Origin of the sequence: Microcoleus harperi Pol14_C6, assembly GCF_036701295.1 — a bacterium.
Taxonomy (GTDB): Bacteria; Cyanobacteriota; Cyanobacteriia; order Cyanobacteriales; family Microcoleaceae; genus Microcoleus.
The window spans coordinates 1-57,671 of record NZ_JAUBQN010000006.1 but is presented as its reverse complement, the minus strand read 5'-3'; the positions used below and the strand labels follow the sequence as shown (position 1 = coordinate 57,671).

Sequence of the window (57,671 nt, the reverse complement as noted above, 5' to 3'; positions counted from 1 at the left end):
GGGGAGTATGGGGAGGAATGAAACTCGAGGTATATCTCGGTCATAAGCTATTCTTGACTTTTGGCAATCCTCCCAATGGTGAACAACTTGTTTGAGGATTTGCTTGAAAATTTGATTCCTAATTTTAGCAGGGAATGATTGAAAGCTGTCTGTAGGTTTTAAGATGGCAGATAACTGTCGAATAATTCTGCTCCCACCAAATTTAGACCCAGAAGTAAAAAAGTGTTTCCTCATAATATAATATTTACCATGAACGTATGGATTTATGGACAGAAACAATAAGTCATCAAACTGTTTATAAAACTGATGCTGCCTATCTATGTAAAGCCTTTCAACAACAATCATAAATTTTGGGATAAACGAAAAGTTTTTTTGTTGCTTTGCTAAGCAATATACAATAAAGTCTAGGGATGATCTGATCTAGTGTAACACCCATGATGAAAGCGATCGTTTTTCAAACCCCCGGAAGCCCGTCCGTATTGAAACTGCAAGATATCCCGGCCCCTACTATACAAACAGAAACTGAAGTTTTGGTACGGTTGCGAGCGGCGGGTATCAATCCGATCGATACTAAGTTGCGATCGCGCGGCACTTTTTACCCCGATAAAGCTCCTCACGTTTTGGGGTGCGACGGTGCTGGAGTCGTAGAGGCTGTAGGTGCTGGTGTGCAAAGTTTCCAAGTGGGAGACGAAGTTTTTTTCTGCAATGGCGGTATGGGCGGGTCGATCGGTACTTATGCTGAGTTTGCCGTTGTAGACGAACGCTTTCTCGCCCTCAAGCCTGCTGCTTTAAGTTTTGCTGAGGCGGCGGCGGCACCGTTAGTTTTAATTACAGCTTGGGAATCGCTGTACGATCGAGGGCGCTTGCAAGCCGGCCAAAAAGTGCTCATTCAAGCTGGTGCAGGCGGTGTCGGCCACGTCGCGGTACAGTTGGCGAAGTTGCAGGGGGCAGAGGTTTGCACGACTGTTAGCTCTGAGGAAAAAGCCAATTTTGTCAAGCACTTAGGTGCAGATTCAGTTATTTTATACAAAAATACCAATGTTGTCGATGAGGTTTTGACTTGGACTCAAGGACAAGGAGTTGATTTGGCTTTCGATACAGTCGGGGGAGAAACTTTTTACCAAACTATTCCTGCTGTGAAGATTTATGGAGATTTGGTAACAATTTTGGAACCCGATCCAGCTTTGGGCAATTTGAAAACAGCGAGAATGCGGAATCTGAGAATTAGTCTGGAATTAATGTTAACACCAATGCTGGAAGGTTTGGTGGAGGAACAGGAACAGCAGGCTCATATTTTGCAGAAGTGTGCTCGTTTGTGCGATCGCAACTTGCTAAAAATTCACGTCAGCAAAACTTTCCCTCTCGAAGAAGCGCAAGCCGCTCACGAACTGTTAGAAACAGGCTCAGTAACGGGTAAAATAGTGCTGGAAATTGGGGGTTAAAAATGCGGATTGTTAAATAAGAAATTCACAACTGATATCATGTCCGGTCGGGAAACCGCGATTGTTTTAGGGCGGATTCACTAAGAAGATCTGCCAATAATTGACAATCTAAAAAACTCGCCCCGACCGGGATATTATGCTTAATCAATCGGACATGATATGAAATTATTGGAGAGAAAGGTGCAAAATCCTGGTTAATAATTTTGAGAGACTTCTGGCTAATTCAACGACCAAGGTGAATCTTGGTTTTATATCAAATCCGTTGGCATCGGAATGATTCATCTGTCTCTTCGGTTTCTCTGTATTCTCTGCGCCCTCTGCGGTTTAATCATTCAAATACAACCGGAATTCATATTATTACACTGATGATTAAAAGGCTGGCAGCCTAAAAGATGTCAAATCGGTTCTATAAACAAGAGCGAAAACCGCATAGGGAAAATGCCGCTTTCGATCGAGAAATTTGGGAGTCAAGTGCTGAATTTGACACGCCCAAAGGCGCGGCGCCGTGTCCTAATTTGGGGTAACTAACGGCGATTCACTTGTAACCAAATTTCCAGCGTCACCAGCAGCCACAGCTTCAGCCCATAGCGGGGAAAAACTTCGCCACGATAGTTTAGCCACTCGCGGATTAGTGTTCGATCGAGGTAAGGCGCGATCGCCGCATGACGATTCAGCAGCAACGATCGCGCTTGCCGCTGCCAATCCCTCAAAAACCACTGCTGCATCGACATCACCATGCCGCTTTTCGGACGGTTGACAATGACATCGGGCAGCAAATCCGCCACAGCAGCTTTGAGAACCGCTTTTTCCTGCGCGCCCGAAAGCTTATATTCTGGCGGAATTTGCAAACTTAGTGCCACCATCTGCGAATCAAACAAAGGCGATCGAGGTTTTAGTCCCGCCGCAGCCGTGAGATTATTCACCTTGGTCAAAATGTAATCGGCTCCTTTAAACTCAATGTTGAGCCGCATCAGCCGATTCAAAAACGTCGTTTCTGTCTGTTGCAATTCCTCAGCAAAGACGGAAGGCGCATTCTTCACCCTTTCCCAAACCTCCGGCTTCAGCAAACGCGGCAAATCCACATAACATTTTTGAAACGAAGTCAAGTAAGCTGCGATCGGATCTGGTTTACCCTGAACCGAACCGTACAAACTATTCAGCAGCATCGGCTTATTTTTCGGCCCGCCAAAGCACGGATCGCCGCCTTCGCCATTCAGTACCACGTCTGCGAATTGCTTTGCCGATCGCCCCAGCAGCAAATTTGGCACCGTCAAGCCTTCCCCCACCGGATCATCCATCGCCGCCAGCGTTTCCGGTAGCAACTCCCAAATTTGCTGCGGCGAAACTTCCAAAACGTGGTGCTCAGTGCCACAATGTGCCGCAACGATGTTGGCAAATTCAATCTCGCTGGGATATTGAGCGCCAAAGTGCATCGAAAAAGTGTGTACCGGACGATCGTGCAGTCGCGCTGCTATCGCCGTGACGCAACTTGAATCAATACCACCCGAAAGATATGCTGCGACTGGTTCTCCCGCTGGTAGCGCTTCCTGCACCAGTTGTTCCAAAAGCGATCGCACTTGCTGACCGTGCCATTCCAAAGAGCGATCGGCGTTAGTAATTTGCTCCTGTGGCCGCCAGTATCTCTGCGCCTCAATATCCGGTAAGTACAGGTAGCTACCGGGCCGCAACTCTCGCACGGCTTCCCACAGCGTTTGTGCTCCGGGTACAAACGCACAGCACAAGTAGTCGCGCAAAGCAACTAAATCAAGTTCTCGATCGTGATACGGATTGAGCGATCGCAGTCGAGGCGCAATCCACCGAGTCGTTCCTGTACGGGTGTAATAGAGCGTTTTGGCTCCCACACGATCGCGCCCCAGACACAAGGTTTTCTCCTCTCTATCCCACACAGCAAGGGCAAATAGTCCTGACAGCAAGCTCAGTGTTTTAGTACCGTACTGCTCCCACAGCCGCCCGACGATCGCCAAATCGGTCAATCCATCTGTGTCAATCTGTTGTTGGAGCATGGGGCTGCGATCGAAGCAGCAGTCACCTACGAGCACAAATCGCTGATCGGGGCTGAAGGTGGGTTCAGATCCGATTATGGCAAAACGGGAAGTTTCCCAAATTGAAGGGTGCGATCGGGCTTCTGGGCCCCAAGCAATCACCCAATTCGGGTAGATACACTTCTGAGTCTGCATTTTAAATTAGAGATCTCCCATAATTATTGTGGAACAGGCCGGAAAGCCTTTTCAAAACAGGCAATTCTTGCTATGACTATTACATTAAAAAACGTTTGAAAGTAACTTATAAATCAAGCGAAAAATAGCTGTTCCAGCGATCGCACCCAAAGCACCCAACCATCCCGCAAACAACACGCCCGCGATCGGAGAATTCGGATAAATCGCAAGTGCCGCCGTCTGCAAAGCCGGGAAAAACCACAGCAAAGCCAGAGTACCTGCACCAATAATCAACATCTCAGTTTGTTCGATCGCCCTGCGGTACTGGCCGTAAATCAAACCCGCCACAATCATCCCCAACAATCCGATACTCAAGCCTGGAGAGGGCAGCAAACTCGTCAGGGCGATCGCCAGCACCCCCGCCTCAAAACCCGTAAACGCCGCCCCCGACAAAACCTCCCAGATCGAAAAAGTCGCTCTCTGCGAAGGTTGCAGCCCTCCCGGAGGCGTCGCCGGAACCCGTATAGGAGGAGGCAGAGTCGGTTGAAGAGGTATCGGAGGTGGCGCCACCACGACTGTAGGTGGTTGAGAATGTTGTTGAGGCCCAGACATCAGAGCCGCTTCCACCTCACTCGCAGATTGAAAACGCTGGCTGGGAGCTGATAATAACATTCGATCGAGAACGTGAGCCAAACGCGAGCTTACCTGCACCCGTGACTGCCAATTCCACTCGTTTCTGTAACTATCAAACAGCTCTGTCGGCTGCAAACCACTCAGCAAAGTAATACAAGTTACAGCCAAAGCATACAAATCCGTTGCCGGATAAACTTCTTGCCCGCTCATCTGTTCTGGCGGAGCATAACCCAAAGAATAAATACCAGTCGAACCTTTTGCACTCCCAACACTTTGTGTTACTTGTTTAACAGCCCCAAAATCTAATAAATAAAGGCGACCGTTTTTACCCCGCATAATATTAGCAGGTTTAATATCACGGTGAATCGATCCGCGAGAGTGAACAAAATCGAGAACCTTCAAAATTTCCCGCAGCACCTCCACCGTTTCCGCCTCCGAAAACCTGCCTTTAACAGCTAGTTCATCCTCCAAATTTTTACCGTCAATAAATTCTTGAACCAGATAGAAAAACTGATCGTTTTTTCCCGGCTGCAAACTCGTAACAGTAAGCTCAAAAAAAGCCAGCAAACTCGGAATTTGGGAATGTTCGTTTCCCAGTTCTTCCAGCACCGCCGCTTCCCGTTCAAACAGAGTTTGAGCGATTTTTAGCTGGGGCGGAGTCAGAGTTACCGACGGCTGCAAAAGTTTAGCCACGCACTGCCGCATCGCCGGCGTATAGCGGTCTCTGGCCAAAAATGCCGCCCCAAAACCGCCTTGACCCAACAACCTCACGGGCAAATAGCGCCCGCTCAAAATCATGGGCATCCCGCAAGCCGTGCAAAACTTTTGCTGCACGGTTTTCAGCAGCGAACTGTCATCTAGGTCGGGAAAAGAGTTTTGAGGGCGCGGGCAGCCCGGTCGGGTGCAGTAAACTTCCATTTTTGTTTGCTAAGAAGAAGGAAGAGGGAAGAAGGAAGAGGGAAGAGGGAAGAAACAGCGATTGTTAAATCAGATTTGGATTTCTCAACTAACCGCGAACTGCTAACTGCCAGCGACCTAAGAGATTAACTTCCCGCTGAGTTGGGAGTTGCTATTTCTATGAATCCCAAATCGAGGGCCGGGGGTTCTTTCTTCTCCAGGATGGTCGAATAAGTAGCAAACTGGGGCAAAATTTCATTGCTGAAAGCCTCTGCTGCTTTAGAACGGTAGCGGTTGGGGTTGTAAATCAGCGACAAAATGCGAGTTACCAAAACTTCGTCCATTTGAGATTTGTGCAAGACGCCCATGAGCAACTCTTTTTCGATCGCCGAAACCGAGACAAAAGCAGCTCCCAGCCCCGACTGAACAGCATTTTTAATTGCTTCGATCGAATTTAGTTCCATCTCTATTTTCAAGCGGCGCGTGTCTATGCCGCAGCGAGTCAGTACCTGATCGATTACTTTGCGGATCGTAGACTGCGAATCGAGGGATATAAACTGCAATTTGTAAAGGTCTTCTTTTTGGATACTTTCTTGTTGTACCATGGGGTGAGATGGAGGCAGAATCAGAGCCAGTTCGTCCTCAGCGTAAGGAACAATTTCTAAAGCTTCTACAAGTTCGGTAGGAATTTCTCCGCCAACAATTGCCAAATCGATTTGCCCGTTTGCCACACTCCACGCCGTGCGGCGGGTCGAGTGAACGTGAAGCTGTACTGCTACATCCGGGTACTTTTGACGAAACATCCCGATCATCCGGGGCAGCAAATAGGTTCCCGTTGTTTGAGAAGCGCCGACGATCAAAGTACCGCCTTGGAGATTTTGCAAGTCTTCCAGAGCTCGACAAGTTTCTTGGCAAAGCGATAAAATTTTCTCGCCGTAACTCAGCAGCAGGTGTCCGGCTTCGGTCAGTTGCGCCCGCCGCCCCCCCCGGTCAAACAGCGGCACGTCCAACTGTCTCTCTAAGTTTTGCACCTGCAAGCTAACTGCTGGCTGGGATACATAGAGGCTGTCCGCGGCGCGTTTGAAGCTTCCTTCAGAGGCGATCGCCTTGAGAATGCGTAACTGGTCTAAAGTGAAAGGAAGGTCAGACATATATCTAAATTGTCAGTTGTCAGTTGTCAGTTGTCAGTTGACGGTTGACGGTTGACTGTAGGCAGCGAACAGCAAACAGCGAACAGTCAACAGCGAACAGTCAACAGCGAACAGCGAACAGTCAACAGTCAACAGCGAACAGTGAACAGTTAACTGACTGATAACCGCTGAATGCTCCCATAGATACTTTGTGACACAAATTGGCCGAGAATCAATAACTTTTCTTAATATTTGCAATGACGATCGACTTGGCGCTCGACTCCCACTTAGTTATTCTGGGCCTGTTACTGGTTTTTGCGATCGCCCACAGCGGTTTAGCAGCCCTCCGGCCCAAAGGTGAAAAGCTGATCGGGCCGAGACTTTACCGCGTTTTGTTTGCCCTTGTCAGTTTGCCGCTAGCCGTCATTCTGATTGTCTACTTTTTCAACCACCGCTACGACGGGGTGCAGCTTTGGCAAGTACAGGGCGTCCCCGGAGTTAAACCGGCAGTTTGGATACTTTCAGCAATTTCCTTTCTGTTTCTGTACCCAGCAACTTTCAACCTCCTAGAAATTGCCGCCGTCCAAAAGCCCCAAGTTCACCTCTACGAAACTGGCATCATTCGCATCACCCGTCACCCGCAAATGGTCGGACAACTGATTTGGTGCGTGGCCCACACCCTGTGGATTGGCACTAGCTTTACCCTCGTCACTTCCATCGGTTTGGTACTTCACCACCTCTTCGGAGTTTGGCACGGCGACAGGCGACTTCAGGCTCGTTTTGGAGAATCCTTTGAAACCATCAAATCTAGAACCTCAATCATGCCTTTTTTGGCAATCCTACAAAAGCGTCAAACCCTTGATTTGCTTGAGTTTCTGCGCCCTTCATACGTAGGTGTAGTCATTTTTACTGGTTTGCTGTGGGAAATTCATCCTTTTTTGATGCGTGTCACTAGGAACATATACTGGTAGCATGATCCCTAGGATAGAAAAAAAATTATTAAATTTTGAGGGATCATGGTGTTGTCGGTTAGCGAACGCACTTTTGCACAAGAGGTGTTTCAAGCCTCTACCCCCGTTTTAGTTCACTTTTCGGCTCCTTGGTGCGGTTTGTGCCGCGCGATCGACCCCACGCTTAAGACTTTTGAAGCACAGTGGGCAGAAAAAGTCAAGCTGGTCGGGGTGAATGCCGATCAATGTTTCAAATTGGCCCACACTTATCGGTTGACAAGTCTGCCCACGCTGATTCTGTTTGAGGGCGATAAAGTTCGATTTAGATTGGAAGACTACAAAGGACGCGAGGAACTGCGGCGGACTCTGGATTCCTGGATGCTCGCGGCTCACGTAGCTTCCCCATCTCAACGGCTGCAACTTCAGGAAGTAGCCAAGCGGTAATGGTCTCAAGGCATTAGGATCTTGTTTAGAAGGCATTCGGCTTTTATGTCGGAAGCAGAAGGCATTCCCCATTTGTGCATCAAGCATCGGACACCAAAATAAATCTCGCAGTCTTGAACCCACAGGACTGTGAGATTTATCACATAGTTTCCCTTGCCACGGGAATAATAATTTTCGCAGTAGGGTGCGATAGTCTCGCTCGCCAGGAAAAAAGTAGTGCGATCGTCTCGCTGGCGATTGCACTCAGGTATAGCCATACTTAAAGAATTGGATCAAGTATTTTGGCCCAGTGGCGCAGGCGTGTGTCACAATTGTTTACAGTTTTGTCAATATCTAGTAGAAACTTTAAACTACCTATCAGTCATGGAACTGCTTTATCAATATGCTTGGCTGATTCCTGTCCTGCCGCTGGCAGGCGCAGTGCTAGTAGGTCTAGGCTTAATCACCTTTAACCAGGCAACCAACAAGCTCCGACAAGCGAATGCGATATTAATCGTCTCCGCGCTCGGAGGGTCAATGGTACTCTCCTTCGCATTGCTGTGGAGTCAACTACAGGGCCACGCACCCTACACCCGCAGTATTCAGTGGGCTTCTGCTGGCGACTTCTCGCTGAATATGGGCTATATTATCGACCCCCTAACGTCGGTCATGCTGGCGATCGTAACCACGGTCGCCTTTTTGGTGATGATTTACACCGACGGCTACATGGCTCACGATGACGGTTACGTGCGCTTTTACGCCTACCTGAGCATCTTTAGCGCCTCGATGTTAGGTCTCGTAGTCAGCCCGAACATCGTTCAGATTTACATTTTTTGGGAACTCGTAGGTATGTGTTCGTACCTGCTAGTCGGATTTTGGTACGATCGCAAACCCGCTGCTGACGCTTGCCAAAAAGCTTTTGTCACCAACCGCGTCGGCGACTTCGGCCTGCTGCTGGGCATCCTCGGCATTTACTGGGCCACCGGCAGCTTTGAATTTAGCGTGATGGGCGAACGCCTGCACTCCTTAGTCGAATCCGGCGCCCTTAGCGCGACTCTGGCGACAATCTTCGGCGTCCTCATATTTTTGGGGCCAGCAGCCAAATCCGCTCAATTCCCCCTCCACGTCTGGCTGCCAGACGCAATGGAAGGCCCGACACCGATTTCGGCCTTAATCCACGCCGCGACAATGGTAGCCGCCGGCGTATTCCTGATCGCTCGGATGTACCCAGTGTTTGAAGGGTTGCCGGCAGTCATGAATTTGATCGCCTGTACCGGCTGTTTTACGGCATTTATGGGCGCTTCGATCGCGATTACCCAAAATGACATCAAAAAAGGCTTAGCCTACTCCACCATCTCCCAACTCGGCTACATGGTGATGGCAATGGGCGTCGGCGCTTACAGTGCCGGACTTTTCCACTTGATGACACACGCTTACTTCAAAGCAATGCTGTTCCTGTGTTCAGGTTCAGTGATTCACGGTATGGAAGCAGTTGTAGGCCACAACCCCGCTCTCGCTCAAGATATGCGAGTCATGGGCGGCTTGCGGAAATATATGCCGATTACCTCTGCTTGCTTTTTAATCGGAAATTTGGCAATCTGCGGAATTCCGCCGTTTGCTGGTTTTTGGTCAAAAGACGAAATCCTCGCCAGCGCCTTCGCAGCAAATCCCGCTTTGTGGGCTGTTAGCTGGTTGACGGCCGGGATGACCGCGTTTTATATGTTCCGGATGTATTTCAGCACCTTTGAGGGCGAATTCCGGGGCAATGACAGCGCTATCAAGCGGCAACTCCTGCAACCCGGTGTTGTTTTTGGCCCGGGAGCGATGAACGTTAAGGAATTGGCATCAACTGGCGACAGTCACGATGAGCACGACCATTTACCTCACGAATCTCCTCTGACAATGGCTCTGCCGTTAGTCTTGCTGGCAGTACCTTCTGTGTTTATAGGTTTTCTCGGTACGCCGTTTGCCAATTATTTCGAGCAGTTTGTTCGCGCTCCGGGCGAATCTCTCGAAGAAGTTTTGGAACACGCTGCTGAGTTCAATTTGACGGAATTTTTGATTATGGGCGGAAGCTCTGTAGGTATTGCTTTGCTGGGCATTACTTTGGCTTCTCTGATGTATTTGAGCCGTAAAATAGACCCAAGTGCGATCGCCCAAAAAATCAAACCGCTTTACGAGTTCTCCCTCAACAAGTGGTATCTCGACGATATCAACGATTTTCTTTTTGTCAAAGGCAGCCGCCGTTTAGCGCGGCAAGTCATGGAAGTTGATTTGCGAGTCGTCGATGGTGTCGTCAACTTAACCGGGCTTATCACCCTGGTTAGCGGCGAAGGTTTGAAATACTTTGAGAGCGGTCGCGCTCAATTTTATGCCCTGATTGTGTTTGTCGCAGTTCTGGGTTTTGCGATCGTTTCTGGAGTCGGTTAAATCTGTAGGGACACGGCCTTGTCCAAATGGTGTCAACAACCATGTCAAACCTAGTACGGGTCTGCTCTCTGACGATTAGGGTTCGACCCCCCCTTCTTAAGGGGGGGACAGGAATATTCTCAAAGTCCCCCTTCTTAAGGGGGATGTAGGAGCATATAGACTCAGGTAAAAGCAATATTTATCAAGGATTTTAGGCTTAAGTTTACACGCTTTGGGCATGACCGTATCCCCACTAGTAGATATTTTAAAAAATGGTATTAGGTTAATAAATCACAATTGACAATTAGCAAATATAGCAATCCTTGCAGGAGTCATAAATTTTTTACCCCACCCCAACCCTCCCCTTGGCAAGGGGAGGGAGTAAGAAATTCACAAATGATGCGAGGATTGCTATAGAAATAAATCTTTCATTAAACTTAACTGTTGCGATCGCATAATTTGTCCAAATAATAGCAAAAAAAAATGTTCCGTCTAAAGAAAGTATAAAATTTAGGCTAAAATTGCCAAAATGTGTTTAAACCTAATAACTGATGGATCATTTTAAAACGCAATGGATACAGCTAACTTTCCCTGGTTAACAACAACAATTCTGTTTCCCATTGCTGCGTCCTTGCTGATTCCTTTAATTCCCGATAAGGATGGCAAGACGGTGCGGTGGTATGCCCTAATCGTGGGTTTAATCGATTTTGCCCTACTTGTTTACGCTTTTTACACTCAGTACGACTTCAGCAATCCAGATTTGCAACTGATAGAAAGCTATACTTGGGTGCAGCAACTCGATTTGAATTGGTCGGTGGGTGCTGACGGTTTATCGATGCCGCTGATTCTGCTGACTGGTTTTATTACTACGCTGGCTACTTTAGCTGCTTGGCCGGTCACATTTAAACCGAAGCTTTTTTACTTTTTGATGCTGACAATGTACGGCGGCCAAATCGCAGTTTTTGCCGTGCAGGATATGTTGCTGTTTTTCCTGGTTTGGGAACTAGAATTAGTCCCGATTTACCTGATTTTGTCCATCTGGGGCGGCAAAAAGCGCCTCTACGCAGCAACTAAGTTTATCCTGTACACCGCAGGCGGTTCGCTGTTTATTTTGCTTGGCGGGCTGACGATGGCGTTTTACGGCGATACGGTGACTTTCGATATGCGGGCGATCGCAGCTAAAGATTACGCCCCGAATGTAGAATTGATCCTGTATACAGGTTTCTTAATAGCTTACGGCGTCAAACTGCCAATTTTTCCGCTGCACACTTGGCTGCCTGACGCTCACGGCGAAGCAACCGCACCCGCCCATATGTTGCTAGCAGGAATTCTGCTAAAAATGGGCGGCTACGCTTTGCTGCGGATGAATGCGGGAATGCTCCCAGATGCTCACGCTACCTTCGCACCGATTTTAGTAATTTTGGGTGTGGTAAATATTGTTTACGCGGCATTAACTTCTTTTGCTCAGCGAAATTTGAAGCGGAAAATTGCTTATTCTTCGATTTCGCACATGGGGTTTGTGCTGATTGGGATAGCTTCGTTTACCGATTTGGGAATTAGCGGTGCAATGCTGCAAATGGTTTCCCACGGTTTAATTGGGGCGAGTTTGTTCTTTATGGTAGGATGCACTTACGATCGTACTCACACGCTCATGCTCGATGAAATGGGCGGTGTCGGCAAGAAAATGCGTAAGGTTTTTGCCATGTGGACTGCTTGTTCTATGGCTTCCTTGGCTTTGCCGGGAATGAGCGGTTTTGTAGCAGAATTGATGGTGTTTGTGGGTTTTGCAACCAGCGATGCTTACAATCCTGTGTTTAAGGTTTGTGTGGTATTTCTAGCTGCTGTCGGGGTGATTTTGACTCCGATTTATCTTCTGTCGATGCTGCGCGAAATCTTCTACGGACCTGAAAATAAGGAATTGGCGGAACACGAAGAATTGGTGGATGCGGAACCGCGAGAAGTGTTTATTATTGCGGCTCTATTAGTGCCAATTATTGGCATTGGTTTGTATCCCAAGATGCTGACTCAGGTTTACGATGCGACTACTGTACAGTTGACTGCAAGATTGCGGGATTCTGTGCCGTCGCTTGTGGCTAAGGCTGCTGCGGATAAAACTGTGTCTTTGCGCGCACCGGCGATCGAGCGGAGCAAGTTGTAATTTGAACCAGATTTAGGAAGAAAACCCCCACACTCCTTTAAACATCGGTTGTAGGGGTTTTCTATAGATAAAAATATCACGATTCAGAGAAATGCTTTAATATCTTTTCAATAACCCTAAATATCTCTTGAAACTCTCCAAAATCAAAGTCATTAAAACCGTCAACACCTTCAAAAATGTAAGTGGCAAACTTATCCTTTGAAAGCGCCACATTATTATCATTTGTATCAAAAACATTATTATTTATTATTTTTAGCTGGTTAGCTTTGATTTTATTCCTATCAGGATAGATCAGACCTTCTTGATGTCTTCCACTTTTTTCGCTGAATTCAGTACTTAAAAATAATCTTCGATCATCCTTATCTTCTCTCTTAATTTCGTTGTCTTTATAATAAAGTTCTATGCATATTCCGTCTCTATCTGAACGATGTCGAGGAACTGGTATTGCAAATGAATATACTCCGTTTCCCCAGTCTTTGAATCCTTTAGCATCATCATGAGCTTTTTTTATCAGCTCAGGTTCATCTCGGTCAAAAATTGCAATTATAGGCTGAATATGTTTGTGTTTACAGAACTGCTCACACATTTTAAGTAGCTCACTACTGCCCTGTTTCTGTTCATCTAAGTCTTCCTTATACTCTAGTTTGAATTCATAGGTAATACCATTATCACTCAACCATTTGAAAGCTGATTTTAGATGCTTTATATCCGTTTTCCCTTCACTCCAAATAATAGGTGTTCGTAAGATATTCTTTCCCTCTACAACTAGCTTTTGAGTATTGTAAATATCCAGCTTTGCATCGCTTACTAGGTCAGGAGCAAGCTTTTTTAGCCATTTTAAAAATTTTAAGTAAATTGGATCGTCAAACCCTCTAACTGAACCAATAAATTCAATTCTCCCTCTAATAATATTTCTAAAACAATCGAGAATAGTATCAAAGCGATGCTTTTCATCAAATCGTTCCCAAAACTCAGCTTCTGCATTCTCAACACCATATTTTTCCCAGGCATGAAGCACAGCACGAACTTGTCGAATATATTTACGTTTTACATTTAGCTTTTCGTTTACTGTAATTCCAGTAACTTCTTGACGCTTATATCTACTTTGTAATCTAACTTTTGACTCATTGACTAAAAATCCATTATCTTCAATAATATTTTTTAATTCATTACCTAAACTCAGTTGTTCAGATTCTCTAGAGAACCAAGCTAAATGAGGTGGAAATCTTGGTCTTGAGGTAGAAAACGTAATATCATCAGCATATCTAGTATAAATACATTGATATTTCTGTGCTAATCGCTGTAATTGAGAATCTAGTTTCGCGCAAATCATGTTCGAGACGATGGGTGAGGTTGGTGCACCCTGTGGTAGCTGGTTTTCATGGCAACAGATCTGAGATAGGATTGTTGCAACTTCCTCAGTACAACTGTATGGACGAGACATCAGAAGTCCACGAACCCTGCCAAAATTAATAGACGGAAAAAAATCTTTCAGGTCAAGATTCAAAACATATTTTTGTCTAAGATGCTGTTTCGCGTTTGTTACAATACTTTTTCCAATAGTAAAACCATGTGTTGATGGCTTTGGTTGATATACGCTTCTGAAAACTTGGTTCAATTTTTGTTGAATTATCTTAAGAGATGTCTTGGGCGTAGAGATTACTCTGCAACCTCCAGATTTTTTGGGAATTTCAAATGTAGTGTAGGCTTTGCTAATAGGATAAATATACAAATGATACCTAAGTTGGTAATCACTTACTTCAAGAAATGTTGCAATATCTTCACGAGTTTTTAATTGATAAAAATTTTCTTTCAGTTCTTTTTCTGAAAGGTTTAGGGAAGTAGTACCCATAATTCATCAAGACTAAATTAAAGAGCTAGATACTCGAAACGTATTCCAACCTAATAGCACACGCCGCGATCGGCGTCAAAAGGTACACAACAGTGAGTACATATGGTACTCCTTGTAAATTTGCCGCCGCAGGATCAACAGCGGTAATCAATCTTATGCAAGTATCTAGCCATCGTAAGTATAACACAAATATCAAGCTGGTCATCAAAAATTATGGTGGATGTGACAAATCTGCTATGATTAAAGCTGTTGCGTTTGGCTTAAAAATCAAGCTGTTTGAGTTTAACTTCCTGAGAACGTTCACTGCGGTTGTTGAAAAAGACCCTGCCACTGCTTTATATGTAGGCTATGTTCCCGGTTTCTAAGAAAGCGCATTCTCAAGAAGAAACTTCAGACGAGTTACAAGCGAACCTGCGTGAAGTGATGGAGATGCTGTTGGAAGATGAGACTCCAGCCTTAAATCGCTCTTCAATTCGGTACGATCGCTCTCTTAATTGCTCTCCTTATTGTTATGCCAAGAGTGCGATATTTGTCAAAGGCAATCGCACCCTCGCAAGTTGTAATTTAAACCGGATGCGAGGGAGGACACCCCAAAACCTCGATTATTAAACGGGTTTTGAGGTTTTCTATTTTTTTATCGAGCTTTTAGGATTTTTATTACTTTTGTTTGACCCCAACCCAGTAAGTTTTGAACCAAGGCGCTAAAATCCAATTCAGATAGCTATTAAAATACAGATTGCAAGCTTATTGGCGTTCCAGAATGCAAAATCAAGAGTCACCTATTGTTTTCGATCGAGAACGCGCTTCTTCCTACGACAAAAGATTCGCTAAATTGGCTCCGATGCGCGACGCACTTCATTTACTGATTGGCCTGGTACTTTCCGAACTTCCTGCAGATGCACGAATTCTCTGTGTCGGCGCAGGAACCGGCTTGGAATTGATTTATCTGGCCGAAACATTTCCACAGTGGCAGTTTACTGCGGTAGAGCCTGCGGCACCGATGCTTGACCTCTGTCGCCAACGCGCCCAAGAGTGCGGTATCGCGTCACGTTGCACTTTTCACGAAGGCTATCTCGATTCACTGCCCGCATCGCACTCTTTCGATGCGGCGACTTGCCTTCTGGTTTCTCACTTCTTTATGCAACAAGATGAGCGGCGCAACTTTTTTAGTCAAATTGCTTCACGACTTTGCCCTAACGGATATTTGGTCAGTGCGGATCTGGCTTCCGATATGTCTACTTCAGCGTACCAAAGCCTTTTCGAGGTTTGGCTCCGAATGCTGAGGTATTCCGAAGTGCCTGCTGAGGAGATAGAAAAGTTTCGTGCTTCTTATGGTCGAGATACTGCTGTGCTACCGCCACTTGAAGTCGAATCAATAATTGCATCCAGCGGCTTTGATACACCTGTATTGTTCTTCCAAACCCTTCTGATTCATGCCTGGTATGCTAGGCGAACACCACCCTCGCTAGAAGTGTAGTTATCAACAGCCGCTGAACAATCTCGTGAAGTGGACTGACCAAAAGCAAGTGTGACGTTGCAAAGTTTTCTGGAAGCCCCAGAACCGAGTCGCGCCGAAGAGCGATCGCAATACTCAATACCCAATACTTCAAAATTACCAGTGAGTGGATCGCCATTCAATTCGGTGCGCGATCGCTCTCTTAATTTCTATCCTTATTGTTATGCCAAGAGTGCGATATTTGTCAAAGGCGATCGCACCGAGCAAGTTTTTATGCGAGCGGGCTCTTATAGGCAAAAAACATAACAATAAAACCCCCAAATCCAGTTTAAAAAAGGGGTTTGAGAAAATTCGTTGAGGCTGGGAAGGATTCTCATCCGCCTAATATCGTTACCGCGATCTTGGACAGAATTTTCCCATATGGATGAACCGTGGATTGCAGTGGTCCAGGAACTGCCAGAGCCACGAACGCCTCAACTCCAGGAAATGATTCGCATAGCAAGCTCGACGTTGTGTAGAAGTTATAACCACATTTGCCAGCCGATGAATTCCTGGATTATTATGTGCGGGAATCAGCGACAATTTCTTGATTTGGGTTGGATTTGGTAATGACTTATAAGCGAGGAGAATAGTTATATTTTACATTTGTGTTAGGCGTTTTTTTATGGAATGACATCCAGAAAAGTTATTGTTATCATCGACGAACAAGAGCATTGAGGCTGCATAGATGACTGGCAAAGCTCAGACCGGGACTAGACAATTATGGCGTAGGTGTTGGTTGACCTTAACGAAATGGCGATCGCTAAGTGTCCTCTGCATTTTGACACTGGCGGTTAGCCTGATTGTGAATGCTTGTAGCCTTTCACCACAGCAACTAGCTCCCCTGCGCGTCGGTATCACCAGTTGGGCGGGATTTGATATCGCACTTTATGCTCAGGAAGCCGGCTTATTCAAACAGCGCGGATTGGACGTGCAACTCATTCGGTTTGAGAATCAACAAGATTCGACTCGCGCCATGCTGCGGGGTACTCTTGACGCGACTTTTGTCTCTTTATGGGATGTGGTTCAGTCTGATTCGCGGAGTGACAAGCCTGCGGTGGTGATGGTAACAAATGTTTCTCACGGGGCTGACGGCATTGTTGCTCAACCTGGAATCAAGTCAGTGGGAAACCTTCGCGGTAAAAGAGTCGGAGCGAAACTGGGAACAGTGAATCATCTGATTTTATTGGAAGCGCTGAAGTTGCACCAGATTAAACCCGAAGAGGTCAAGATTGAGGATGTTTCCAACGAAACAGCGGTTGATTTGATGCAGAAGAAAGGTTTAGATGCAGCCGTGATCTGGCAACCTCTTCTAGGGGAAACGGCTCAAAATATTAAGGGTAATATCATTTACACCACTCAGGAAGTGGATAGTTTGGTCATTGATGTGCTGGTTTCTCGGTCAACTATTACTCGCGCGAATAAAGCTGAATTGAAGAAATTTATTATGGCTTGGTTTGATATTATGAGTGCGGTGGAAACAAAGCCTAATGTCGTGTTTCAAAAAGTTGCTCAAAACCTGGGACAGAAGGGTGAGGCTTTTGCTAAAGATTACGCTGGTCTGACAAAGGGTGATATTGCTATGCAGCAAAAGATGTTTCTGTCTGGTAGGTTGCCAGAGGCGATGGCTCAAATGGCTGAACTATTAAAATCTGACCCCCGTGCCGGAAAGATACCGCGTCAGGATGTGGAGATTAACACTGAGATCGTAACTACCGCAATCAATGAATGGAAATTATGACGAAATTCCTGCATTCCCATAGCTTATCGCAGCGCTTGCTGGTTAGCGTTGGGTTGTCGATTACCACAGTTGGACTGGCAACTCTGGGACTTAACTATCGGCTGATGCAGTCTGACTTAGAAACGCAAGTTCATAACCGGGCTCAATCAATTACACAATCTCTGGAGTTTTCTACAGAAGGCTTACTAGAGTTGGAGAATAAAACCATTCTGCGACGGGTTGTGCAAAATTTTGCCACGATGCCCGGTGTGCTGGAAATTGCGATTGTTAATCCATCTGGAATGGCCATCGCCCGCAGTCCTCAGAATATGACTAATCAGCCATATACTTCGATCTATCCACAACTCGCGCCAGCGATCGATCGGGCGGCAACCGCAGGCATTGAAGTCGGGCAAGATATCGTCGTGGACAACAAGCCTGCGATCGCACAAATTCTACCTTTTAGCAGTACATTGTTTGGCACATCTCAACGACGGGGAGTGGCGATCGCGCTACTCGATCTCAACCAAATGCAGCAAGCTGCCGACAGAACCTTCATTACCTCAACTTTGTCATTGCTAGTTGGCATCATCACAATTTTGTTAATCATGGGGATACTCCTTCAGAAGAATGTATTGCAACCCTTGCGGGACTTGAATCAAGCAGTTTCTCAAAGTAAAAAAACTGGCATATTTCCTATTCCAAAGACGATTCCCGCTAACGAAATTCAATTTTTAGCAAGCACATTTGAGGAAGTATTTCGACAATTGGAAATCCACGAGCAACTCACAGCAGAAGTAGCTCAACGGAAACAAATAGAAGTCACATTACGCAATAGTGAAGCCAGAGAACGAGACAAATCTCAGCAGCTTGAGCAGGCAATTGAGAATTTAAAACGAACGCAAACCCAACTGATTCAGACAGAAAAAATTTCATCCTTGGGGCAATTAGTTGCCGGATTAGCCCATGAAATTAACAATCCGGTCGGCTTCATTCATGGCAATCTAATTCATGTACAATATTATGCTGACAGTCTATTAAATTTGGTAAACCTATATCAAAAGCATTATCCAAACCCTATTGGCGAAATTGAGAAAGAATCAGAAAATATTGACCTAGATTTTTTGCAAGATGATTTACCTAAAATTCTGAGTTCAATGAGAATTGGAACCGATCGCATTCGCCAGATTGTGCTGTCACTCCGCAATTTTTCCCGGATGGATGAGTCAGAATTTAAAAAAGTTGATATCCATGAAGGAATTGATAGCACGCTGTTAATTTTGCAACATCGTCTCAAGGCGCGGCCAAAACATCCAGAAATTAAAGTCATTCGAGACTATGGAGATTTACCGTTAGTTGAGTGTTATGCCGGACAACTTAACCAAGTATTTATGAATATTTTGGCAAACGCTATTGATGCACTGGAAGAAATAAATACTCAACGGGTAGCTTGCTCGATAGAGAAGCACCCATGTTGTATTACAATTTGTACCTCGGTGGTAGATTCGCAATGGGTTAAAATTGCGATCGCCGATAATGGCAATGGAATTCCAGAATCAATTCAAACACAGATATTCAATCCATTTTTTACAACAAAGCCTGTTGGTAAGGGAACCGGAATGGGAATGGCGATTAGTTATCAGATTATTACTGAAAAACATGGTGGGACGCTTAGGTGTTTTTCCACGCCTGAAAAAGGGACGGAATTTGAGATTTGTATTCCTGTTAAGCAGAAGGAGTTGACGATGGGGAAAGTTTCGGTATAATTATTGTTTTTAATACTTGCTTGTAAAAATATTATTATCTGTTGGCGATCGCACTTAGTAAGCATAAGAGATTGGCGGCGTTGTTGAGTATTCATAATGGAGAGGCGCTCGCCCAGAATGAAAATTGACAATCGATCAAAATTGTGCTATAGTTGTTGAAACTAGAGCTAAAAACAACCGTTTACTCTCTACTCTCTTAACTTCCTCTTAACTTCTTAATTATTTAAAAGCTAACTTGTATGTAAACAAAAATTGTGATGGCAAGAAAAACTCACCCAAAGCCAGAAGTTGAGGATGCTTTAAGGTACGCTGAAAAAAATGGATGGCACGTTGATATTGGTGGTTCTCATGCTTGGGGAAAAATAAAATGCCCTTATAACGATAAAGAGTGTAGAAATGGAATTTTTTGTATATCTAGTATTTGGAGTACGCCAAAAAACTCAGGAAATCATGGGAAACAGATTCGTCGAATAGTCGATAACTGCACAAAGCACAACAATGTGAATGATCCTTGCCTAGAGGAGAAATAAAAGATGAACGAGCATGATTTTACTTTGACGTTTAATCTCGAAGATCCCCAAGCAGACCCTGGTGATTTTATTGAGAAGCTATATGAAGGTGGCTGTGATGATGCCTTAATTGGAGTTGGAAATAAAGGATACATCGCACTAAATTTTATCCGTGAGGCATCATCACGTAACGAAGCTATTTGTAGTGCGATTAAGGATGTCCAAAAAGTTATTCCATCCGCTACTTTAATTGAAGAACCACCAGATTTTGTTTGTTTTAGCGATGCAGATCAAATTATGGAATGCACTCAGCAGAACATTTTCTTATCTTGTTTTAACGTAGCAGATTACTTCATTTGGTTTGCAAATGAAAGAGGTTCTTTCCTGAGTAATCTCAAGCTGCAAAAGCTTGTTTACTATGCTCAGGCTTGGCATCTTGCACTCCATGATACACCCCTTTTTAAAGAGGATTTTGAAGCATGGGTGCATGGACCAGTGATACCAGAATTGTATCAGGAGTACAAGAAGTTTGGATGGCAGCCAATTTTGAAAGATGCTAATCCAAAATTACATAAAAACGTTGAGAATTTTCTGGATGAGGTTGCGAAAGAATACTTTGCCTGTGATGCTTACGAATTAGAGCAAATGACTCATGCTGAAGACCCCTGGAATTTGGCAAGGGGGGATAGGCTACCTGATGAACCTTGCAACGAAGTGATTAAGCAGGAGTGGATGAAGGAGTATTACAAATCTCGTGTCGAAGAAAATTAAGAAGACTGATGTTGTCAAAAAGGGTGCATCAGGTATTAAACCACCAAAGCTGAAGCCACCTCAAGGTATCAGCTTTTCGTTTAAATACTATCAAGACAATCACAATAAATTTTCTTGTATAAAAGAAGAAGGGATTTACTGGCTGACTCTACTTGATCGGTTAAAAGCCCTATCTAGCTTAACAGCTCAAGAGTTTTTAGTGGATCGTAGCAGCACTCTCAGATGTCATCCCATTAAGTGGGAAGAGACCAGTGAAAAAAGTGGGTTTGGTGTGCCCAATGAACAACAATTAGTTGATACGCCTTATCAGTTCTCCCTCTCTGCAAATGAACATGGTAGGGTTCATGGTTTCTTGATTAATGAGACTTTTTATATTGTTTGGCTAGATCCAGATCATCTACTTTACCCTTAAATGCAAAATAGAAAAACTCACAGAAAGGTTAACTCACCCGTTACCCCTTTCTCCTTTCAACCTTAAAAACATCCTCAATACTTTTCCCCGCCGTTTTATCCTCCCACCCCATCGCCATCAAAAAACTCTCAGCAGACTGAGTTTCCACCACATCCACCCCCCATTCTCCCGGTTGCAACGTATCAGCATCGCTACTCAAAGGAGGAGTCTTCTTCAATCCCGCTAAAATCAAAATATCAGGAAAAGAATCATCAGTTTTCCCCTGACTCATCCGCTTATCCACCAAAGCTTGAGCACAGAATTCTCCTACTTGAGGCGGAGAAAAAGCATCAGTAGAAAATAAAACTTCTACCATCCAATGAGCATGATTTAATTGACGACACTTAATCTCAGGATATTGACTTAAACCCTCAGCAAATACCCGACTAAATTCTTCCCTACTTAAGATGGGAAAAACACCCTCCGGCATATCAAAATTATGAGAAAGCAACATCCGCCCTGTACCCGATTTAGTCATACTTTTAGTTACTTAATTTGAGAAATTGCCAACTTAATCACACCTTGAATCGCCGCTTCTGACTCCTTTCCCAAAGCAGCTTGTAGCGGTTCAATCGCAGCCCGATCGCCCACTTTCATCAAAGACAAAGCCGCCGCCCTACGAGTTTCCCCATCACCACGATCCAGCAACTCAATCAGATTAGGAATTGCAGGTTTATAAGCCAGGTTTCCTAAAGCAGCCGCCGCCTCACAACGCACATCAACATCAACATCCGTCAGAGACTTAACCAAAATCTCGAATAATTCATCCTTCGGTTCTTCCTGTGCAACCTTGGCGATCGCACCCACCACCGCACCGCGCACCACAGGCGAATCAGACGCGATCGCCTGATACAAATACTCCTTCGCCCCCGCCCCAATAAAAGCCAACGCCCAAGCCGCATGACCGATCGTACTCTCTGGCAGATCAGTTGACCCTAAAATATCCAACAAAGCCTGCACAGACGGCTCCCCAATCCTCGCCAATGCCCCAATTGATGAACCCTTAACCACCGTATCCTCATCGTTCAACAAAGCATGAATTAAATGAGGAACCGCACTCGGATCGGCAATCAAAGTCAGAGTTTTAGCAGCAGCACGCCGCACAACCGGATTAACATGATTTGCCAAACCATCCAACAAAAAAGGAGTCGCCCCTTCGCCAATTTCAGCCAAAGTTTCCGCGAAACGCAGTCGAGTCATTCCCCGCGTATCGCCCAAACATTCAACCAACCGCTTCAACTGATTGGAATCATTAGCATCGAAAGTATCTAAATCTATTTGTTCAGTAACTTCCCGAAGAAAAGCATCTGTTTCAGCGTGAGCCAATAGAATTGGATCGACCTCAGCTTGAGCATTAGAATTGACCATAATTATCACCTAATTATTAGTAGTCAGAGCCGCCAATTGAGCGCGAAGATTCTCCAGTCCCGCATCAATTTTAGCAAGTTCCGGCTCAATTTTAGCCATCGCCGCCTTCGGAGGTAATTTTGCCTTTTGTGCCGCCGTCATCGTTTCATTAACCAAACGTTCCCGATATTCCTCAAATTCAGCAATTACTTCGGTCAATTCTTCAACATTACTCTCTGGTGAAGTGGCAACAGTTTCCTCATTATCCGATGGATTCAATTCTTCGTTTTCAGACATAGCTTTGAGAGTTTAATAATTAGTCCGCGTAGGCGAACCTTGTGTGTATATGCGATTGCAGTCGTCTGGATATTTTTTGTTTATGTTACCGCAATTTCAATCACCGGGATATTTTGACTGTGTGTGTAACTCCGGCACTAGACTGGATATTTGTGTTTTAAGGTGACAGCACACCCACCCCAGAAAATCTCAAGCGATTGTGTTCAATCATCTCTTCTACATCAGAGTGAGAAACACAACGACGCTCAGAACAGTATGCCATTTGTTTAACCCCATTTATCATCTGCACAGTCATCACCCGTACCCGAAAATGATCGTTAATAAACCAACAGCGTTCCTGTCCTTGATTAGTCTCATATTCCGTCTCAATAGTCAATACCCCATCATCCGCAAAATGGTAAACACCGATGACCGGGATACCTTCAACATAGCCTCGATTTCGCAGAAACTTGCCTGTTCTCGGATTAGTAGGATTAGGCACATCTAAAAGAATAGCAGCATAGTTTTGGTTCGGAACTGTATCATCTAAATTGTCCTGCCACATAAAACTGCATCCCCCACTAACTAAAGCGGGATCGACATTCTGCTGTTGACAAACATCTAAAAGTCTGGGATCATCTATTGACAAAACTTCAATGATGACATTGGATTCTCCCGACTCATCAGCCGCAGCAGTATCAAAATTATGGACTGTTCGCTGAGTAAACCAAACGCCCTCACTCTTGCGAAAGAAATCCATCATAGTCATAGGTGGTGTTAGCAGCATTTCTGTGTCAACTTAACGAGAGGAATCAGAGGGATTGAGACAAATCTCATTGAAAAACGGGGATTTAGGCTTTGACCTGAGCTTAGCCGAACTGGGAATCAGAGCTGATTTTGGTTAAGAAAAATAAACAAACGTCAGCCTGGAATCCTTCAAATTCTAGGATAAATGACACGGGACAATTTTGAGCAACTCGATCAATAAATTTTCAGAAAAACATAATGTCACCTCGTCAACACTCATCTTTCCTCTCCGAACCCCTTTCTGCAACAGAAATCTTGGCAACCATTCAGCAAGGGAAAAGTCTAGCTCAAAGCAACCTTGCGGGAATAAACCTCAGCCAGATGGATTTAGTTGGTATTGATTTCAGTGGCTCAAACTTGATTGGGGCAAACCTTAGTCAAACCAATTTGCAAGGGGCAAATCTCCAAGGGGTTGATTTACGAAGGGCAAATCTCAGAGATGCTAATTTGAGTGGAGCGAATTTACAAGAAAGCTATCTTTTTCGTGCACAGTTACAGGGCTGTAATTTAGTCGATGCCCAGCTACAAGAGGCTAAATTAAAATTAGCTCAATATGATGCTCATACCCTTTGGCCAGAAGGATTTAATTACAAAAATTCAGGAGCAATTGGTCCCCAAGCCAATCTCAGTGGAGCTTTTCTAAATACAGCTTACCTCAGAGGAGCAGATTTACACGGCTGCAATCTGCGAGGTGCTTATCTCAGTGGAGCCGATTTAACTGGGGCCAATTTAGAGGGAGCAGCCTTAAGTGGGGCAAGTCTTAAGAATGCCTTTCTGACTGGTGCTTATTTACGAAATGCTATCTTGATTGGAGTCGAATTACAAGGAGCGGATTTACGAGGAGCGGACTTAACCGGGGCCAATTTAGAGCAATTAAATAGTATTGCTGGCGCTGATTTTACCCTAGCACAAGGACTAACCCAAGAGATGAAAGCCATGCTTTGTAGTCGCGATCGCAAAGAATTAGGAACTTGGAATGCTTTTACTCGTAACAATACAGCTCAGAGTCTTCGCTCTCAGGCAGGATAAATTTAGACTGATTGTTGAACTTCTGGAATGTGGCGTTCTAAATCGAACAGAAAACCGTGAATATATTCCTCAGTCCACTCCTCACCATAGAACCGCGTAAACATTCCTCTAGCGGGATCTTTGGCAGCACGATAATTAATATAACGTCGCTGTGCCTCAAGAATCTCTCCAAGTCGCTGACTATCTGTGACAGGTTGGGCTTGCTCCACCAAATCGAGATAAGCTTGAAGATAATCCTTAAAAGCTTCAAAGACCTTAGTTTGCACAGCCTCTGTTTCCTTCGGACGAGTCCAAAGAAAAGCAGGTGAAAAGAAAGGTTTTGCCTCGTCAGGAAAATCTCCTCCCCAAGGCAACTCCTTTTGATAGTTGTTAAAAATCGGCAACATTGGCTCTGAGTATTTCTTCTGATAAGCAACATCGTGAAAAAGAGGCTGCATATCCAAAGCAATTAAATGTCCCCCCGGCAAGGTTACTAAGTCCGCCCCAAAAAAGGGCAAGTCATAATTTAACTGGGGAAAAATCACAAAATTAAGTACCTGGAGAGCATCACCACCTTCAACATGAGCTGCCCGAATTTGGCGTAATTTTGAGGACTTAAAAGCATGACTTGTCGTCACCACCAACTGCTCTTTTTTTCCCTTCCCAGTTATCGCTTCCTTGCGCTCAAAACCTGCAGGAATGGGATAGGGCGCCAAGTCAAGTCGTGCTTTTAAAACTGGGAGAGCGTAATCTAAAAAAGGCTGATAAAGAGTCATTTTTAACTTATCTTACTCCCGCTGGAACTGCTAAGGGAACAGCATCTTCAAACAAAAATTCGTACAGAAATCGCTCTGACCATTCATGCCCAAAATAGCTGCCGAATAGCCCTGATGCTGGATCGCGTTCCGCACTATACTGATCGTAATCTTTCTGTGCCTTCAGAATTCGCTGCATCTCTTCTGGACTGTTAAGTGGGGAGGCTTGCTCTAGCATTTGCCAATACAACTGGACATATTCTTGATAGGCGGGAAACAAACGAGTTACAACTGTTTCTGCATCAGTTTTAGCAAATAGCAAGTTCTTAGAAAAATACTGGTTCGCATCGTAAAACTTCATTTCTAAGTCTTGCGTTAAATCTTTGTATTTCTCCTTAAGTGCGCTCATGGGCCCGATATATTTGTCTATATAGGCTCGATCGCGGAATAAAGGTTGAAAATCTAAGACGACCAAGATTTTCTTCTGTCCGAAGGCTAAAAAATCAATTCCTAGCAAAGGCAGGTCGTAATTATAATTCGGATAAATGACACTATTGAAAATTTGTGCCGTTTCTCCAGCATCAATGTAGGTGTAACGAATCTTTCGCAATTCGGGACATTGATAGCACCAACTTTGAATCGTGGCGGGATTTTTGCCTCTTTCACTCACCACCGATTCCAACCCAGAGGGAATAGGACGACTCTCTAGAGCAAAACGTCCAAACAGTTCTTTTTCTAAGAATTCCTGAAACGGCTTAAACATAGATTAAAATCTAGCTCCTTCAATCTTTCTTTCCCTCAAAACAAGATCATACGAGATTACCTTAAATCTTGTCTCTGTATTTGACAAACAAAGTAATATTTCGTTACACAAATCAGTTGTGTGCTCAGGATTCTCAGAAAAACCCCGTACCAACCATCATTAAACGGCTCGCTTTGTAATAAATCTTAACCAACTCGCTCATAATTTTAGTCTATCCTAGTAAATTAAGTTAGTGTAATTTAATAAATATGCAATTAAGTGAAAGAGCCAAGCAATTAATTCCCCAAGCAAGAATTGTCAGCTTTGCTACTTGGAAAAACTTATACTCAGATGAAGTAATTGCCATTTTTCAAGATGCTGACAATCAAAGTAGATATCTCACAGATGAGGAGTTAGAACGCATTAAAAATCTTTATCCTCATCTCTCTTTAATGCTAGAAAAAGCAAGATTATTGCGAGAGCAAGCTCCTAATATTGTGGCTGATGCGAGGAAAAAAGTATTAGCGGACTTTCCAGATATAGCTGAACCTGGCAATGACCTTTATCCTCCCGAACGTGCTGAAGCCTGTTGGCGAGATTTTTGGCAGTTCCTACGCTGTATCACCTATGGAATTGCAGGCGACAGTCCTCAATTTACTAGCCAAGAAGGGCTCAAAAACATGGAGCTACTCTATCAAGAATTGCGGGTTCCTGTTTCGGCGATGCTCTGTGGACTAGAACAGTTGAAAGAAGTTAGCTTGCAGCAATTTAATTCTGAAGACCGGGATTTATTGAGTCTCTCTTTTGACCATTTAATCAGTGAGTTAAAAACTTTTAGTCAAGCTTAATCAACTCTCACAGTATCAGATTCCTTACTATTTATTGTCTAAAGCAGATTTTCTAAAGCAGTAGCCACAACTCGATGATTTGAGTCTTGACGAAGTTGACCTAAAATTTCCTTAGCCTGCGGAGCATCAAAATGCTGTAAAGCAGATGCGACGTGCTGACGCATACGTTCATACTCAGAATTAGCCAGCATTAATAACTGAGAAAGTGCAGGCTGTTCCTGATTAGTTCCGGCTAATGTACCAAGTGCATCCACAGCCGCTTCCTGGGTGGTCATATCTTCGCCAGCTAAAGCTTCCATACAGACCTCAAAGAGTTCGTTTTCGCACTCCATATCAACCAAAACCGCCAGAATACTACGACGAACCAACCAGTGGTCATCCTGAAAAAAAGTCGAGACTAAATGAGATGCAGCACATCGACCAAACAGCGACAGAGAATTAGCAGCCTCAGCTCGCACATTCGGCGTATTATCAAATTTCATGATTTGGAGCAATGCGGCGAAAGATTCAGCGGTTTGTTGTGTCCCAAACGCCCTGCTGACAAAGGAACGTACTAAGAATTCCGGATCGTCGAGTTTGCCCTTAAGCAAGGGAACGGCAATCTCTGCTTGATAATCCTTGAGAGCCGCGACTGCCTTGAGTCGATACTGAAAATCAGGATTGTTCAGAGACGTTTCGATTTCATGAAGATCCATAACTACAACAAAGTATAATTTTTCTCTATTTTAACCAAAAAGTTCATAATTATGCAAATAACCAATGATATTTTAATAATTAATAACCTTGGCGGTTGTTATAGCTAAGCTCTTTGATCGAATCGAGTCTGAAAACAGCCGTACTTGAACCAATATTGTCGCAGTTCATGATGAGGTGTATGCAAACTGGCTTTAGCCTGATAGAGAATCACTTGTCGATGGTTTCCCATCCAAAGTCGTTTGGCTGGTTCAACAGAAATTAAGCAACCTCCTAGACTGTTAACACATTCCTCAAATCGCTCAACGGCTGGATAGTCTAAAGTTTCAAAAACTAGCAATTGACCGGAAAAAATTAGGTGACGACTTCTGATCCAAGCCTGAATTTTTTTACAAGCTAGTGGGGGTAGCATCTTTGAGCTCCTCAGCTTGAAAACTGAGTGATTTATTTTTATTTTCAAGTGTTACATAGAAGAAAAAGAGCGAATAATAAACTCGCTGTAGAGAAAGCAGGAGATACCAAACTCCAACGAATACAAAGGTGAAGTCTAAGTCGATTTAGCCCACTTCAGTAATACTGAGAATTTTGCCTCCCATTTTATGAATATTTTTAATTTGCTTAGACATTTGAGCATAGCTGACTTCATAGCTGAATCTTGCTCACTCTGACCTTAGCACCACCAGACTTAGCAGCACTAATCCGAAAACGTTTACCAGTTGTGCTAGAGGCTCCACTGGTACCAACGCTAGAAAGTTTGATTTTCTGAGGCAGATTGCTCGCAACCGTAGCAATTAATTGAGCTTGATTACTGCTATCGCTAGTAGCTGCTCCTGCCAGCAAAGAAAGCATCCGATTAAACCCGGCATTTTTGATACCAGTTTGGCTACTAATGCTCCGAGGATAAGGCACAATATTCTCGCCAAAGTTCTGGGTATACTCGTCACTATCGATATAAGAATCGATTTCGGCTTCATAGCCTTGACCGTTACAAATTTGGACGCGATCAGAAATCTCCGTATGTTCTAAAGGATCACGACAAGTAAATGCTTGCTGTTTAACTCGATGAATCGATAGGCAGCATTGGTGTTAAAAAATAGAGACTGATACAGGTCTGGTTTTGCCACTTGTCTGACCAATTCACGCACCGTAATATCACCATTGCGAAGCAACGATTCAGCACTGCAAAGATTCAGCACTGGTGAGACGCTGACTTTCCATCAGGTGAGCATTTCCTAACACCTGTCGCTAAGCAGCACGAATAACGACTTGTAAATCGTCTTCCGTTGCATTGGATCGCAGTTCTACTGGGTCACTGACGAAAGTGGCTGTTAAACTGAACATTTTTTGTTCTAACGTTAATTAAAGTTTGATTGAGAGTGTAAAAAAAGTTACTGTTGGCTGAAATAGCTTTACAGAGGCGAACACATCTGTTGTTTAGGCAGAGAAAAACTATCTGTTTCTATCGTTATCGCTTTCATAATTGCGAGGGTGATAAGATAAAAATCGCGCTTGTTTCAGAGAGGGATAGAGAAGTAATTTTTTACCACTTCTCTACCCGCTAATCACTCTATACCTCAAGCAACTTCTGTGATGCTGACAATTTTGCCACCTGCACGATGAATGCGCTGAATTTGCGGAGTCATATTCCCACCGGATACAAGATATTCAGTGTTACTTAGTCGGCGAGGACTATCAAATTTAGACCCTTTGACTAAAATCTTGAAAGTCTTTTCGGTGGCATCTTTGTAAGCACTGATCCGACCGCCTGTTGTTGGTAAAGTAATCTTGTTACCGCTATTACCAGCCACAAAATCTACTAAGCGAGAAGCGGTAAAAGCACTATCAACTCCTGCATAACCTTGATACAGGGAAAGGGTGCGATTGTAGCCGACTTGCTTTTGTCCGACTTGACTTTTTGCCCCTTGATAATAAGGGACTGTATTCTCGCCAAATTTTTCCTGATATTCTGGACTATCGAGATAAGAATCAATTTCTGCCTCGTAGCCTTCTTGCGTACACCGACAAATATGCTCAGAAAGTTCCTCTTGAGCTAGAGGAGCGCGACCCAACAAATGTTTGAAGTTTAGCTCGACAAAGCGGTAAGGAGCGCAGGATTCAAAATACCGACTGCGATAAAAGTCAGATTTAGCCACAGCGCGGACAAATTCTCGTACCGTTATCGTGCCATCGCACAACTTGGATTCTGCAATCGTCAGGCGTTCACTTTCCATGACATGGGGATTGCCCAATACTTGCTTGTAAACAGCGCGAATTATTGCCTGTTTATCATCGGAGCTGCTGGTAGGCCAAAGTTCTACTGGCGCATCTAAAACGACACTCATTGAGTTTCTCCTAAGAATAAATAACGCTTCAAAACAGAGAATTAGGGATTGCAAAAGACACGCTCAGGGAGATAATTCCCCAAGTCGTTAAGGCAGAAGTTTGAGCGGTTGTTAGTTGACAGCAGTGATGCTGGAAATTACGCCGCCTTGTTTGTGGATGCGTTGATATTCTTGCGAGAGCCTATCAAATGGTACGAGATAGGCTTGATTGCTAGAGCGAAATTTAGAAACTCGGTTCATCACAGTCGTTGCTGAAGAACGATATCCAGTCACAGTAATGCGATAAACTTTGCCTTCTGCTGAGGCGCCTAATCCAGCACGAGTACGTGAATTGATACCAGACTCTTGGAACGCCCAACCATCTCCAACTGCACCACCTGAAGGGGGAACTATGGGTAGGGGGGTTTGCTGAATCACGAATTTATTCAGAACAGGGGTTTTTCCAGAAAGACTGCCCTTGAGGTCGCTACTGGAAGCTCCGCGCAAGAGAGCAAACATATGAGTAAACCCAACCATATTTTGTCCTGGCTGGGTTTTGTAGCCTCGGAAATAGGGAACGATATTTTCCCCGTAGGCATTTTGGTATTCATCACTGTCGAGGTAAGAATCAATTTCTGCCTCGAAGCCTTCAGTATCTAGAATGGTGCTATGTGCCCTCATTTCTTCTAAGCCATCAGGAGCCCGACCTAGAAGATGTTTGAAATTGAGTTCAATAAACCGATAGCGAGGACAAGTATCAAAAAAGCGAGAGCGGTAAGCGTCTGATTTTGCCAGAGCGCGGACAAATTCGCGCACACTGAATTCACCACTTTTGAATTGGGATTCAGGAATCGTCGCTCGTTCACTTTCCATGACGTAAGCATTACCCAAAACTTGCCGATAAACGGCATTAATAATGGTTTCTACTTCTTCTTGTGAACGTCCTGGAATTAGTTCTAAACGAGGTGTTTCTTCAAATAAACTGACTCCAAGTCGAGATGCAGGTCCAAAAACCATTTAAAAAATCTCCACGATTGTATTACATGAGAAACTACCATACTTAGACGTTATATTAAAAAACTTTACATAACTTAACATAAAATCCGATCGGGGGAGCTTATTTGTACTACACAAAGAGGTTGAAATCTGGGTTCGGAGTCTTTTATTGCAATATTTATTCTGTAGTACAAAATAAAAAAATGTAATATATGGTGAATGTGACTTGAAATTATTAAGCCGATAAGTTATAAGATGTGAGGTAACTCAGTGGCAAAACTTTGACGCTTTTCAAACTGTAGAGAGCCAAAAGCCGATCCCCAAACCTGTTGATGGGTATTTACGTCGAGACCTTGATCGAGGCTACTCCAAGTTGTTTCTGTAATCTCGACATCACTGACTAGGTAGGTGGAACAACCTCTTTTTTCGATGAGACAAAGGTTTCCAGGTTCCACACGGCCTCGAAACATTTCGCCGTCTCGTTTAAAAATCATGGAACAGTGATAGCGTCGTTGCAGACTATCTGGTTTAATAGTTTTGAGAATGCTTAACTCTCGTGCGGCTCCGGCGTACTGTATGGGGTCTTGAAGGCTATAATTTTCAATATAAATCTGATCTCCCTGGTCAATTAAGCGATGAACTCCCTGACGATAGGGAGTCCACAGATCGTGATCGTAAACTTGTTCAGAGTAAAAGCCAATCGCATTGAAGAATTCAAAGGGTAAGGGACGAAAAAATATCCGAATATGGGCAAATTGTTGTGGGTTATTAAAGGATTGTTGAGAGTTACTAAAATCCCCAGCCATCCATTGAGCTAAAGTGATTAAATCATTGCTTTTAACTGAATTCATAAGCTAAGAAGAAGGTAGAAGAAAGTTGATTGATAGCAATTAGCAATTAACTAATTCCCTGAAAGCGAACGAATCTCTGAGGAAAATGACGCCGTTACTACCCCACTTCCTCCACTGGTTTTAATTAGGGAAACACGAAACCGTAAATTAGGATTAGCAAACCAGATTTTTTCTTCCGCTGCGGCGTGTTCGTAGCTAGTCAACAGCACAAAAGTTCCATCCTCTGTGATGTGATAGTCACCTGCTGCGGCAATAGTTTCAGCATAACCTTGATCTCGTAATAACTTACCCCGATTAGGTATATTTGGATCGGGGATCGGTACTAGAATACAACTCCCCTTAACCTCAGAATTTTCATCCCAATCTGACTCACCCTCCCAACTCATTTGAAAAGGCATTACTGCTTGGGATGGGTCAACATTATACAATTGACAGAGTTCCATTACTGCCCGATCGCCCGGTGAGATAGCAACGATATCAATGACAGACTGCACAGCTTCAAAGTGTCTGAAAGTCAAATGATGGGCGCTGCGCTGGGATCGCCACCGTCCTAGAGAATTTTCAACAAACTGCTTAATATGGTTCATGGAAAATATTGTACAGGGGCAAGAGCCAAAATATTCTTGTCTTCAGAACTCCACTTTTTGCGCCCCTGTTCACGAAAAAAAAGTGCTTTTAGCCACAAAAGTAACAAATTGTTACTTTGTTTCTCAGGAATGAGACAGAGGCAACACCCCAGAGATATATTCAAAACCATTAAGTTAGTCACCAAGTTGACCAACTAAGATCAGAAATAATTTTTCTAAGTTAAGGAGAACTCAATGCTTGACGCTTTTTCAAGAGCTGTAGTTGCAGCCGATGCCAGCACCTCCACCGTCGGTGATATTAGTGCCCTGAGAGCTTTCGTTGCCAACGGCAACCGACGCTTGGATGCTGTAAACGCGATCGCCAGCAATGCTAGCTGCATGGTTTCTGATGCTGTTGCCGGTATGATCTGCGAAAACCAAGGCTTGATTCAAGCTGGTGGTAACTGCTATCCTAACCGCCGCATGGCTGCTTGCTTGCGCGATGCAGAAATCATTTTGCGCTATGTAACCTACGCTTTGTTGGCTGGTGATGCTTCTGTTCTTGATGACCGTTGCTTGAATGGTTTGAAAGAAACCTACGCAGCTTTGGGCGTGCCCACCACCTCCACCGTGCGTGCCGTTCAAATCATGAAGGCTCAAGCCGCTGCTCACATCCAAGACAATCCCAGCGAAAAATTTGCTGGTGCTAAGCTCCGCAAAATGGGCAGTCCTGTAGTAGAAGATCGTTGTGCTAGCCTCGTTGCTGAAGCTTCCAGCTACTTCGATCGCATCATTTCTGCACTGAGCTAGTCCATTGCTAATCGCAATTGGCTCAGCAAAATTGAAACTACGCTCACTGTCATCAAAATCACTTTAGGAGTTTTAGGAAATGAAATCAGTTCTCACCACAGCTATTGCCTCTGCTGATGCAGCAGGCCGCTTCCCTAGCACCTCAGATTTAGAATCAGTTCAAGGTTCTATCCAACGCTCTGCTGCTCGTTTAGAAGCTGCAGAAAAACTAGGCAACAACCTCGACGCAGTTGCTAAAGAAGCTTATGATGCTTGCATCAAAAAGTATCCTTACTTGAACGAATCCGGTCAAGCTAACTCCACCGATACTTTCAAAGCAAAATGCCATCGTGACATCAAGCACTATCTGCGCTTGGTTCAATACTGCTTAGTTGTTGGTGGCACAGGTCCTCTGGACGAATGGGGTATTGCTGGTCAACGCGAAGTTTATCGCGCTTTGGGCTTGCCTACTGCTCCTTACGTTGAAGCATTAAGCTTTGCTCGCAATCGCGGTTGCGCTCCTCGCGATATGTCCGCTCAAGCTTTGACTGAGTACAATGCTCTCCTCGACTACGCGATCAACTCCCTGTCCTAATTAATTGGCAGGTTTGTAATGTCGCAAGTGGGTAGTTGATACCCCGACAAGTCTAGGAACTCTTGGCTCATTGCTTTACCAATTTTGGTGAGGTAAGGGTAAAGAATTCCTAGGCTTGTTATTGTATTTTAATAGGCATATCATATTATAGTTATTGCAGACTGCTAATTTTATGGATAAACGGTTTTTTAGTTTTTTTAATTTAACGGAAGACCAGGCGATCGCACTTTTAGATACGCCCCAAGCTGAAATCGGCGAAGAGGATTCCCGCTACATAGCGGCTTCCCACTTGATCAATTTCTCAACAGATCGATCGATCGCAGCACTGATGCGAGCAGTACAACAAACCGATCCGGTGCTGGAAAACCGGATTGTGCGCCGCAAATCGGTGGAAACATTAGGAAGACTGCAAGCTGTGCAAGCATTGCCGGTAATTCGCACCTGTCTGGCCGATGATGACTGCTACACGGTGGAAAATGCAGTTTGGGCGATCGGCGAAATAGGCACTCAAGATCCCGATATTTTAGCAGAAGTTGCTCAATTGCTGGACAAACCGGGACAAACCTACCGGGTAATTATCCACACCCTAACTAAATTAGATTATCAACCAGCCGTAGCCAGAATTCGCAGATTTGTCGATGATACTGACCCGCCGACTGCTAGTGCTGCGATCGCCGCAATTTGTCGCTTAACCAGAGACTTTTCTCAAATGGGAAAAGTTGTCGCGATGTTGCAACACAAAAATGTCCTTGGGCGCAGATTATCTATTCAGGATTTGATAGATGCGCGTTACTACGATGCAATTCCAAATATTGCCAGATGTCCGGTATCTTTAGTCTTTCGGCTCAGAGGAATTAGGATGTTAGCAGAAGCAGGAATTGCTGACAACTTCCTGACTTTTGCTACCATTAAACCTCATTTGGAACAAACATTAAGAGATTATCCAGCAGATTTAGATCTAGTTCATAGTTATGAAAAATTACCCGAATTAGCGTTTTTGATTCGCCAATTATACGAAACAGATTTTGGACGTTGCTATTTAGCAGCTAAAACGATACTTGAAAATTACTCAGAGGAGGCACCAGCGGCCCTGTTTGCTACCTTTGCTGAAGAAGCAAATAATGACTATGGAGCGCATTTTCATGTGGTAAAATTGTTTGGTTGGTTAAAACATTCTCCAGCCTACGATTTGTTATTGGAAGCTTTGCATCACCCCCAACCCCAGTTTCAGAAATCCCGTGCAGCGGCGGCGATCGCCCTGGGGGAACTGGGAGAACAACGTGCTATTCCAGAATTGAAAGCCTGTCTAGAAACTAAAATCTGGGATTTGAAGTATGCTGCATTAATGGCACTAGAAAAACTTGGTGATGTCAGCGGTTATGAAGTTGCCGCAGCCGATCAAGATTGGTTGGTTCGAGCTAAAGTAGATGCTTATACTTCTGTAACATCCGAATTATAGCTGTAGGGAGGCACTGCCGCGTCCCTACAGCTACCGGACACGGCAGTGCAGTGTCCCTACCTGAGCAATGTAATATCTTAATTAAGCTTAAAATACAATACCTAAAACCCCAAAAACCATGACAACAGATGCTTTATTTGAACAACTAAAACACCCGAACCCTCATCTGCGCGAGCGGGCAATGTTTGAAATTGCCGATTCCCGCGATGAAAATACAATTTCTCGACTCGTGGGCATTTTAGATGAAGAAGATGTCACCTATCGTCGGGCGGCCGTAAAAGCCTTGGGCGTGATTGGTGAAGATGCCGTGCCATCGGTGGTGGACGCATTGTTAAACAGTGATAATGTGACTGTGCGAGGGAGTGCGGCGAAGGTATTGGCACAAATTGCGATTAATTATCCAGATTTGCCGTTTCCTGAAGCGGGCTTGCAGGGATTAAAAAAGGCGATCGACGATCCGAATCCTGTGGTTAATATTGCTTCTGTGATGGCCTTGGGGCAGATGGGTTCCTCTGCTTTTGAGATTTTGGTGGAGTCGCTGAATACAACGGATAATGTGGCGGTACAGGTGGCGATCGTGAATGCTCTTGCTTCTGTGGGCGATCGACGTTGTGTAGAAGTTCTGACCACATTTGCGAATGATGAAGCCGTGGATTCTTATGTGCGGGAATCAGCGACAAGTTCTTTATCGCGGTTGGATTTGGTGATGAATTATAAGCGTGCAGATAGTTAGATTTAGTGAGATTTTTAGCACTACTCTCGATCGCACACAGCACTTGCAGCCGACTAAGCTATGATAAAACTTTGGGCTTTGCTGATTCACGGTATGAATCAACTTTTCGCTTGAAGTTACAAAACTCACCCTCAAGCGGGCTGATAGCTATTGGAAAATCTTGAATTCATACCTCTATTCAGCAAAGCCAGCTTTCAGAGTTAACAGGAGTTGATGTGGGAATGCAAATTGAACCCTACGACCCTCGCCACCTAGATGCTATTATTCGGCTTTCGCTTCGAGCATGGGCTCCGGTCTTTGATTCGATTCAGAAGGCGATGAACGCTGATGTTTATCAGGCATTCTATCCCAATCATTGGCGTGTGAGCCAGCAAAAAGCTGTGGAGGATGTCTGTGCTGCGGAAGATACGAATGTATGGGTTGCTATGGATGCCGGTTCTACTGTGGGCTTTGTAGCGGTTAAACTACACTCAGAGAATTGCATGGGTGAAATCTACATGGTTGCTGTCGATCCAGACTTTCAAGGTCGCGGCATTGGTAGTGCTTTGATAGAATTCGCTCTGGGTTGGATGAAAGATGCGGGGATGTCTATTGCTATGGTTGAGACTGGGGGCGATCCTGGTCATGTAAGAGCCCGTCACACCTATGAAAAGGTGGGCTTTGAGCTATTCCCAGTCGCCAGATACTTCAAGAAGCTCTAAGTGGAGATGTGTTGATTTCGCTCGCGCATTGTATACTTCAACTTAATGCGATCCCCCGCTCTTATGAGTGAAGTGGTAATTCAAATAGCCCCAAAGCTAGGCGGTAATTCCACTAAATTCAAATCGAAAACTCTACTTGTACACCGCTCGTATAGCAGAAACGAGGAGCTCAGATGACTCTAAACCAGCAAGGAATAGTCATGATGCCTCACGAAGGCGATGTTTTGACAGTTGCCGGTGATGCTGTCACGTTCAAGGCATTGGGGCAGAACACTCAGGGGCAATATGCGCTGATTGAGATTTTATGTAATCCTGATGTCGGTACGCCTCCCCATATTCATAGCCGTGAAGATGAAGCGTTTTACGTTCTTGAGGGTGAAGTCGAGTTTCGCTTAGATGACCAAATTATTTTGGCAACACCCGGTACGTTCTTACATTCTCCCAGGGGACAAAAACACAGTTTCAAAAATACTGGAACGGCGCAAGCGCGAATGTTGTGTTGGATAACACCTGCTGGTTTGGAGATGTTTTTTGCGGAAGTTGGGAGACCTGTAGCCGATCCGCTCAATCCACCTGTGCCCGATCAAGCTGCGATCGATAAACTGCTAGCCACTGCACCCAAATATGGACTCACAATCTTACCCCCTGAAGCGTAAGTCCTTATAAGCTACAGGTTGTAATCAAATAAAGGCTAATCGTTGGAGATTCTAATTGGAACTGAAGAGAGATGGCGGGTACGACCAATCCTTGGACAGTGAAGTGTGAGGGCTAGATTCCCTGGTTGAAATCTAATGCCAGCGATCGCATTCTATCCTTCAACTTAATCCTCTAGAGACAGGAAACTTTTAGAACTGCCTGGTAAAACACCATCACATCCTCTGCCCATTTGAAGCATCTTTTTTTTACTTTTCAGATGCGAAATGCCGGAAATTTAAGCTGCAAACAATCAGAGGGGATTTGTTGTGAGATATCAAAGGCTGCAATCACTGTTCCACGATCGCTCGATCGTTCTCGGCTTCTGGCTCATTGCCCTTGTCGTGTCAGTCTTGCTGTTAATCGCTAAGGCAAGCTTGTTTCAGACTTCTGCGATCGCACAAATCCCGACACAATCCCCGCCATCGAATCCCTGGAAATACCAATAACAACAACTCATCAAGTTTGGCTTTGGACAGCCAATTTTTGATAGTTCTGTCTAATAGGAATCTGAATGATGAACTCTGCCCCCTGGCCGGGATGAGAAACACACTTCAACTGTCCGCAGTGTTTTTCTACCACAATCTGGTAGCTGATTGACAGCCCCAGACCGGTGCCCTTCCCTACGGGTTTCGTCGTGAAGAACGGGTCGAACAGCCGCCGGTTCACTTCCTCTGTCATACCGGGGCCATTGTCGCAAATGCGAATCACAACAAATTGGGGACTTTTCCGGGCCGGGGCGAGGTTCTCGGAATCCACCTCAACCGAAGAAAATGTAGAGCTTTCCGCAAGGGGGGGATTGGAAATCGGGGATTTTTCTTCTTCCCCATACCCCACTGAGGTGCGAATTGCGATCGTGCGCGGCCCCCTTTGGTCATTGAGAGTGTCAATCGCATTCGCCAGTAAATTTACAAACACCTGGTTCAGTTGGCCGGCATAGCACTCCACCAGCGGCAGCGGGCCGTACTCTTTAATGATTTGAATAGCAGGCTGGTCTAATTTAGCTTGCAGTCGGTGCTGCAAAATCAGTAGGGAGTTATCGATGCCCTCATGGATATCGACCTCTTTCATTTCCGCTTCATCCAGTCGCGAGAAGTTTCGCAGGGAGAGGACTATTTCGCGAATTCGGTCTGCCCCCACCTTCATCGAATCCAGCACTTTGGGTAAGTCTTCCATCAAGAAATCTAATTCGATCGCCTCAATATCCTCAACAATCGCTGCTGTGGGATAGGGGTATTGTTCTTGATAGAGTTTCACCAGTCCTAATATGTCTTCACTGTATGTCCTAACGTGACTCAGGTTGCCATATATGAAGTTAATCGGGTTATTGATTTCGTGGGCCACCCCGGCCACCATCTGTCCCAGGGAGGACATTTTCTCAGTCTGAATTAGCTGGGTTTGGGTGCGCTTGAGTTCTTGGAAAGAAAGCTCTAGTTGTTCGGCTTGTTTTTTTAATTGCGCTTCTGATATTCGCAGAGCTTGCTCTATCTGCACGCGATCGCGAATTTCCTGGCTCAGGAGCAGATTTTTTTCCTTTAATTCTTGCGTCCTCTCTTCCACTTTATGTTCTAAAGTCCGGCTGTAATCTTCTAATTGCTCATTGGCTTGTTTCAGGTTGTCAGTCGCCTCAGACAAATTGGCATAGAGTCGGGCATTTTCCAGGGAAATCGCCGCTTGAGAACAGATCACGGTTAAAACTTCCAGACGATCGGGAGTAAACGCACTCCTTGTCAGATTATTTTCCAAGTAAAGCAGACCAATGAGCTTTCCTTTATGGACGATCGGCATACATAAAATGGACTTCGGTTGGGCGTTGACGATATAGTGATCCATGGTAAAAAGTCCCTGCCGACTTGCATCATTTAAGACCACATTTTTCTGAGTTCTTGCCACATAATTGAGAATAGAAAAGGGCAATTTGTGAGTAGTTTCTATCGGCGTGGATTGCAGCACTACTACCTCATCATTATCTACGGTTGCCGTGCCTTCTACCACCAGTTGACCATCTTTTTCTAAAATGAAGTAGCTTTTTTCAGCGCCAGCATTCTCGATCGCAATTTTCAATAACTTAGAAAGCAGACTTTCCAGAACCATTTCGCCAGAAATAGCTTGAGAAGATTTCATCACAGAGGCGAAATCCAGTGCTGCAAAACTCCCCGTATTCGTCGAGCTTGTCGTCCGCGATACGTCGAATCTGGGGGCGTCTTTAGTCAGTATTCGCGAGAAGAATTCAGAGTATTCTTCTGATAACTCCTGCACTTTTGCTTTCGCTCCCCAGCGAATATAGCCATAGTAAGCATCCGTCAAATAAATCTCCGCTATCTTCTCCCGGCCGCGAGAGAAATAAAACTCGGCAGCCCGTTCATTAGCTAGGGCTTCTTCCTGAATATATCCCTGTTCTCTGGCTCCTTGAATGCTAGCGTCATAATACTCCATCGCTTTGCCAATTTTTCCTAAGACTCGTGCTTTTTCTGCCTCCACTAACTTGTACTTGTGTTGATAATTCATCGGCCCATGTACAGCCCATTCCTGCATTTTTTCCTGATTTTTCGCCACTTGCTTCAAGAATTCTTCTTGTTCGCTGCTGGAAACTTCAGAATATTGAGCTAGCAGAGCCAGAGAATAATAGAAATTGTGTTCGACACCACTCATCAGCCCAGGTACACCTTCTTTGTATTTTTCTGATTCGCGGGCGCTTTTCATTGACTGAGCGTAATCTTTGAACAAGTAAAATCGAATCAATTTTGTCAGGTGAGCAACAAAAATAAACATATGTTTATTGTCGGCAATTGACTGTTGCAGGAGTTTTTCTTCATTCAAAACTTCGCCTGTTATCATATATTCTTCTTCAGGGGCGGCGAGTAATTGTAATACCATTACTCTCCATGTTTTTAAATAACGAATATGGGAATCTTGTTTAAAATTTAGAAGTAAATTAAGGTATTGCGCCTGCTTATGAGCCACAAACTCCAGTGGTTGGCCTGTAAAAAGTATATGATCGCAATAGTAGATAGAATTATAACCAACATATTCTAAATCTCCAGTTTCTAAACCGCTTTTAATGCCCTCTAGCAATGGTGCTAAGGTTTCTTTCCCATGCTCTTTCCAGTGTCTAATATGAGCATTAAAAACTACATAGACGTGAGATTTGATTTCCTTGGCCTCAAATCGAGCCAACAAATTTAAAGCTAGCTGTCCAAATCGATATCCTACCTCAATTTCACCCAGAGGTCCGCACAAAAATAAGCCATAAATCCCATAGCCGGAAGCAGCTTGGGGTGAATTACCATATTGAATACAAAGATGCATCATTGTAAATGGGAATTCGGGAAATAAGGCAGGAGTCACATGATGAGCAAGAGGGGCGGATTTCCATAATATCCCCATAGCAACCCGCTTATTGAGATCCGTCATTTCTGGCAGATGAGCTAAGGCCTCAGTATTCATCTCTTGTGGAGGCTCTGGACAAAGGGAGACACCCAGCATACCCAAAACTTGCAGCCCGATATCTAACGCGACTTGCATCTGGTTTTGCAAGGAATAAAACTGCATTTGGATTTCATAAACTTTGACTTTTTCGAGCAGAGTTTTTGCGTGCTTGAGAGCCTCCTCAGACAGCATTTTTCCTCGCTCGAAGTTAATATTTAGAAATTCCACCGCCGCCGCTTCGGCATACAGAGAAAACGTCAGGTCATACTGAGTTTCCCAGCTATCTTCTCTGAGGAGTTCTAGCCCCACCCGTAGTTGTCTGGCGGCAGTTTCATAAGCTGTTGCTGCCTTAGCTTTTTTGCCTGCTATCAAATTTAATTGGGCTAGACGATATTTTTCAGACTGATCCGTGATGAAGTCAGCCCCAACATTTAACTGATTGACAATCTCAAAGATATTTTCTTCAATCTCATCTGCTGGAGTATGCTCTAGTAGCAGTTCACCGATTTTCAGGTGGGTTTGTTGTTTCTGAGATTCCGGAATAAGAGAATACGCCGCTTGCTGCACGCGGTCATGGAGAAATTTGTAAGCGATAGGCGCGTTATGGCTGTAAGGCAAAGGGGCAGGTGAGGATGATAGCGGAGGAGAATCTAGAGCTATTCTCTCCTCTGCTTCCCTGCTGATTTCATCGGAGGTAAAAACGAGAGGGATTTTGTAGGCTTCGCTCAGGGGCAAAACCAAGCCAGCCTGAAGTGCTTCCCACAAATGGGCCGCCGTTTCCGACTGAGATTTTTCCTTGACAATAGCCAGAACGTCTAAATTAAATTTGTCTCCAATACAGGCGGCTAATTTTAAGACATCCTGCGTCTCCTCCGGGAGTTTTTGAATATTTCTGGCAATCAGTTCGACGACATTATAATCCGTGATGCCTACCGCTTGAATTTGGTTCAATGACCAATGCCAGCACCCAGCACTGAAATCAAAGGTCAATAGGTTTTCTTCATGCAGAGTGGCGAACATCTGAGTCAAGAAGAAAGGATTGCCTTGGGTTTTATTGAAAAGTAGCTCGGCCAATTTAGAAACCCGGTTTCTCGGAACAGAAGACTCATTCAGGGTATCTGCTACCAGCAAGCTGACGTTGCCAATATCCAAAGGACGGAGGGTGATATTATTTACAACCGCCCCATTTTTTTGAATCTCATCCAACGTCAGCATCAACGGATGCGTCGGACTTACTTCGTTATCTCGATAGGCTCCCATCAGCAGTAAATATTGGCTGTCCGGGTCACAAATAAGCAGATGAATCAACTTGAGCGATGCCGAATCTGCCCACTGTAAGTCATCCAAAAATATGACGAGCGGGTGTGAGGGTTTAGTAAATACGTGAATGAATTCTTTAAACACGCGATTAAAGCGATTCTCGGATTCAGATGACCCCAATTGCGGAACGGATCCTTGAGGCCCGACAATCAGTTCGACTTCGGGAATGACATCTACTATGACTTTGCCATTGGAGCCTAAAGCTTCTAAAAGTTGCTGTTTCCAAATCGCTAGTTTTTCAGAACTTTCTGTTAACAGATGCCGCATCAAGCCGGCGAAAGCTTGAATCAAAGAAGCATAAGGAATATTTCGCTTTAATTGGTCAAATTTACCAGATATAAAATAGCCGCACTGCCGGAGAATTGGTTTTTGAACTTCATTCACTAAGGAAGATTTGCCAATCCCTGAGTAACCGCTCACTAGCATCATTTCGCTGTTTCCGCCGGAGACTTGCTCAAAGGCTGCCATCAAAGTGGCTACTTCTTGCTCGCGGCCATAGAGTTTTTGCGGGATAAGAAATTGTCCAAATTTATCCCTTTTACCGATGGAGAAGTTGTCAATTTTCCCCTTCGTTTGCAGTTGATGACGGCAGGTTTCTAGGTCAGCTTTTAGTCCCAGACCGCTTTGGTATCTGTCTTCAGCAGTTTTGGCTAATAATTTCATTACAATGTCAGAAATCGCTTGGGGAATCTCACCGATTTGCTGATGGGGTGGCACTGGTTTTTTAGCGATATGGCAGTGAATTAATTCCAGGGGGTCGCTGGCTTGATGCGGCAGCTTTCCAGTCAGAATTTCATAAAAGGTGACACCTAATGAGTAAAAGTCGGTGCGGTAGTCAATTGAGCGATTCATCCGCCCGGTTTGCTCTGGAGACATATAGGCAAGGGTGCCTTCTAGCAAATTGGGACTGCTGAGGGTCGGGTTTTCTCGCTCTAGGTGCGTGGCAATGCTAAAATCGATAATTTTTATTTGATCGGTTTTGGGGTTGATAATAATATTCTGCGGTTTAATATCTTTATGAATAATCTTATTTTCATGCAGTTGAGCTAGGGTCTCTGCTAGATGAATTGCCAGACTCAGAAATTCGTTGATTTCAATGTGTTTAGCTGTGATTAGGTTTTTCAGGGAGTCTCCTCCAAAATCTTCTAATATCAGCGCCAGACCGTTATTATGCTTTTCCAAAGAGTAAGCTTTGATAATCCCGGCTATGTCCAGAGCTTTGAGAATTTTATATTCATGCCTCAATCGTGCGATTTCTTCTATTGTGGGATACTCGGCTTTGAGGGTTTTTACTATAACCGGAGTTAGTTCGGACTCTCTAAACCCGCGATAAATAACTGTATTGACACCTTCATGAATGGGTAACGATAAGAGTTTGTAACCGGGCAGCGTGGTTTTCATATTCGTTTTTTCATTAGTTCGATTATTCGGATGGGGAATTGATGGATGGGAATCTGAGACAGCGATGTTGGAGCGCCTGCTGGGAAAATTTAAACTAGCCGGGAATCAGCTTGTTAGCAAGTGGCAATATTTGCTCCCCTCATTCAATGCTAATGTAGATCAAAGTCTAAGGTTTAACTATAATTATAATACCTGTGTTGGAGTTGGAGAAGCAACAATGGGCGCTTGGACAAGCGCCTCCAGATCAACTATGCGATCGCACTACCTAAAGCATTTGTTTAAAGTTCTCTGGAGGTACTCGACACAGACGCTTCAAGTTTTGACAATTTAGGTTTTTTACATCCCAGTAGCTGATTATGTGTCTGAGCCTGAATTATTCTAACTTAGGATTATACATCGTACTACAACATATTTGCAGCAATTCGACCGGGTGCGATCGTTGATGTTAACAGTTTACAGGTCGCGATCGCTTTGCCTGCTTTTTTTAAGATGTCTATTGTAAGAGTGTGCTAGCCAGAACTGAGTTACTTGAGCGTCCGATCATCGCTAAGTTGAACACCTAGTCTGTAAGTGAGCAAAATGCGATTATGGAATAAGTTAAAGGTGATCTCAGATTGGAACCCGCAAATACTCGTTCTCCCGACACTCTTGCCAAACTTGCAGCGCCACGGACTATGTATCAAGCAGATAAAACCCAATAACTCGCTCCAGAAATATGGTGAATTCTCGTAATACAGGTTAGTTCCGTACCAGTATAAAAAATTACCGCCAATGGAATTTATGTAAATACTCCTTGTGATTCGTGGAGAAGTCCCGCTTCGTGCGAAACATTTGTATGAAAGCAGCCTCCACCCCAAAATTGACTTAGAAGAAAATGTTGGCAAGATGCCGATCGTTGATACAAACACAGGCGACTATAAAGTTGATAACAATGGTTTACACGCTACTGATTAATCGAAGACATTTGCATCACTTGCCAAATAATCCTATTATGATGGTGTATCACGATCTGGATGATTGTTTCATTGTTCTAACTAAGCTAATATGCGATCACTTGTCTTGACTCTAGCTCTCATATGTTTAGCTACCCCCGCTGTTGCCACAACCTGCGAGGAAAGCTTTCAAAAAAAGGGGGACTTTTTGAATGGTTCCGCCTTTTCTGCACGTGTTCAGGTGGAGGGGTTATCGATAGAGAGAGCTTTTTCCCAATTACGACCAATTTTGGCCCGCGAGGGCATCAAGACTCTCAGCACGGATCTGAACTTAGGTGTAATGAAAGCTGAAAATCCCGCCACAGCATTTCAGCGTGCTTTGCCAATTGATGTATTTGCCTCAATGGACGGCAATCTATTAAATGTTGAGATGATCTTTACCATTCCCAGTGGGGTAGGTGCAAGTAAAGACACGGTGAAGCGATACTTGTGTGGTGCACTAAATCAATTGCTGCCCCCAACTACAAAGTAATATTTAATTATTCATTTGATGAATGATAGTTTCTCAGACTCGATCGCAATACCCCATACTTCAAAATTACCTGGGAGCGATCGCTCTTCTATTCAATGCCATCGCTATCGGGGTTTCTAGCGTTAAGTTTATTGGTGGGTGTTCTGCATCAAGTTGGATGGAGACATTTTTACACTTGGCAAATTATATTTGGTCGCTGAAAGCTGTGCAACCATTTCTGCACGAGACGAAACCTCAAGCTTACGGAACATTCGTTTCAAAGCTTGCTTCACTGAATTCTCAGTAATCCAAAGTTCCCTCCCGATTCCTGCGTTGGTGCGCCCCAAAGCAACCAATTCGGCAATTTGCAATTCACGAGGCGTTAGGCGTGAGGTCTTCAAAGGTTGGTGTTGCGATTCCCTAGGGGATAGCTTCGCCGCGCGTACTGTTGCAGCCCAAACAGACAAATGCAAACATATCGCACTCAAATCCGCTAGATTTTCTGTATCGAAGGCGGGCATAGACCGATCGCGCGTACAACCCACTACACCCATTAATTGACCGCGATTGACAATCGGCCCCGCCATCACGTGCCAATGATCGGGGCGGGGACAAATTATTGTCCAAACCTTGGGTGATGATGTCACTAATGCTTCATGGACAGGAGCATGGCGCTCCACTAAATAACGTGCAACAGGATTATGTTCGATCGATAGCGCAACTTTCAATGTTTTCTGAAAATTGCTATCTGCTAAAGGAAGTCGATCGAAGAAAAAGATTCCAGATCGTTTAGCTGCAAAATACTCACCGATTTTGGGCACGATTTGCGATCGCAGCTCTTGTTCATCCTTCACTTGGTCGATCGCTTCAAATAAAAGCTGCAAGGGACTTTTCATGGTCATGGTGTCAAAAAGAGTACCCGATCGAGGTCTAGAAGCATTGCAATACTCGAATTATATTACCCTTGTAATCTCAAAAACAAATTGACATGACAACAGATTTGGAAATCGACCGCGCTCCTACACCTTGGATGCCGATCGGCTTTTATGCGACTTCAATAGTCTTTAATGTCTGCTTAATTGCTCAGTTATTGACGGTTGGAGTTGCCTACTTCAATAATCCTGCATGGTGGAATATTCATGTTTGGCTAGTGCGAGGGTACAGTGGGCTGTCATTAGTATTACTGGGATGGTCGTTGATTGCCCCCTTCTCACGCAGAATACGACATCTCGCCGCAATTTTGCCAATACTGCTTGGACTACAATTTGCCAGCATTCATCTCAAAAGTCCTCTTCACCTAGAGATACTCCATCCTCTAATTGGATTTACGTTACTCTATGTTTCTTCAAGCCTTGTACATCGCATAGGGCGCACTTTATCGCCCACCAACTATCAGAACAATCAAATTTAAGAGGTAAAAATGACGCAAGATACAATCTTCGGCCCCTTCTTTGCAACAGTGTTTCTCACATTCCTCGTCTGGGTGTATATGTACATCCGCCGTATCAGTTTTATCACCAGTAGAAAGCTCGCCCCGAATGAACTTGCTGTACCGGGCGCACTGGCGCAAATTTCGCCACCAAGCGTATCCAATCCATCGGATAACCTAAAAAACCTGTTCGAGATTCCGGTGCTTTTCTATGCACTTGTCCTATACCTCTTCATCACAAAGCAGGTGGATACAGTGTATGTAAACGCCGCGTGGGTCTTCGTTGTGTTTCGCACATTGCATAGTGCTGTCCATTGCACATTCAATCTCATCATACTTCGGTTCTACCTTTACCTATTTGCCACGCTCGCGGTGTGGTTCATCGCGATCCGCGCAGCCATTATCCACTTTGGCGCGTAGGTACGCTATAAACTAACAGAGCGATCGCCCTTCAATTCGGCGGTGCGATCGCTCTGTTAGTTTATAGTCTTATTTTTATACGGAGAGTGCGATCGCTTTTTGGTTTGGGCGATCGCGTAGTTTTACCATACTTGCATCTGTGAACAGATTACTGATTCTCCCAATTGCGATGAATTTAGATAGATCGGTCGATCGCAGTTTACTCCCAATTTAACCGTGTATTAAACGGAATGTGGCAGGTGTCTGGAACTCACGGAAAGATTCATGCCAAAAGTGCGATCGGGATTAATCTTTAAATATCTTGATACCTGCTTTATAACATTTAGCAGATAATTCTAGGGTTTTTGCTTTGATGCGGGAGGCTGCTGATGTCATCTGATTCACCAGATGTTTAAGAAATCTAGGGATTGATGTCAGTTGATTGGCGAATGTGGCGACGAATACCGACGTTAAAGAATAGTGGGCGAGTCAGCAAGTTATAATTCCCCAGTCAGAATATCTTCGGAACGCACAAATGAGGGGTAATACCCACCTATTAACGATTACCGATTACCGATTATCAATTACCAATTACCAGCCGAATATCAATTAACAAATCAACACGACATGATATCATAACTTTAACCAGATCATTTCTTCCCAGATATGTTCTACTGTTCTAATCCAAGTTGCTCCAATCCTTTCAATCCCGACAATTCTAAATTCTGTCAAAGTTGTGGCCAGTCAGACCTCACGCCTCTCTTCAGAAACCGCTACCGCGTGATTCGACTGTTGGGCGAAGGGGGATTTGGCAGAACTTATGAAGCGGTAGATACGGATCGAATGGACGATCCCTGCGTAATCAAGCAGTTTGTACCGCAATTTCAAGGAACCTCAGCACTTGAAAAAGCTGCAGAATTGTTTCAGCAAGAAGCGAAACGACTTTACGAACTCGGCGAACATCCCCAAATTCCTCGATTAATTGCTTATTTTGAGCAAGACAAGCGACTTTATTTAGTACAAGAGTTGATTGAGGGGCAAACTTTACTGGCTGAATTAACTCAGCAGGGTGTTTTTAGCGAAGAAAAAATTTGGCAGTTACTTGCAGATATACTGCCGATTTTGAAATTTGTACACGATCGCCATGTCATTCACCGAGACATCAAACTTGAGAATATCATGCGGCGGCGCACCTCTGTTAGCTCATCCCTGCCAAAGGCGGGAAATTTTCGGAATTCAGCTTTCCGAAGGGGAGGGCGGGGAGAGTTAGTTTTGATAGATTTCGGCATTTCCAAACAAGTGACTGGCTCCCTGATGAGCAAAGTAGGCACCACGGTAGGAACGCCCGGATATTCGCCGATAGAACAAATGCGCGGTCAAGTTTTCCCCGGAAGCGATTTGTACAGTTTGGGAATAACTTGCCTGAGACTGCTAACTCAATGCTTGCCAAAAATTGACGGTTCCGATGACCTTTACGACCCGATAAATGGCGGCTGGATTTGGAGAGAACGATTGCCAGTCGGTACAAAAGTCAGCAGCGACTTGACAAACATTTTAGATAAGTTAATTCAAGATTATCTCAAAAATAGATATCAATCTGCTGATGAAGTAATCAAAGCTTTAAATCTCTATTCTTTACCTCCCCAACCGCCTTTTGTCAAGGGAGGACAACTTGCTTTAAATTCTTCAGTGACAAAGGGAGGGCCACTTGCTTTAAATTCTGCTGTGACAAAGGGAGGGCCACTTGCTATCAATACTCCGCTCAATCACAGCAGTCAAATCAATAGCAATATCTCTGTCAATCCCAGGCAAAAATCCAACACCAATCCGCCTCGTAACACTGCCTCGCAGAGAATTGCCGCTGCCAAAAGCACTTTTGAATTTCAGGTGTTGACAGTAGACAAGCGCGGGAAGGAAACTAATGTTAACAGGGGCAAAGCGCGTTTTTTTGAAGAACATCTTGGTAGCAGTACAGTGCTGGAAATGGTATCTGTTCCTGGCGGTACTTTCCTCATGGGTTCCCCAAAAAATAGGGGTGACAGCGACGAAAAACCCCAGCACCCAGTCACTTTAGCATCTTTCTATATTGGCAAATTTCCAGTCACTCAGGCCCAGTGGAGAGCAGTTGCCACACTGCCGCAAATTAAAATATTTCTCAATCCCGATGCTGCCCGTTTTAAAGGTGCAAATCGACCTATAGAAAATGTATCTTGGTACGAGGTTGTGGAGTTTTGCGCTAGACTTTCTCGCAAAACTGGTCATAATTATTGCTTGCCTAGCGAAGCCCAATGGGAATATGCTTGCCGGGGGGAAACTATGACACCGTTTCACTTTGGGGAAACGATTACCAGCGAGTTAGCAAATTACAACGGAAGTTCTAATTACGCTGAAGCGCCGAAGGGAATTTATCGCTTTCAAACGACAGATGTTGGCAGTTTTAAACCTAATGCTTTCGGATTGTACGATTTCCACGGAAATGTTTGGGAATGGTGCGCGGATTCTTGGCACAATAATTATAACGGTGCGCCTGCTGATGGTAGCGTTTGGGAGTCTGACGGGGACTCTTCGCTGAGGTTGTTGCGGGGGGGCTCTTGGAACGATCATCCTCCGAATTGTCGCAGCGCGTGTCGCCTCAGATATCAGCCGGATTGTAAGGCTAGTATTGTGGGTTTTCGAGTGGTTATTTCTGTTGTTTAGACTCCAATTGTAGGCATTCGTTCTCCTATATTGAAATGCTTCTATGGTTTCCTTATCAATCAAAGATTTATGCAATAAGCCTATTGATATTGTCTCGGAATGGAGAAACCCGGTTTCTTGAAGAAACCGGGTTTGGGAATGGACTATCGCCAAAATTCAAGCGTTAACTAGCCTTCTTTTGAGGAGCCATTATGCGTTCCACACTCATAGCAGCCACGCTCAACGTCACCACAGCCATGCCGAGAATTGCCACTGGCTGCAACTTCTCATTGATAATTAGAAACCCGAAGAGTGCGGTCATCGCTGGCCCTAAAGTGCCAATTACTGACGCTAGAGCTGCCCCCGCAAACCGGATGGCAAAATTATTCAAAAGATAGCTAAACAGCGTCAGCACCCCTAAGACCACACCTCCCATAATCAAACCAGGCCAAACATTTTGATCGATTTTAGGAGAAAAATTTTCCGACAGCGGCACCCACAAACTCAGGGAGGAAAATACAAAAATCGCGGCGAAATTAACTAAACTAAAAGGAATGGGGTGCAACTTGCCCGCGGCCATTTGCGTCAGCAATACGTAACCTGCAAAGGTAATCCCAGAAGCCAGTGCAGCCGTGACTCCCACCCCGACATTGCCGCCGCCGGGAGCTGGGGCCGCAAAACTCGGCCACCCAGCTAAAATCAGACCTGCGGTAATCCCGACTATCGCCAAAAAGCCGACTGTGCTGGGGCGAGAACCAAACAAGATCCAAGAACCCAGTACGGTGACGATCGGGTAAATAAAGAAAATCGTAATCGCGATCCCGGCCGGAATATTGCCGATCGCCAAATAAATCAAAACCTGAGACAAAAACAGAAAAAATGCGCTTCCTAAAACTTTACTCCACAAAGCTCGATCGCCCGACTGGAACAACCGTCTAATATCTTTCCACACAGAAGGATACAGAAATGTCGCCAATATCGGCATCAAAGCCATCACCACGATCAGCCGCATCAACAAAATCAACAAAGAATTTCCAAAACCTGGAGTCACCACCCCCGGAAATTCAAACAACCCAAAAACCATCCGAGGATTTTTGCTTTTAATCAGAATTCTCAAACAAACATTAAACAGCGACAATACCACCGCCGAAGACAAAGCCAGCACCAAACCTGTCTGCACTTGAGAAGCTACTTTAGCGGGTGCCGTCGGTGGCGCTGAAGAAGGCTGTGGAACCGGTTCTCGCGGCGTTTCCGCAGGTGTTGGCGGCTGCAGAAGTTGCGGGCGGACAGAATTAACAGAATTAACAGAATTAGTTGATTCCTCGACATAGGAATCTTGAGCATCGAAAGGATTCTCAAGATATTCTTCTTCTGATTCGAGTTCTTCCCTGATGCGGTTTACGAGATTTTGTAACAGCTCTTCCCCTTGCAGTTCCAGGGTTTTCATGTTGTTGAGCCGCACGGAAAGCTCGCTTTCGTAACTGGTTAAATCTTGTTCCAGCATCTGGAAACTGCGATCGATCCTTTCATCCAGCGCCGCTAGCAACTGCGAGGCTCGTTCGTCGTAGTTGCTCGGCGGCAGGGGTATCGGGAACTCGCCGCTGGGAATCGGGCTGCTGAGAGAATTTCCCGAATTAGCGCTGAGTTCGTTGAACCGCTGCACCAACAAATCTTGCAAATTGTGAGCCAAAACTTGAGCCAACTGCTTCAGCCACAATTGCTGCTGCTGAATGTATCGCCCCGACAGAGATTCCATTTGCTGAGACTGCAATTTGCGATATTGCTCCCGAAGGTCTTCAATATCTTCAATCAGGTGATTTTTTTCAGTTTGCAGCCGAGTAATGTCTTGATTTAACTGGCCTTTGACATTTTCATGCAAAGCGTCCAGTTCTTGCATTACTGAGTGGAGGACTTCTTCTGCTGATTGTGCATCCTCTGGCTCGCCCTTTGACGAGTATACGTTCCGCTGCGCCATTAGCCTATAACCTCTAATTTAAACTGCACGTTCAGTGTTCTTAAGTATTGTGACAAATCAGGTCGCAAGTTCTAGTGAGTGGCTCTAAAAGATTGCGGACACTGTTGAATCAATAGTAGTCGCTAAGCTACAAATGTGAGAAAATTGCGTGAAGCAAAGCTATCCGGCAGGGAATCGCCCCAAGAACACTTTGTGCAATTAGAAATCATACTACAGCATGACCTCTCCACGGATTGCTCCCGGTAATTCTCGCATCTAACTCACCCGATTGCACCCGAATCACACGCCTAAGAGCCCGTTCCGCGACTAAATTTGATTGGGGGGTCGCACTCCTAGCCCCTCAATGGATAACTTGATGCTGCGGCCAGAAATCCGGTTTCTTTTGCCCGCCTTTCTGCCGCACTCCCGCACCCAGGTTTATGATTTTAACAGTTCCGATCTTTTGCTCGCGAAAGTTTTAAGAGGCGATCGCACCCTGAAAAAGCCACCCCCGCGTCATCCAAAAATTAACACATCTCATCCCCCAAGAGCAACAGATATGGCCTCCGAAATTTATGACAATTCCGTTACAAAGGATATAGAAAAACTGAATATTTCCTCAGAAGCCGAAGTCTTTGTCTTTCCCGCCTCATTTGCCCAGCAGCGCTTGTGGTTTCTCGACCAATTCGCACCGGAAAACCCTTTCTATAATGTAGTAACAGCACTGCGCTTAACTGGTTCCCTCAACTTAACAGCCTTAGAGCTAACCTTCAACGAAATAGTGCAGCGGCACGAAACTTTGCGAACCACTTTCGCCGCGGTATCAGGTCAACCAGTGCAGATAATCTCTCCCGCTTTCAAGACTAATTTAAAAGTATTAGACTTGCAAGATTTGCCGCCAGAACAACGGCAAACAGAAGCAAAGAAACTCTCTGCCGCAGAATCTCTTCGCCCTTTCAATTTATCCACCGGGCCGCTGATGCGAGTCACCATCCTGCGACTGACAGAGACCGAGCATATTCTCTTGCTAAATATGCACCACATCGCCTCCGATGATTGGTCGATCGGGGTGCTAATTCGAGAACTGGAGGCTATCTATACAGCTTTGATAAATCAACAGCCATCTCCCCTCCCAGAATTATCACTTCAATATGCCGACTTTGCAGAGTGGCAGCGCGAATGGGTGCAAGGTGAAGTATTAGAAACTCAGCTAGCTTATTGGCGGCAGCAATTGCACGGGATTTCGGCGTTAAATTTGCCCACAGATCGCCCTGCACCAGCTCGGCAAAATTATCGCGGAAAAACTCAATATTTAGAACTGCCGAAAAAGCTGAATGACGCACTTGTAGCGCTCTCGCAGCGAGAAGGATCGACTTTATTTATGACACTGCTGGCAGCCTTTCAAACTTTGCTTTACCGCTACTCGCAACAAGAAGATATTGTTGTCGGTTCGCCGATCGCCAATCGCAACCGCAGTGAAATTGAATCATTAATCGGGTTTTTTGTCAATACTTTAGTGCTGCGAACAGACTGCTCGGGAAACCCGACATTTCGAGATTTTTTGGGTCGGGTGCGGGAAGTAACCCTGGGAGCTTATGCTCACCAAGATTTGCCTTTTGAGAAGCTCGTCGAGGAATTGCACCCAGAGCGATCGCTCAATCGACATCCGCTGTTTCAGGTGGTATTCGGGCTGCAAAATGGGCCTGTAGACGAGCTAGAATTGCCCGAATTAAAGTTGAGTTCTTTTCATTTGGAGACTCAAACAACGCGCTTTGATTTAGAGCTGCATTTGTGGGAAGCTTCGGATAAGTTTAGGAACAGATACGGCGAACATTGGGAAGATTCGGAAGGGCTCAGAGGCGTAGCTGTGTACAATACGGATTTATTTGATGAAGTTACGATCACCCGAATGCTGAGGCATTTTAAAACGCTGCTGGAAAGCATTGTGACTAATCCAGAACAAGGAATCGCTAACTTACCTTTATTGAGCGAGGATGAAGTGAATCAATTATTCAGAGAATGGAACGATACTCGGACAGATTATCCTCAAAATAAGTGCATTCCTCAGTTATTTGAAGAGCGAGTCCAGCAGCATCTGGAGGATGTCGCCCTAACTTTCGACAGCAAGCACCTGACTTACAGAGAACTCAACAGTCGCAGCAACAAACTGGCGCGCTACCTGCAAAAACTGGGCGTGGGGGCGGAGGTTTTAGTGGGGCTTTGTGCAGAGCGATCGATCGACCTAATTGTCGGGATGTTGGCTGTACTGAAAGCGGGAGGAGCTTACCTACCGTTAGATCCGAGCTATCCGCGCGATCGGCTAAACTTGATGCTGGAAGATGCTCGAGTTAAAGTCTTGCTAATTCAGGATAAATTGATTGAGAATTTCCGAGACTTCTCAAACTCGGTGATTTACTTCGATCGCGACTGGGAACACATAGCCAAAGAAAGCGCCGAAAATCCCGCCAACGCCGTAACAGCAGACAACCTAGCTTACGTTATTTACACATCTGGCTCAACAGGAAAACCCAAGGGAGTTGCTGTCACCCACAAAGCAGTAAATCGGCTGGTACTCAACACCAACTATATAAAAATAGAACCTACCGATAAAATTGCCCAAGCATCAAACGCTTCATTCGATGCAGCCACCTTCGAGATTTGGGGAGCCTTGCTTAACGGCGCTCAACTCGTGGGAATTAGCACCAATATTACCCTTTCGCCTCACGATTTAGCTTTAGAACTGCGCCAACAAGCCATCACAGTTTTGTTTTTAACAACAGCTTTATTTCAAGAAATTGCTAGAGTTTTACCGCAAGCTTTTAATTCGCTACGCTGCTTGCTCTTTGGCGGAGAAGCGGTCGATATGAGATGGGTTAAAAAAGTTCTCCAACAAACGCCAACCACTAAATTAATTCACGTTTACGGGCCTACAGAAAATACCACATTTTCGGCTTATTATTGCGTGCAAGACGTACCCGAAACCGCAACATCTATCCCCATCGGCCGCCCGATCGCCAACACGCAAATTTATCTCCTCGATGCGGATTTGCAGCCGGTGGCGATCGGTGTTATGGGTCAATTGTACATCGGCGGTGACGGATTGGCGAAAGGCTACCTCAACCAGCCTGATTTAACTGCTGCTGCATTCATTCCCAATCCTTTTAGCAATAAATCTGGTTCTAGCCTTTATAAAACAGGTGATTTAGGCCGCTATTTAGCTGACGGCAACATCGAGTTTTTAGGCCGCGTTGACGACCAAGTAAAAATTCGGGGCTACCGCATCGAATTGGGAGAAATTGAAGCGGCTTTGTGCCAGCATCCACAAGTGCGCGAAGCAGTAGTAATTGTCAGGGAAGACATCCCCGGCGATAAACATTTGGTAGCTTATGTTATTCCTGACGGCATTAATGAAAAATTAGAAAGTCACAATCTCAAGTCAAGTGACTTGCGCCAATTTTTGAAAGAAAAGTTACCAGGATATATGGTTCCTGCAACTTATGCAGTGTTGGAGAATATGCCACTGACGCCTAATGGCAAAGTAGACCGCCGCGCCTTGCCCGATATAGATACAGACAGCGAGGATATAACAGAAAATTATGTAGCGCCTCGAACCGATCTAGAAAACGCGATCGGCAATATTTGGGCTAAAGTTTTGGGAAAACACCAGGTTAGTATCTACGATAATTTCTTTGAACTAGGCGGGCATTCCCTGCTAGCAACTCAGTTGATTTCTCGCATCCGAGACGCTTTGCAAGTCGAGTTATCAGTCAGCAATTTGTTTGAGGCTCCGACTGTGGCGAGTCTGGCAAAATACATTGAAACAATGCGCTGGGCTGCGAAAGGTTTGGATACTCCCAGAACCGACGAAAATGAGCGAGAAGATGTGGAATTTTAATACCGCCACAGCCAGAACTTACAGGATTTTAAGTCAGATTTTTAGTCACGAAATTTCAGTGCAGAATGCCCTCACAGCTTCGGCAAACTGCTGGTTATGTTCCATTAATGCCATGTGTCCTCCTTTCGGTATAGTAACTAGCTCTGCTTGAGGCAATTCTGCTTTCATTCGCAGGCTAGCTGGGGGGGTAGTGGCGATATCTGAATCGCCGCATATCACCAACACAGGAATGTCAATTGATGGCAAAGTTTTTGTTTCGTCAAATTTGAGCATTCCCAGTGTGCCGCGAGCGAGAACGCCGGGAGAACCCAAGGCTGATAATAAAGCTGAGAACTCTAATTGACCGCGCGTTTCAGTGCCTTTAAATCCCGATAATTCTACACTGATGTGCAGTGAACCATTGAGATAGCTCAGCCAAGTCATTCCCCACATAATCGGTTCCAGAGCTATGGTGAGATAGAGGATAGGTTGAAGCACCGGCTTTTGCAAAGCGCGTAATAAGCCGCTAAAAATAGCGGTTTTGACGGGATTCGTATAAGTGGTATCTACCAGAATTAAACCAGCTACTCGACTACCGATAAGTTCTGGAAAAAGCCGACTGAATGTTAGACAAATCATGCCGCCCATGCTGTGTCCGAGTAGGATAACAGGTTTATTTCCTGCTAGGGCAATGACGGCTTCGAGATCGCGGGCAAATTTTTCTAGGGAGTAGTCGCTGTTTTTTGGTCGAGTGGATTTTCCCAGACCTGGAAGATCCCAAACAATCACTCGGTAGCGATCGCTTAGTTGCCGTTTCGCGTAATACCAAACCATACTGTTCGGCCCCCAACCGTGCGAGAGAATAATCGGCTGTCCGTCCTCTGGGCCGTAGAATTCTACTTGTAAAATGGTGCCATCAGGCCTCTCTACCCGCTGAACCGAACCCGTCCGCGTCGGCTTCGGTTCGTCAGCACCGGGGCGGCGGAACAGCGGCAAACTGACAAAGCGGCCGCCAACAGACCACAGAACCATCAACACTCCGCTGACTAAGTAGGAAATCCCTACAAGTTGGCCGATGTACCATTCGTAAATAATGTATATACCTCCGCCAAGTACGCCGACGGACAGCAATCCCACCAGCCATAGGAACAGGAAATTGAAGGGCATGAACGGCATAAGCTGAAACCTTGGGTAGGATTTTGGTTGCGGATTCAAACAGAATCATACTCAGGTTAGGCCACAGTAAGCAAGCGGTAAAGTAACCTATTAATTTGTGCGCTGGTTAAATTTCTTTGATTGATTTGCCCAAGTAATGACAGGATGACTCAAAATGCCCGATCCAAAAATTATGAATCTTTTGAACTTGATTGAGTTGATAATTATAAAATCCACCTATTCCGGTTTCAACAAGACCCGATCTTCTAAGCTGAGTTGATGGGGTGCAGATTTCTTCTTTCTACAACATCTTTTTAGCCCTTTGACCGGGCGCGAGCTTTGAATCCCTCGTTGGTCTTACCAGGTTAATGTCGTGGCATTCAGACTTTTGAAAGAGATCTATTGACCTTAATTTCAAGGTCAAGTTAACTCACGAAAGTTTTTAAGTTCTTCTAAATGTTGAGTTTGTTCCTCAAGACGAATCGCTAAGCGATCGCACACCAGTTCACACAATTCAAAGATAATCGGATCGGCAATTTCATAAAAAACACTGATTCCTTGTGGCTGACGAGTCACCATGCCTGCTTGGGTTAGCACCTTTAGATGCTTAGAAACGTTCGCCTGTCCCAGCCCCGTCGCTTCGATAATTTCCGTGACATTTTTAGCTCCTGACTTCAGACAACACAAAACTTGCAGCCGACTCACTTCAGATAGAACTTTGAAAAACTCAGCAACGGGAGCAAGGGCTTGAGGAGACGGCTTTAGCATACAAACCTAAAAATTACATCTTACTATATATAGTTAATTCTTTATATTACTACATAGTAATATGGTAAGAGAATCTAATTTGCAAGATACCAATGGAAAACGTTAAAAAGATCAACTCGGAGCTAACCGTAGCCGGACAGGTGAAACCCGAGCAGTTGCAACAAGCTGCTACAGAGGGATACAAGTCTGTACTGAATTTGCGATCGCCTGATGAGGAAGGCTTCATGCAGGATGAGCAGCAACACGCAGAAGCCGCAGGATTACAATATGTCAACATTCCAGTCAAGCCAGACGGGATGACTGACGAGTTGACGGATAAAGTTTTAGCGCAAATCGATCAACTACCAAAACCTGCTCTCATTCATTGTGCAAGTTCCATGCGTGCAGGTGCAATGGCATTTATGAACGTGGCGACGCGGCAAGGCATGACACCAGAGCAAGTGTTTGAGAAGGCAAGCGAAGCTGGCTTTGACTGTAATTCTCAGCCAAAGATGAAGCAATTCTTGGAGAGTTACGTCTCTAAGCACTCAAAAACAGTTTAAATTTTTCCAGAATTAAAGAAAGTCAGGTTTGTGGGTGAATAGCTTGTTGCCCAACCTGACAATCTTTTTGCTGATTACTGTTGTATAGAGGACTCACAATGGCATTAGTTTTAGAGCAAATAAATGTTGAGGGACTAGCACACCTGTCCTATCTAATCGGCGACGACAAAGCAGGCGTAGTAGCAGTGCTTGACCCCCGCCGCGATGTAGATATTTATATCCAAAGAGCCAGAGAAATAGGTGTAATACCAATTTAATATGAAGCTGCATAGAATAAAGCCTCAAGAATGAAATTGTAAGAAGATAGCGAAATGATTT

General features: G+C 44.7%; 54 protein-coding genes and 1 pseudogene (1 of these 55 running past the window's edge). 30 read left to right on the top strand and 25 right to left on the bottom strand.

Annotated elements, in window-relative coordinates; genetic code table 11:
- Positions 1-345: the 5' portion of a transposase gene (locus tag QUA27_RS06900; protein WP_333067139.1), read on the bottom strand. The gene continues 894 nt to the left of window position 1, outside the view; only the first 345 of its 1,239 coding nucleotides appear in the window; its start codon is at positions 343-345; its stop codon lies off the left edge, out of view.
- Positions 346-437: 92 nt separating this feature from the next.
- On the opposite strand from QUA27_RS06900, the gene QUA27_RS06895 reads away from it, so the two are divergent.
- Entirely contained in the window at positions 438-1,442 is a 1,005-nt protein-coding gene (locus QUA27_RS06895) for a zinc-dependent alcohol dehydrogenase family protein (RefSeq protein WP_333067244.1), read from the top strand.
- 524 nt (positions 1,443-1,966) lie between these two features.
- Here the strand turns inward: QUA27_RS06895 and QUA27_RS06890 are convergent.
- From QUA27_RS06890 to QUA27_RS06880, 3 genes are all read right to left on the bottom strand, one after another.
- Positions 1,967-3,640: an asparagine synthetase B family protein gene (locus QUA27_RS06890; RefSeq protein ID WP_333067138.1), complete on the bottom strand. Its 1,674-nt coding sequence runs from the start codon at positions 3,638-3,640 to the stop codon at positions 1,967-1,969.
- A gap of 84 nt (positions 3,641-3,724) precedes the next feature.
- A complete protein-coding gene (locus QUA27_RS06885; RefSeq protein WP_333067137.1) occupies positions 3,725-5,170 on the bottom strand; it encodes a protein kinase domain-containing protein in 1,446 nt (481 codons plus the stop codon).
- A gap of 125 nt (positions 5,171-5,295) precedes the next feature.
- The gene (locus QUA27_RS06880) at positions 5,296-6,300 is read right to left on the bottom strand and encodes a LysR family transcriptional regulator (RefSeq protein ID WP_190663891.1); all 1,005 of its coding nucleotides are present in this window, start codon (positions 6,298-6,300) and stop codon (positions 5,296-5,298) included.
- A 236-nt stretch (positions 6,301-6,536) separates the two neighbouring features.
- On the opposite strand from QUA27_RS06880, the gene QUA27_RS06875 reads away from it, so the two are divergent.
- The 4 genes from QUA27_RS06875 to ndhD1 all read left to right on the top strand — a co-directional run bounded on the left by QUA27_RS06875 (position 6,537) and on the right by ndhD1 (position 12,219).
- Entirely contained in the window at positions 6,537-7,250 is a 714-nt protein-coding gene (locus tag QUA27_RS06875) for an NnrU family protein (RefSeq protein ID WP_333067136.1), read from the top strand.
- A 45-nt stretch (positions 7,251-7,295) separates the two neighbouring features.
- Positions 7,296-7,673, top strand: a complete 378-nt coding sequence (locus QUA27_RS06870; protein ID WP_333067135.1) for a thioredoxin family protein — start codon at positions 7,296-7,298, stop codon at positions 7,671-7,673.
- Positions 7,674-8,036: 363 nt separating this feature from the next.
- Entirely contained in the window at positions 8,037-10,082 is a 2,046-nt protein-coding gene (locus QUA27_RS06865) for an NAD(P)H-quinone oxidoreductase subunit 5 (RefSeq protein ID WP_333067243.1), read from the top strand.
- 550 nt (positions 10,083-10,632) lie between these two features.
- On the top strand, positions 10,633-12,219 hold the full coding sequence (ndhD1, locus tag QUA27_RS06860) for a photosynthetic/respiratory NAD(P)H-quinone oxidoreductase subunit D1 (protein ID WP_445251477.1): 1,587 nt from the start codon (positions 10,633-10,635) through the stop codon (positions 12,217-12,219).
- A 76-nt stretch (positions 12,220-12,295) separates the two neighbouring features.
- On the opposite strand, the gene QUA27_RS06855 is transcribed toward ndhD1, so the two are convergent.
- Positions 12,296-14,071 (bottom strand): reverse transcriptase domain-containing protein, encoded by a 1,776-nt coding sequence (locus QUA27_RS06855; RefSeq protein WP_333067134.1) that lies wholly within the window; start codon positions 14,069-14,071, stop codon positions 12,296-12,298.
- A 92-nt stretch (positions 14,072-14,163) separates the two neighbouring features.
- Here QUA27_RS06855 and QUA27_RS06850 point away from each other — a divergent pair, with 92 nt between their 5' ends.
- The 9 genes from QUA27_RS06850 to QUA27_RS06810 all read left to right on the top strand — a co-directional run bounded on the left by QUA27_RS06850 (position 14,164) and on the right by QUA27_RS06810 (position 20,744).
- The gene (locus QUA27_RS06850) at positions 14,164-14,436 is read left to right on the top strand and encodes a hypothetical protein (protein ID WP_333067133.1); all 273 of its coding nucleotides are present in this window, start codon (positions 14,164-14,166) and stop codon (positions 14,434-14,436) included.
- Positions 14,420-14,680, top strand: coding sequence for a hypothetical protein (locus QUA27_RS06845; protein WP_333067132.1), 261 nt, complete (start codon positions 14,420-14,422; stop codon positions 14,678-14,680). The genes QUA27_RS06850 and QUA27_RS06845 overlap by 17 nt, the downstream gene beginning before the upstream one ends.
- 151 nt (positions 14,681-14,831) lie before the next feature.
- Complete coding sequence (locus tag QUA27_RS06840) at positions 14,832-15,548, top strand: class I SAM-dependent methyltransferase (protein WP_333067131.1); 717 nt, start codon at positions 14,832-14,834, stop codon at positions 15,546-15,548.
- A 51-nt stretch (positions 15,549-15,599) separates the two neighbouring features.
- Positions 15,600-15,833: a hypothetical protein gene (locus QUA27_RS06835; RefSeq protein WP_333067130.1), complete on the top strand. Its 234-nt coding sequence runs from the start codon at positions 15,600-15,602 to the stop codon at positions 15,831-15,833.
- A 472-nt stretch (positions 15,834-16,305) separates the two neighbouring features.
- The gene (locus QUA27_RS06830; RefSeq protein WP_333067129.1) at positions 16,306-17,307 is read left to right on the top strand and encodes an ABC transporter substrate-binding protein; all 1,002 of its coding nucleotides are present in this window, start codon (positions 16,306-16,308) and stop codon (positions 17,305-17,307) included.
- Positions 17,295-19,052, top strand: a complete 1,758-nt coding sequence (locus QUA27_RS06825; RefSeq protein ID WP_333067128.1) for a sensor histidine kinase — start codon at positions 17,295-17,297, stop codon at positions 19,050-19,052. The genes QUA27_RS06830 and QUA27_RS06825 overlap by 13 nt, the downstream gene beginning before the upstream one ends.
- A gap of 257 nt (positions 19,053-19,309) precedes the next feature.
- A complete protein-coding gene (locus QUA27_RS06820; protein ID WP_333067127.1) occupies positions 19,310-19,582 on the top strand; it encodes a hypothetical protein in 273 nt (90 codons plus the stop codon).
- A gap of 3 nt (positions 19,583-19,585) precedes the next feature.
- Positions 19,586-20,332, top strand: a complete 747-nt coding sequence (locus tag QUA27_RS06815; protein ID WP_333067126.1) for a Panacea domain-containing protein — start codon at positions 19,586-19,588, stop codon at positions 20,330-20,332.
- On the top strand, positions 20,316-20,744 hold the full coding sequence (locus QUA27_RS06810; RefSeq protein WP_333067125.1) for a hypothetical protein: 429 nt from the start codon (positions 20,316-20,318) through the stop codon (positions 20,742-20,744). The genes QUA27_RS06815 and QUA27_RS06810 overlap by 17 nt, the downstream gene beginning before the upstream one ends.
- Positions 20,745-20,784: 40 nt before the next feature.
- Here QUA27_RS06810 and QUA27_RS06805 read toward each other — a convergent pair whose 3' ends face one another.
- The 4 genes from QUA27_RS06805 to QUA27_RS06790 form a co-directional block, all read right to left on the bottom strand.
- Entirely contained in the window at positions 20,785-21,261 is a 477-nt protein-coding gene (locus QUA27_RS06805) for a DUF2656 domain-containing protein (protein ID WP_333067124.1), read from the bottom strand.
- A gap of 8 nt (positions 21,262-21,269) precedes the next feature.
- Positions 21,270-22,151 carry a HEAT repeat domain-containing protein gene (locus QUA27_RS06800; protein WP_333067123.1) on the bottom strand — a complete coding sequence of 294 codons (882 nt, stop codon included), beginning with the start codon at positions 22,149-22,151 and terminating at the stop codon, positions 21,270-21,272.
- A 9-nt stretch (positions 22,152-22,160) separates the two neighbouring features.
- Positions 22,161-22,427: a DUF8630 family protein gene (locus tag QUA27_RS06795; RefSeq protein ID WP_333067122.1), complete on the bottom strand. Its 267-nt coding sequence runs from the start codon at positions 22,425-22,427 to the stop codon at positions 22,161-22,163.
- Positions 22,428-22,584: 157 nt separating this feature from the next.
- Complete coding sequence (locus QUA27_RS06790; RefSeq protein WP_333067121.1) at positions 22,585-23,193, bottom strand: phycobiliprotein lyase; 609 nt, start codon at positions 23,191-23,193, stop codon at positions 22,585-22,587.
- Between the two features lie 218 nt (positions 23,194-23,411).
- On the opposite strand from QUA27_RS06790, the gene QUA27_RS06785 reads away from it, so the two are divergent.
- On the top strand, positions 23,412-24,242 hold the full coding sequence (locus QUA27_RS06785) for a pentapeptide repeat-containing protein (RefSeq protein WP_333067120.1): 831 nt from the start codon (positions 23,412-23,414) through the stop codon (positions 24,240-24,242).
- Positions 24,243-24,244: 2 nt separating this feature from the next.
- On the opposite strand, the gene QUA27_RS06780 is transcribed toward QUA27_RS06785, so the two are convergent.
- The gene (locus QUA27_RS06780; RefSeq protein ID WP_333067119.1) at positions 24,245-24,997 is read right to left on the bottom strand and encodes a phycoerythrobilin:ferredoxin oxidoreductase; all 753 of its coding nucleotides are present in this window, start codon (positions 24,995-24,997) and stop codon (positions 24,245-24,247) included.
- Positions 24,998-25,004: 7 nt separating this feature from the next.
- Positions 25,005-25,739 (bottom strand): 15,16-dihydrobiliverdin:ferredoxin oxidoreductase, encoded by a 735-nt coding sequence (locus QUA27_RS06775; RefSeq protein WP_333067118.1) that lies wholly within the window; start codon positions 25,737-25,739, stop codon positions 25,005-25,007.
- A 248-nt stretch (positions 25,740-25,987) separates the two neighbouring features.
- On the opposite strand from QUA27_RS06775, the gene QUA27_RS06770 reads away from it, so the two are divergent.
- On the top strand, positions 25,988-26,566 hold the full coding sequence (locus tag QUA27_RS06770; RefSeq protein WP_333067117.1) for a bilin-binding protein: 579 nt from the start codon (positions 25,988-25,990) through the stop codon (positions 26,564-26,566).
- Between the two features lie 38 nt (positions 26,567-26,604).
- On the opposite strand, the gene QUA27_RS06765 is transcribed toward QUA27_RS06770, so the two are convergent.
- The 9 genes and pseudogenes from QUA27_RS06765 to QUA27_RS06725 all read right to left on the bottom strand — a co-directional run bounded on the left by QUA27_RS06765 (position 26,605) and on the right by QUA27_RS06725 (position 32,014).
- The gene (locus QUA27_RS06765; protein WP_333067116.1) at positions 26,605-27,261 is read right to left on the bottom strand and encodes a HEAT repeat domain-containing protein; all 657 of its coding nucleotides are present in this window, start codon (positions 27,259-27,261) and stop codon (positions 26,605-26,607) included.
- A 104-nt stretch (positions 27,262-27,365) separates the two neighbouring features.
- Complete coding sequence (locus QUA27_RS06760) at positions 27,366-27,671, bottom strand: CpeR family transcriptional regulator (RefSeq protein ID WP_333067115.1); 306 nt, start codon at positions 27,669-27,671, stop codon at positions 27,366-27,368.
- Positions 27,672-27,816: 145 nt separating this feature from the next.
- Positions 27,817-27,885, bottom strand: coding sequence for a rod-capping linker protein CpcD domain-containing protein (locus QUA27_RS06755; protein ID WP_333067242.1), 69 nt, complete (start codon positions 27,883-27,885; stop codon positions 27,817-27,819).
- A gap of 16 nt (positions 27,886-27,901) precedes the next feature.
- Positions 27,902-28,168, bottom strand: coding sequence for a hypothetical protein (locus tag QUA27_RS06750; protein ID WP_333067250.1), 267 nt, complete (start codon positions 28,166-28,168; stop codon positions 27,902-27,904).
- A gap of 45 nt (positions 28,169-28,213) precedes the next feature.
- Positions 28,214-28,404: pseudogene (locus QUA27_RS06745) on the bottom strand (phycobilisome rod-core linker polypeptide); the annotation flags it as partial.
- Positions 28,405-28,833: 429 nt separating this feature from the next.
- Positions 28,834-29,601: a phycobilisome rod-core linker polypeptide gene (locus QUA27_RS06740; RefSeq protein WP_333067114.1), complete on the bottom strand. Its 768-nt coding sequence runs from the start codon at positions 29,599-29,601 to the stop codon at positions 28,834-28,836.
- Between the two features lie 111 nt (positions 29,602-29,712).
- A complete protein-coding gene (locus QUA27_RS06735) occupies positions 29,713-30,597 on the bottom strand; it encodes a phycobilisome rod-core linker polypeptide (RefSeq protein WP_333067113.1) in 885 nt (294 codons plus the stop codon).
- A 227-nt stretch (positions 30,598-30,824) separates the two neighbouring features.
- A complete protein-coding gene (locus QUA27_RS06730; RefSeq protein ID WP_333067112.1) occupies positions 30,825-31,427 on the bottom strand; it encodes a chromophore lyase CpcT/CpeT in 603 nt (200 codons plus the stop codon).
- Between the two features lie 50 nt (positions 31,428-31,477).
- Entirely contained in the window at positions 31,478-32,014 is a 537-nt protein-coding gene (locus tag QUA27_RS06725) for a phycobiliprotein lyase (RefSeq protein ID WP_333067111.1), read from the bottom strand.
- Between the two features lie 234 nt (positions 32,015-32,248).
- Here QUA27_RS06725 and cpeB point away from each other — a divergent pair, with 234 nt between their 5' ends.
- From cpeB to QUA27_RS06690, 7 genes are all read left to right on the top strand, one after another.
- Positions 32,249-32,803, top strand: coding sequence for a phycoerythrin subunit beta (gene cpeB / locus QUA27_RS06720; RefSeq protein ID WP_333067110.1), 555 nt, complete (start codon positions 32,249-32,251; stop codon positions 32,801-32,803).
- Between the two features lie 79 nt (positions 32,804-32,882).
- Entirely contained in the window at positions 32,883-33,377 is a 495-nt protein-coding gene (gene cpeA / locus QUA27_RS06715) for a C-phycoerythrin subunit alpha (protein ID WP_333067109.1), read from the top strand.
- Between the two features lie 172 nt (positions 33,378-33,549).
- The gene (gene cpeY / locus QUA27_RS06710) at positions 33,550-34,836 is read left to right on the top strand and encodes a C-phycoerythrin alpha-cysteine-82 phycoerythrobilin lyase CpeY (protein WP_333067108.1); all 1,287 of its coding nucleotides are present in this window, start codon (positions 33,550-33,552) and stop codon (positions 34,834-34,836) included.
- 118 nt (positions 34,837-34,954) lie between these two features.
- A complete protein-coding gene (locus QUA27_RS06705) occupies positions 34,955-35,569 on the top strand; it encodes a HEAT repeat domain-containing protein (RefSeq protein ID WP_333067107.1) in 615 nt (204 codons plus the stop codon).
- A 221-nt stretch (positions 35,570-35,790) separates the two neighbouring features.
- Positions 35,791-36,270, top strand: coding sequence for a GNAT family N-acetyltransferase (locus QUA27_RS06700; protein WP_333067106.1), 480 nt, complete (start codon positions 35,791-35,793; stop codon positions 36,268-36,270).
- Positions 36,271-36,443: 173 nt separating this feature from the next.
- Positions 36,444-36,926, top strand: a complete 483-nt coding sequence (locus QUA27_RS06695) for a quercetin 2,3-dioxygenase (protein WP_333067105.1) — start codon at positions 36,444-36,446, stop codon at positions 36,924-36,926.
- Between the two features lie 306 nt (positions 36,927-37,232).
- Positions 37,233-37,412 carry a hypothetical protein gene (locus tag QUA27_RS06690; protein ID WP_333067104.1) on the top strand — a complete coding sequence of 60 codons (180 nt, stop codon included), beginning with the start codon at positions 37,233-37,235 and terminating at the stop codon, positions 37,410-37,412.
- Between the two features lie 10 nt (positions 37,413-37,422).
- Here the strand turns inward: QUA27_RS06690 and QUA27_RS06685 are convergent, their stop codons facing one another.
- Positions 37,423-43,113 (bottom strand): trifunctional serine/threonine-protein kinase/ATP-binding protein/sensor histidine kinase, encoded by a 5,691-nt coding sequence (locus tag QUA27_RS06685; RefSeq protein ID WP_333067103.1) that lies wholly within the window; start codon positions 43,111-43,113, stop codon positions 37,423-37,425.
- Between the two features lie 1,044 nt (positions 43,114-44,157).
- Between QUA27_RS06685 and QUA27_RS06680 the strand changes: the two genes are divergently transcribed.
- Positions 44,158-44,577 (top strand): hypothetical protein, encoded by a 420-nt coding sequence (locus QUA27_RS06680; RefSeq protein WP_333067102.1) that lies wholly within the window; start codon positions 44,158-44,160, stop codon positions 44,575-44,577.
- A 128-nt stretch (positions 44,578-44,705) separates the two neighbouring features.
- On the opposite strand, the gene QUA27_RS06675 is transcribed toward QUA27_RS06680, so the two are convergent.
- Positions 44,706-45,458: a helix-turn-helix transcriptional regulator gene (locus QUA27_RS06675; RefSeq protein WP_333067101.1), complete on the bottom strand. Its 753-nt coding sequence runs from the start codon at positions 45,456-45,458 to the stop codon at positions 44,706-44,708.
- An 86-nt stretch (positions 45,459-45,544) separates the two neighbouring features.
- Between QUA27_RS06675 and QUA27_RS06670 the strand changes: the two genes are divergently transcribed.
- The 3 genes from QUA27_RS06670 to QUA27_RS06660 all read left to right on the top strand — a co-directional run bounded on the left by QUA27_RS06670 (position 45,545) and on the right by QUA27_RS06660 (position 49,081).
- The gene (locus QUA27_RS06670) at positions 45,545-45,967 is read left to right on the top strand and encodes a DUF6220 domain-containing protein (RefSeq protein WP_333067100.1); all 423 of its coding nucleotides are present in this window, start codon (positions 45,545-45,547) and stop codon (positions 45,965-45,967) included.
- Positions 45,968-45,976: 9 nt separating this feature from the next.
- Complete coding sequence (locus tag QUA27_RS06665) at positions 45,977-46,405, top strand: MAPEG family protein (RefSeq protein WP_333067099.1); 429 nt, start codon at positions 45,977-45,979, stop codon at positions 46,403-46,405.
- A 645-nt stretch (positions 46,406-47,050) separates the two neighbouring features.
- Positions 47,051-49,081, top strand: a complete 2,031-nt coding sequence (locus QUA27_RS06660) for a bifunctional serine/threonine-protein kinase/formylglycine-generating enzyme family protein (RefSeq protein WP_333067098.1) — start codon at positions 47,051-47,053, stop codon at positions 49,079-49,081.
- Between the two features lie 163 nt (positions 49,082-49,244).
- Here QUA27_RS06660 and QUA27_RS06655 read toward each other — a convergent pair whose 3' ends face one another.
- Entirely contained in the window at positions 49,245-51,035 is a 1,791-nt protein-coding gene (locus tag QUA27_RS06655) for a DMT family transporter (RefSeq protein WP_333067097.1), read from the bottom strand.
- Between the two features lie 343 nt (positions 51,036-51,378).
- Between QUA27_RS06655 and QUA27_RS06650 the strand changes: the two genes are divergently transcribed.
- Positions 51,379-54,909: a non-ribosomal peptide synthetase gene (locus tag QUA27_RS06650; RefSeq protein ID WP_333067096.1), complete on the top strand. Its 3,531-nt coding sequence runs from the start codon at positions 51,379-51,381 to the stop codon at positions 54,907-54,909.
- 45 nt (positions 54,910-54,954) lie between these two features.
- On the opposite strand, the gene QUA27_RS06645 is transcribed toward QUA27_RS06650, so the two are convergent.
- Complete coding sequence (locus tag QUA27_RS06645; protein ID WP_333067095.1) at positions 54,955-56,064, bottom strand: alpha/beta fold hydrolase; 1,110 nt, start codon at positions 56,062-56,064, stop codon at positions 54,955-54,957.
- A 399-nt stretch (positions 56,065-56,463) separates the two neighbouring features.
- On the bottom strand, positions 56,464-56,811 hold the full coding sequence (locus QUA27_RS06640; RefSeq protein WP_333067094.1) for an ArsR/SmtB family transcription factor: 348 nt from the start codon (positions 56,809-56,811) through the stop codon (positions 56,464-56,466).
- Positions 56,812-56,903: 92 nt separating this feature from the next.
- Here QUA27_RS06640 and QUA27_RS06635 point away from each other — a divergent pair, with 92 nt between their 5' ends.
- Both QUA27_RS06635 and QUA27_RS06630 read left to right on the top strand, forming a co-directional pair.
- Entirely contained in the window at positions 56,904-57,353 is a 450-nt protein-coding gene (locus QUA27_RS06635; protein WP_333067093.1) for a protein tyrosine phosphatase family protein, read from the top strand.
- Positions 57,354-57,451: 98 nt separating this feature from the next.
- Positions 57,452-57,610: an MBL fold metallo-hydrolase gene (locus QUA27_RS06630; protein WP_333067092.1), complete on the top strand. Its 159-nt coding sequence runs from the start codon at positions 57,452-57,454 to the stop codon at positions 57,608-57,610.
- Positions 57,611-57,671 lie beyond the last annotated feature (61 nt).

Bases quoted from the DNA above. Each gene is read 5' to 3' on its own strand.
- QUA27_RS06895 (WP_333067244.1), top strand. From the start codon at position 438: ATGAAAGCGATCGTTTTTCAAACCCCCGGAAGCCCGTCCGTATTGAAA.
- QUA27_RS06890 (WP_333067138.1), bottom strand. From the start codon at position 3,640: ATGCAGACTCAGAAGTGTATCTACCCGAATTGGGTGATTGCTTGGGGC.
- QUA27_RS06885 (WP_333067137.1), bottom strand. From the start codon at position 5,170: ATGGAAGTTTACTGCACCCGACCGGGCTGCCCGCGCCCTCAAAACTCT.
- QUA27_RS06880 (WP_190663891.1), bottom strand. From the start codon at position 6,300: ATGTCTGACCTTCCTTTCACTTTAGACCAGTTACGCATTCTCAAGGCG.
- QUA27_RS06875 (WP_333067136.1), top strand. From the start codon at position 6,537: ATGACGATCGACTTGGCGCTCGACTCCCACTTAGTTATTCTGGGCCTG.
- QUA27_RS06870 (WP_333067135.1), top strand. From the start codon at position 7,296: ATGGTGTTGTCGGTTAGCGAACGCACTTTTGCACAAGAGGTGTTTCAA.
- QUA27_RS06865 (WP_333067243.1), top strand. From the start codon at position 8,037: ATGGAACTGCTTTATCAATATGCTTGGCTGATTCCTGTCCTGCCGCTG.
- ndhD1 (WP_445251477.1), top strand. From the start codon at position 10,633: ATGGATACAGCTAACTTTCCCTGGTTAACAACAACAATTCTGTTTCCC.
- QUA27_RS06855 (WP_333067134.1), bottom strand. From the start codon at position 14,071: ATGGGTACTACTTCCCTAAACCTTTCAGAAAAAGAACTGAAAGAAAAT.
- QUA27_RS06845 (WP_333067132.1), top strand. From the start codon at position 14,420: ATGTTCCCGGTTTCTAAGAAAGCGCATTCTCAAGAAGAAACTTCAGAC.
- QUA27_RS06840 (WP_333067131.1), top strand. From the start codon at position 14,832: ATGCAAAATCAAGAGTCACCTATTGTTTTCGATCGAGAACGCGCTTCT.
- QUA27_RS06825 (WP_333067128.1), top strand. From the start codon at position 17,295: ATGGAAATTATGACGAAATTCCTGCATTCCCATAGCTTATCGCAGCGC.
- QUA27_RS06820 (WP_333067127.1), top strand. From the start codon at position 19,310: ATGGCAAGAAAAACTCACCCAAAGCCAGAAGTTGAGGATGCTTTAAGG.
- QUA27_RS06815 (WP_333067126.1), top strand. From the start codon at position 19,586: ATGAACGAGCATGATTTTACTTTGACGTTTAATCTCGAAGATCCCCAA.
- QUA27_RS06805 (WP_333067124.1), bottom strand. From the start codon at position 21,261: ATGACTAAATCGGGTACAGGGCGGATGTTGCTTTCTCATAATTTTGAT.
- QUA27_RS06800 (WP_333067123.1), bottom strand. From the start codon at position 22,151: ATGGTCAATTCTAATGCTCAAGCTGAGGTCGATCCAATTCTATTGGCT.
- QUA27_RS06795 (WP_333067122.1), bottom strand. From the start codon at position 22,427: ATGTCTGAAAACGAAGAATTGAATCCATCGGATAATGAGGAAACTGTT.
- QUA27_RS06790 (WP_333067121.1), bottom strand. From the start codon at position 23,193: ATGCTGCTAACACCACCTATGACTATGATGGATTTCTTTCGCAAGAGT.
- QUA27_RS06785 (WP_333067120.1), top strand. From the start codon at position 23,412: ATGTCACCTCGTCAACACTCATCTTTCCTCTCCGAACCCCTTTCTGCA.
- QUA27_RS06780 (WP_333067119.1), bottom strand. From the start codon at position 24,997: ATGACTCTTTATCAGCCTTTTTTAGATTACGCTCTCCCAGTTTTAAAA.
- QUA27_RS06775 (WP_333067118.1), bottom strand. From the start codon at position 25,739: ATGTTTAAGCCGTTTCAGGAATTCTTAGAAAAAGAACTGTTTGGACGT.
- QUA27_RS06770 (WP_333067117.1), top strand. From the start codon at position 25,988: ATGCAATTAAGTGAAAGAGCCAAGCAATTAATTCCCCAAGCAAGAATT.
- QUA27_RS06765 (WP_333067116.1), bottom strand. From the start codon at position 27,261: ATGGATCTTCATGAAATCGAAACGTCTCTGAACAATCCTGATTTTCAG.
- QUA27_RS06760 (WP_333067115.1), bottom strand. From the start codon at position 27,671: ATGCTACCCCCACTAGCTTGTAAAAAAATTCAGGCTTGGATCAGAAGT.
- QUA27_RS06740 (WP_333067114.1), bottom strand. From the start codon at position 29,601: ATGAGTGTCGTTTTAGATGCGCCAGTAGAACTTTGGCCTACCAGCAGC.
- QUA27_RS06735 (WP_333067113.1), bottom strand. From the start codon at position 30,597: ATGGTTTTTGGACCTGCATCTCGACTTGGAGTCAGTTTATTTGAAGAA.
- QUA27_RS06730 (WP_333067112.1), bottom strand. From the start codon at position 31,427: ATGAATTCAGTTAAAAGCAATGATTTAATCACTTTAGCTCAATGGATG.
- QUA27_RS06725 (WP_333067111.1), bottom strand. From the start codon at position 32,014: ATGAACCATATTAAGCAGTTTGTTGAAAATTCTCTAGGACGGTGGCGA.
- cpeB (WP_333067110.1), top strand. From the start codon at position 32,249: ATGCTTGACGCTTTTTCAAGAGCTGTAGTTGCAGCCGATGCCAGCACC.
- cpeA (WP_333067109.1), top strand. From the start codon at position 32,883: ATGAAATCAGTTCTCACCACAGCTATTGCCTCTGCTGATGCAGCAGGC.
- cpeY (WP_333067108.1), top strand. From the start codon at position 33,550: ATGGATAAACGGTTTTTTAGTTTTTTTAATTTAACGGAAGACCAGGCG.
- QUA27_RS06705 (WP_333067107.1), top strand. From the start codon at position 34,955: ATGACAACAGATGCTTTATTTGAACAACTAAAACACCCGAACCCTCAT.
- QUA27_RS06700 (WP_333067106.1), top strand. From the start codon at position 35,791: ATGCAAATTGAACCCTACGACCCTCGCCACCTAGATGCTATTATTCGG.
- QUA27_RS06695 (WP_333067105.1), top strand. From the start codon at position 36,444: ATGACTCTAAACCAGCAAGGAATAGTCATGATGCCTCACGAAGGCGAT.
- QUA27_RS06685 (WP_333067103.1), bottom strand. From the start codon at position 43,113: ATGAAAACCACGCTGCCCGGTTACAAACTCTTATCGTTACCCATTCAT.
- QUA27_RS06680 (WP_333067102.1), top strand. From the start codon at position 44,158: ATGCGATCACTTGTCTTGACTCTAGCTCTCATATGTTTAGCTACCCCC.
- QUA27_RS06675 (WP_333067101.1), bottom strand. From the start codon at position 45,458: ATGACCATGAAAAGTCCCTTGCAGCTTTTATTTGAAGCGATCGACCAA.
- QUA27_RS06670 (WP_333067100.1), top strand. From the start codon at position 45,545: ATGACAACAGATTTGGAAATCGACCGCGCTCCTACACCTTGGATGCCG.
- QUA27_RS06665 (WP_333067099.1), top strand. From the start codon at position 45,977: ATGACGCAAGATACAATCTTCGGCCCCTTCTTTGCAACAGTGTTTCTC.
- QUA27_RS06660 (WP_333067098.1), top strand. From the start codon at position 47,051: ATGTTCTACTGTTCTAATCCAAGTTGCTCCAATCCTTTCAATCCCGAC.
- QUA27_RS06655 (WP_333067097.1), bottom strand. From the start codon at position 51,035: ATGGCGCAGCGGAACGTATACTCGTCAAAGGGCGAGCCAGAGGATGCA.
- QUA27_RS06650 (WP_333067096.1), top strand. From the start codon at position 51,379: ATGGATAACTTGATGCTGCGGCCAGAAATCCGGTTTCTTTTGCCCGCC.
- QUA27_RS06645 (WP_333067095.1), bottom strand. From the start codon at position 56,064: ATGCCGTTCATGCCCTTCAATTTCCTGTTCCTATGGCTGGTGGGATTG.
- QUA27_RS06640 (WP_333067094.1), bottom strand. From the start codon at position 56,811: ATGCTAAAGCCGTCTCCTCAAGCCCTTGCTCCCGTTGCTGAGTTTTTC.
- QUA27_RS06635 (WP_333067093.1), top strand. From the start codon at position 56,904: ATGGAAAACGTTAAAAAGATCAACTCGGAGCTAACCGTAGCCGGACAG.
- QUA27_RS06630 (WP_333067092.1), top strand. From the start codon at position 57,452: ATGGCATTAGTTTTAGAGCAAATAAATGTTGAGGGACTAGCACACCTG.